53 protein-coding genes and 1 pseudogene (1 of these 54 running past the window's edge) are annotated in these 55,493 nt (G+C 68.2%); 33 read left to right on the top strand and 21 right to left on the bottom strand.

Annotation, left to right across the window (positions count from 1 at the left end):
• From ABIC50_RS24670 to ABIC50_RS24660, 3 genes are all read left to right on the top strand, one after another.
• A protein-coding gene (locus tag ABIC50_RS24670) for a PilZ domain-containing protein (protein ID WP_354167436.1) crosses the window boundary here: on the top strand, positions 1-594 show its 3' portion. The gene continues 282 nt to the left of window position 1, outside the view; the window shows 594 of its 876 coding nt (coding positions 283-876); the start codon falls outside the window, past its left edge; its stop codon occupies positions 592-594.
• A gap of 268 nt (positions 595-862) precedes the next feature.
• A complete protein-coding gene (locus tag ABIC50_RS24665; RefSeq protein WP_011658781.1) occupies positions 863-1,192 on the top strand; it encodes a DUF4148 domain-containing protein in 330 nt (109 codons plus the stop codon).
• A 269-nt stretch (positions 1,193-1,461) separates the two neighbouring features.
• On the top strand, positions 1,462-1,866 hold the full coding sequence (locus ABIC50_RS24660; protein WP_126225380.1) for a lysozyme inhibitor LprI family protein: 405 nt from the start codon (positions 1,462-1,464) through the stop codon (positions 1,864-1,866).
• Positions 1,867-1,943: 77 nt separating this feature from the next.
• On the opposite strand, the gene ABIC50_RS24655 is transcribed toward ABIC50_RS24660, so the two are convergent.
• Positions 1,944-2,591 (bottom strand): response regulator, encoded by a 648-nt coding sequence (locus ABIC50_RS24655; protein WP_006755659.1) that lies wholly within the window; start codon positions 2,589-2,591, stop codon positions 1,944-1,946.
• Entirely contained in the window at positions 2,588-4,699 is a 2,112-nt protein-coding gene (locus ABIC50_RS24650) for a PAS domain S-box protein (protein ID WP_354167434.1), read from the bottom strand. The genes ABIC50_RS24655 and ABIC50_RS24650 overlap by 4 nt, the downstream gene beginning before the upstream one ends.
• Positions 4,700-5,019: 320 nt before the next feature.
• On the opposite strand from ABIC50_RS24650, the gene ABIC50_RS24645 reads away from it, so the two are divergent.
• The 4 genes from ABIC50_RS24645 (at position 5,020) to ABIC50_RS24630 (ending at position 8,881) form a co-directional block, all read left to right on the top strand.
• Complete coding sequence (locus ABIC50_RS24645) at positions 5,020-5,493, top strand: universal stress protein (protein ID WP_011658784.1); 474 nt, start codon at positions 5,020-5,022, stop codon at positions 5,491-5,493.
• Between the two features lie 405 nt (positions 5,494-5,898).
• Entirely contained in the window at positions 5,899-6,405 is a 507-nt protein-coding gene (locus tag ABIC50_RS24640) for a cupin domain-containing protein (protein WP_354167431.1), read from the top strand.
• Between the two features lie 166 nt (positions 6,406-6,571).
• Positions 6,572-7,600, top strand: coding sequence for a DedA family protein/thiosulfate sulfurtransferase GlpE (locus ABIC50_RS24635; RefSeq protein WP_126225383.1), 1,029 nt, complete (start codon positions 6,572-6,574; stop codon positions 7,598-7,600).
• Between the two features lie 345 nt (positions 7,601-7,945).
• Positions 7,946-8,881: a universal stress protein gene (locus tag ABIC50_RS24630; protein WP_354167428.1), complete on the top strand. Its 936-nt coding sequence runs from the start codon at positions 7,946-7,948 to the stop codon at positions 8,879-8,881.
• A gap of 532 nt (positions 8,882-9,413) precedes the next feature.
• Here the strand turns inward: ABIC50_RS24630 and ABIC50_RS24625 are convergent.
• Together ABIC50_RS24625 and ABIC50_RS24620 are read right to left on the bottom strand one after the other, a co-directional pair.
• The gene (locus tag ABIC50_RS24625; protein WP_354167425.1) at positions 9,414-9,824 is read right to left on the bottom strand and encodes a hypothetical protein; all 411 of its coding nucleotides are present in this window, start codon (positions 9,822-9,824) and stop codon (positions 9,414-9,416) included.
• Between the two features lie 314 nt (positions 9,825-10,138).
• Positions 10,139-10,318 carry a hypothetical protein gene (locus tag ABIC50_RS24620; protein ID WP_354167422.1) on the bottom strand — a complete coding sequence of 60 codons (180 nt, stop codon included), beginning with the start codon at positions 10,316-10,318 and terminating at the stop codon, positions 10,139-10,141.
• Between the two features lie 98 nt (positions 10,319-10,416).
• Here ABIC50_RS24620 and ABIC50_RS24615 point away from each other — a divergent pair, with 98 nt between their 5' ends.
• Together ABIC50_RS24615 and ABIC50_RS24610 are read left to right on the top strand one after the other, a co-directional pair.
• The gene (locus ABIC50_RS24615) at positions 10,417-10,674 is read left to right on the top strand and encodes a DUF3562 domain-containing protein (protein ID WP_011658797.1); all 258 of its coding nucleotides are present in this window, start codon (positions 10,417-10,419) and stop codon (positions 10,672-10,674) included.
• Positions 10,675-10,918: 244 nt separating this feature from the next.
• Positions 10,919-12,718 carry a methyl-accepting chemotaxis protein gene (locus tag ABIC50_RS24610; RefSeq protein ID WP_354167420.1) on the top strand — a complete coding sequence of 600 codons (1,800 nt, stop codon included), beginning with the start codon at positions 10,919-10,921 and terminating at the stop codon, positions 12,716-12,718.
• 42 nt (positions 12,719-12,760) lie between these two features.
• Here ABIC50_RS24610 and ABIC50_RS24605 read toward each other — a convergent pair whose 3' ends face one another.
• Positions 12,761-13,798, bottom strand: a complete 1,038-nt coding sequence (locus ABIC50_RS24605; RefSeq protein WP_354167417.1) for a sigma-54 interaction domain-containing protein — start codon at positions 13,796-13,798, stop codon at positions 12,761-12,763.
• Positions 13,799-14,171: 373 nt separating this feature from the next.
• Between ABIC50_RS24605 and ABIC50_RS24600 the strand changes: the two genes are divergently transcribed.
• Both ABIC50_RS24600 and ABIC50_RS24595 read left to right on the top strand, forming a co-directional pair.
• Positions 14,172-16,166 (top strand): PAS domain-containing hybrid sensor histidine kinase/response regulator, encoded by a 1,995-nt coding sequence (locus ABIC50_RS24600; protein ID WP_354167414.1) that lies wholly within the window; start codon positions 14,172-14,174, stop codon positions 16,164-16,166.
• A 125-nt stretch (positions 16,167-16,291) separates the two neighbouring features.
• Positions 16,292-16,936: a DUF4142 domain-containing protein gene (locus tag ABIC50_RS24595; RefSeq protein ID WP_354167411.1), complete on the top strand. Its 645-nt coding sequence runs from the start codon at positions 16,292-16,294 to the stop codon at positions 16,934-16,936.
• 28 nt (positions 16,937-16,964) lie between these two features.
• Here the strand turns inward: ABIC50_RS24595 and ABIC50_RS24590 are convergent, their stop codons facing one another.
• The 3 genes from ABIC50_RS24590 to ABIC50_RS24580 all read right to left on the bottom strand — a co-directional run bounded on the left by ABIC50_RS24590 (position 16,965) and on the right by ABIC50_RS24580 (position 18,551).
• Positions 16,965-17,462, bottom strand: a complete 498-nt coding sequence (locus tag ABIC50_RS24590; protein WP_011658803.1) for a PRC-barrel domain-containing protein — start codon at positions 17,460-17,462, stop codon at positions 16,965-16,967.
• 67 nt (positions 17,463-17,529) lie between these two features.
• A complete protein-coding gene (locus ABIC50_RS24585) occupies positions 17,530-17,961 on the bottom strand; it encodes a CBS domain-containing protein (protein WP_006750985.1) in 432 nt (143 codons plus the stop codon).
• A 341-nt stretch (positions 17,962-18,302) separates the two neighbouring features.
• On the bottom strand, positions 18,303-18,551 hold the full coding sequence (locus ABIC50_RS24580) for a hypothetical protein (RefSeq protein ID WP_354167408.1): 249 nt from the start codon (positions 18,549-18,551) through the stop codon (positions 18,303-18,305).
• 573 nt (positions 18,552-19,124) lie between these two features.
• Here ABIC50_RS24580 and ABIC50_RS24575 point away from each other — a divergent pair.
• The 4 genes from ABIC50_RS24575 to ABIC50_RS24560 all read left to right on the top strand — a co-directional run bounded on the left by ABIC50_RS24575 (position 19,125) and on the right by ABIC50_RS24560 (position 24,619).
• Entirely contained in the window at positions 19,125-19,436 is a 312-nt protein-coding gene (locus tag ABIC50_RS24575) for an ATP-binding protein (protein ID WP_006750981.1), read from the top strand.
• Between the two features lie 207 nt (positions 19,437-19,643).
• Complete coding sequence (locus ABIC50_RS24570; RefSeq protein WP_354167406.1) at positions 19,644-20,522, top strand: MipA/OmpV family protein; 879 nt, start codon at positions 19,644-19,646, stop codon at positions 20,520-20,522.
• Between the two features lie 105 nt (positions 20,523-20,627).
• On the top strand, positions 20,628-22,322 hold the full coding sequence (locus tag ABIC50_RS24565) for a VRR-NUC domain-containing protein (protein ID WP_354167402.1): 1,695 nt from the start codon (positions 20,628-20,630) through the stop codon (positions 22,320-22,322).
• Positions 22,319-24,619 carry an ATP-dependent DNA helicase gene (locus tag ABIC50_RS24560; RefSeq protein WP_354167399.1) on the top strand — a complete coding sequence of 767 codons (2,301 nt, stop codon included), beginning with the start codon at positions 22,319-22,321 and terminating at the stop codon, positions 24,617-24,619. Before ABIC50_RS24565 ends, ABIC50_RS24560 begins: the two co-directional genes overlap by 4 nt.
• Before the next feature lie 42 nt (positions 24,620-24,661).
• On the opposite strand, the gene ABIC50_RS24555 is transcribed toward ABIC50_RS24560, so the two are convergent.
• A complete protein-coding gene (locus ABIC50_RS24555) occupies positions 24,662-25,432 on the bottom strand; it encodes an IclR family transcriptional regulator domain-containing protein (RefSeq protein ID WP_006759962.1) in 771 nt (256 codons plus the stop codon).
• A gap of 259 nt (positions 25,433-25,691) precedes the next feature.
• Between ABIC50_RS24555 and ABIC50_RS24550 the strand changes: the two genes are divergently transcribed.
• Entirely contained in the window at positions 25,692-26,300 is a 609-nt protein-coding gene (locus tag ABIC50_RS24550; protein ID WP_175674109.1) for a hypothetical protein, read from the top strand.
• A gap of 85 nt (positions 26,301-26,385) precedes the next feature.
• On the opposite strand, the gene ABIC50_RS24545 is transcribed toward ABIC50_RS24550, so the two are convergent.
• Entirely contained in the window at positions 26,386-27,687 is a 1,302-nt protein-coding gene (locus ABIC50_RS24545; protein WP_012366059.1) for a UDP-N-acetylglucosamine 1-carboxyvinyltransferase, read from the bottom strand.
• 210 nt (positions 27,688-27,897) lie between these two features.
• Complete coding sequence (gene shiA, locus ABIC50_RS24540) at positions 27,898-29,205, bottom strand: shikimate transporter (RefSeq protein ID WP_011658812.1); 1,308 nt, start codon at positions 29,203-29,205, stop codon at positions 27,898-27,900.
• A gap of 355 nt (positions 29,206-29,560) precedes the next feature.
• On the opposite strand from shiA, the gene ABIC50_RS24535 reads away from it, so the two are divergent.
• Positions 29,561-30,688 carry a 4-hydroxyphenylpyruvate dioxygenase family protein gene (locus tag ABIC50_RS24535; RefSeq protein ID WP_126225393.1) on the top strand — a complete coding sequence of 376 codons (1,128 nt, stop codon included), beginning with the start codon at positions 29,561-29,563 and terminating at the stop codon, positions 30,686-30,688.
• Positions 30,689-30,836: 148 nt separating this feature from the next.
• Here the strand turns inward: ABIC50_RS24535 and ABIC50_RS24530 are convergent, their stop codons facing one another.
• From ABIC50_RS24530 to ABIC50_RS24515, 4 genes and pseudogenes are all read right to left on the bottom strand, one after another.
• Positions 30,837-32,171 carry a type II toxin-antitoxin system HipA family toxin gene (locus ABIC50_RS24530; protein ID WP_354167396.1) on the bottom strand — a complete coding sequence of 445 codons (1,335 nt, stop codon included), beginning with the start codon at positions 32,169-32,171 and terminating at the stop codon, positions 30,837-30,839.
• 2 nt (positions 32,172-32,173) lie between these two features.
• Positions 32,174-32,611, bottom strand: coding sequence for a helix-turn-helix domain-containing protein (locus tag ABIC50_RS24525; RefSeq protein WP_354167393.1), 438 nt, complete (start codon positions 32,609-32,611; stop codon positions 32,174-32,176).
• A 142-nt stretch (positions 32,612-32,753) separates the two neighbouring features.
• Positions 32,754-32,966 (bottom strand): annotated as a pseudogene (locus ABIC50_RS24520) (alpha/beta hydrolase fold domain-containing protein); the annotation flags it as partial.
• A 66-nt stretch (positions 32,967-33,032) separates the two neighbouring features.
• Positions 33,033-33,698: a cation diffusion facilitator family transporter gene (locus tag ABIC50_RS24515; protein ID WP_354167391.1), complete on the bottom strand. Its 666-nt coding sequence runs from the start codon at positions 33,696-33,698 to the stop codon at positions 33,033-33,035.
• Between the two features lie 339 nt (positions 33,699-34,037).
• Here ABIC50_RS24515 and ABIC50_RS24510 point away from each other — a divergent pair, with 339 nt between their 5' ends.
• Positions 34,038-35,027, top strand: coding sequence for a zinc-dependent alcohol dehydrogenase family protein (locus tag ABIC50_RS24510; protein WP_354167388.1), 990 nt, complete (start codon positions 34,038-34,040; stop codon positions 35,025-35,027).
• A 27-nt stretch (positions 35,028-35,054) separates the two neighbouring features.
• Here ABIC50_RS24510 and fnr read toward each other — a convergent pair whose 3' ends face one another.
• Positions 35,055-35,828 (bottom strand): fumarate/nitrate reduction transcriptional regulator Fnr, encoded by a 774-nt coding sequence (gene fnr, locus ABIC50_RS24505; RefSeq protein ID WP_011658819.1) that lies wholly within the window; start codon positions 35,826-35,828, stop codon positions 35,055-35,057.
• A 420-nt stretch (positions 35,829-36,248) separates the two neighbouring features.
• Here fnr and ABIC50_RS24500 point away from each other — a divergent pair, with 420 nt between their 5' ends.
• Positions 36,249-36,719 carry a universal stress protein gene (locus ABIC50_RS24500; protein ID WP_175705806.1) on the top strand — a complete coding sequence of 157 codons (471 nt, stop codon included), beginning with the start codon at positions 36,249-36,251 and terminating at the stop codon, positions 36,717-36,719.
• A 51-nt stretch (positions 36,720-36,770) separates the two neighbouring features.
• On the opposite strand, the gene ABIC50_RS24495 is transcribed toward ABIC50_RS24500, so the two are convergent.
• From ABIC50_RS24495 to ABIC50_RS24480, 4 genes are all read right to left on the bottom strand, one after another.
• Entirely contained in the window at positions 36,771-37,604 is an 834-nt protein-coding gene (locus ABIC50_RS24495; protein ID WP_354167385.1) for a universal stress protein, read from the bottom strand.
• Positions 37,601-38,104, bottom strand: a complete 504-nt coding sequence (locus tag ABIC50_RS24490; RefSeq protein WP_354167382.1) for a universal stress protein — start codon at positions 38,102-38,104, stop codon at positions 37,601-37,603. Before ABIC50_RS24490 ends, ABIC50_RS24495 begins: the two co-directional genes overlap by 4 nt.
• Before the next feature lie 68 nt (positions 38,105-38,172).
• Positions 38,173-39,372 (bottom strand): acetate/propionate family kinase, encoded by a 1,200-nt coding sequence (locus tag ABIC50_RS24485; RefSeq protein WP_354167380.1) that lies wholly within the window; start codon positions 39,370-39,372, stop codon positions 38,173-38,175.
• Between the two features lie 8 nt (positions 39,373-39,380).
• The gene (locus tag ABIC50_RS24480; RefSeq protein ID WP_354167377.1) at positions 39,381-40,223 is read right to left on the bottom strand and encodes a universal stress protein; all 843 of its coding nucleotides are present in this window, start codon (positions 40,221-40,223) and stop codon (positions 39,381-39,383) included.
• A gap of 190 nt (positions 40,224-40,413) precedes the next feature.
• On the opposite strand from ABIC50_RS24480, the gene ABIC50_RS24475 reads away from it, so the two are divergent.
• The 5 genes from ABIC50_RS24475 (at position 40,414) to ABIC50_RS24455 (ending at position 45,674) form a co-directional block, all read left to right on the top strand.
• Positions 40,414-40,953, top strand: a complete 540-nt coding sequence (locus tag ABIC50_RS24475; RefSeq protein WP_354167375.1) for a hypothetical protein — start codon at positions 40,414-40,416, stop codon at positions 40,951-40,953.
• Positions 40,943-41,689 carry a beta-ketoacyl-ACP reductase gene (locus ABIC50_RS24470; RefSeq protein ID WP_011658826.1) on the top strand — a complete coding sequence of 249 codons (747 nt, stop codon included), beginning with the start codon at positions 40,943-40,945 and terminating at the stop codon, positions 41,687-41,689. The genes ABIC50_RS24475 and ABIC50_RS24470 overlap by 11 nt, the downstream gene beginning before the upstream one ends.
• A gap of 81 nt (positions 41,690-41,770) precedes the next feature.
• Positions 41,771-43,591 (top strand): PHA/PHB synthase family protein, encoded by a 1,821-nt coding sequence (locus ABIC50_RS24465; RefSeq protein WP_354167373.1) that lies wholly within the window; start codon positions 41,771-41,773, stop codon positions 43,589-43,591.
• Entirely contained in the window at positions 43,588-44,610 is a 1,023-nt protein-coding gene (locus ABIC50_RS24460; RefSeq protein ID WP_354167371.1) for a bifunctional enoyl-CoA hydratase/phosphate acetyltransferase, read from the top strand. The genes ABIC50_RS24465 and ABIC50_RS24460 overlap by 4 nt, the downstream gene beginning before the upstream one ends.
• Positions 44,611-44,615: 5 nt before the next feature.
• Positions 44,616-45,674 (top strand): zinc-dependent alcohol dehydrogenase family protein, encoded by a 1,059-nt coding sequence (locus ABIC50_RS24455; RefSeq protein WP_354167369.1) that lies wholly within the window; start codon positions 44,616-44,618, stop codon positions 45,672-45,674.
• Positions 45,675-45,743: 69 nt separating this feature from the next.
• Here ABIC50_RS24455 and ABIC50_RS24450 read toward each other — a convergent pair whose 3' ends face one another.
• Positions 45,744-45,929, bottom strand: coding sequence for a DUF2964 family protein (locus tag ABIC50_RS24450; RefSeq protein ID WP_354167366.1), 186 nt, complete (start codon positions 45,927-45,929; stop codon positions 45,744-45,746).
• A gap of 357 nt (positions 45,930-46,286) precedes the next feature.
• Between ABIC50_RS24450 and ABIC50_RS24445 the strand changes: the two genes are divergently transcribed.
• From ABIC50_RS24445 to ABIC50_RS24405, 9 genes are all read left to right on the top strand, one after another.
• Positions 46,287-46,907, top strand: a complete 621-nt coding sequence (locus ABIC50_RS24445) for a TetR/AcrR family transcriptional regulator (protein ID WP_105831053.1) — start codon at positions 46,287-46,289, stop codon at positions 46,905-46,907.
• A 202-nt stretch (positions 46,908-47,109) separates the two neighbouring features.
• Positions 47,110-48,168, top strand: a complete 1,059-nt coding sequence (curA, locus tag ABIC50_RS24440; protein WP_354167363.1) for an NADPH-dependent curcumin/dihydrocurcumin reductase — start codon at positions 47,110-47,112, stop codon at positions 48,166-48,168.
• An 82-nt stretch (positions 48,169-48,250) separates the two neighbouring features.
• The gene (locus ABIC50_RS24435; protein WP_126225410.1) at positions 48,251-48,550 is read left to right on the top strand and encodes a putative quinol monooxygenase; all 300 of its coding nucleotides are present in this window, start codon (positions 48,251-48,253) and stop codon (positions 48,548-48,550) included.
• A 133-nt stretch (positions 48,551-48,683) separates the two neighbouring features.
• Positions 48,684-49,139: a (2Fe-2S)-binding protein gene (locus ABIC50_RS24430; RefSeq protein ID WP_011658833.1), complete on the top strand. Its 456-nt coding sequence runs from the start codon at positions 48,684-48,686 to the stop codon at positions 49,137-49,139.
• Between the two features lies 1 nt (position 49,140).
• Positions 49,141-51,360, top strand: a complete 2,220-nt coding sequence (locus ABIC50_RS24425) for a xanthine dehydrogenase family protein molybdopterin-binding subunit (protein WP_354167360.1) — start codon at positions 49,141-49,143, stop codon at positions 51,358-51,360.
• A 15-nt stretch (positions 51,361-51,375) separates the two neighbouring features.
• On the top strand, positions 51,376-52,701 hold the full coding sequence (locus ABIC50_RS24420) for a c-type cytochrome (protein WP_354167357.1): 1,326 nt from the start codon (positions 51,376-51,378) through the stop codon (positions 52,699-52,701).
• Positions 52,702-52,862: 161 nt separating this feature from the next.
• Positions 52,863-54,308: an NAD-dependent succinate-semialdehyde dehydrogenase gene (locus ABIC50_RS24415; RefSeq protein ID WP_126225413.1), complete on the top strand. Its 1,446-nt coding sequence runs from the start codon at positions 52,863-52,865 to the stop codon at positions 54,306-54,308.
• Between the two features lie 239 nt (positions 54,309-54,547).
• A complete protein-coding gene (locus ABIC50_RS24410; protein WP_164714744.1) occupies positions 54,548-54,844 on the top strand; it encodes a type II toxin-antitoxin system RelE/ParE family toxin in 297 nt (98 codons plus the stop codon).
• A 2-nt stretch (positions 54,845-54,846) separates the two neighbouring features.
• Complete coding sequence (locus ABIC50_RS24405) at positions 54,847-55,212, top strand: addiction module antidote protein (protein WP_175676880.1); 366 nt, start codon at positions 54,847-54,849, stop codon at positions 55,210-55,212.
• The last annotated feature ends 281 nt before the right edge of the window (positions 55,213-55,493 follow it).

Raw genomic sequence — 55,493 nt, 5'->3', positions numbered from 1 at the left:
GCCCGCGTGCTGCAACGCTGCCGGTTGATCGGGGTCGGCGCGTCGGGCGTGCTGTTCGTCGAACCGCGACCGTCGGCGGTGTTCGATTTTGCCCGCGGCGACGACGTCGAGGCGGTCGCGATCGGCCGCTCGGCGGTGTCGCGCTTCGGGGCGACGGTCGAGGCGGTGCAGACGGTAGGCGGCGCGCCGTTCATGGTGCTGTCGCCGCCGGGCTTCGTGGACCGGTTGCGCACGCGCGTCGAGCCGCGCGTGCCGGTACGGATCGCGGCCTGCTGCACCGGCGGGGCGGCACAGGCCGACGGCATCGGCATCGTTCACGATCTGAGCCTGAACGGATTGTCGATCGCGGTTGACCGGCCGCTCGCCGCCGCCGGCGAGCCGTTGCGCGTGCAGCTGCCGTACATGGACGGAGACCGTATCGCGTTGCTGGCGCTCGACGCCACGGTGCGCGCGGTGCACGCGGAGCCCGCGACACCGGGCTGGACGCTTCATCACGCTGCGTTCAGCGAAATCGCCGCGGCCGACCGCATCCGCCTGAAGGCGTTGCTGTTCGACCTGTCGGTGGAAAGCACGGAGGCCGATCAGGTCCGCTGACGTGCGGCCGCCGTTTCTCACCGGGCCACCGTCGTCCATGGTCGACGGGACGCGGCCAGCCACAGCGCGCCCCCGTGTAATTGGGTGCGGATGTGACGTTAATCCTCTGATGATTCGACCGAATGCGCGGAAATTGTACGGAATTCGGTCAACAGTGAATTCGCGATTTAAGTATTTACCCTGATAGCCGAGCCGCCTAGACTTTCACTCATGCGCAACGACTACCGAGTCCGAAGCGCCTGACAAAACAATCTGGAGGTAACGCATCATGAAATCGCTGATCAAGGCAGTTGCACTGGCCGCACTGGTGGCCGCACCGATCGTGTCGTTCGCCCAATCGAACCAGCAGCCGCTGACGCGCGCGCAAGTGCGTGCCGAGCTGGTCCAGCTCGAGAAGGCCGGCTACAACCCGAACGACTGGATGAACTATCCGGAAAACATCCAGGCCGCACAGGCAAAGATCGCAGCAGCCCAGAACACCGGCGCGCAGGCTGACGCAACGGGCTACGGCTCGAACCCGGTCGCGACGTCGCAGTCGGGCCAGCGCGTGACGGTGCCGGCCGCGGCTGACCGTTCGTCGGTGTACTTCGGTCACTAAGCCATTCGCTGCGCGGCCTGCGGGCCGCTGGCGACGCCGTATCGAAAGGCCCGCACTCATGTCGAGTGCGGGCTTTTTTGCGTCCGCCGCACGCGTGGCGCCGGCTGACAATCCGCCGCGCGTGCGCTAGCATCGCGGTCGGCCTCGCCACGCCGCGGCAGCCGTGGCGGATGGCGTGGCGCCGGCTTGTCCGCGATGCCGCGCGCCGAGGCGCGGCGGCAAGCCCGGCACGAGGTTCCACCAATCAACGAAAACAAACAGGAGCATCCATGCGTGTCTTGACCGGTCTGCTGTGCGCGCTCGCGCTGACGGCGAACCTTGCCCATGCACAGGCGAATTGTGCGGAAACGACGGATCAGGCGGCGATGACGGCGTGTGCCGATCGCGCGTACAAGAAATCCGACGCAGAGCTGAATCGCACTTACCAGGCCGTCACCGCGCGCCTGCGCGATGCGAAGCCGCTCGCCGAGAAACTCGTGAGTGCGCAGCGCACGTGGATTGCCTACCGCGATGCCGAATGCAACTTCTCCAGTGCGAACGCCGAAGGCGGCAGCGCATATTCGATGGTCGTGTCGACCTGCCTCGACGATCTGACGAAGATCCGCAACGAGACGCTGAAGGGGTATCTGTCCTGCGAGGAAGGCGATCTCGCGTGCCCGGTGCCGGCGAAGTAACAGCCGCGGCGCCCGGCCGGCCGCGAGGCTCGCACGGCCCGCGGCCGCCGCAAGCCCGTGATTAGCGTGAACAAGCGCTAGACATCGTCCGTTTCGTCGAGCAGCTTGTGCCGCATCGCATAGCGGACCAGCGCCGCTTCGTGCGGCATCTGCATCTTTTCCAGGATCCGGGTCTTGTAGGTGCTGACCGTCTTCGCGCTCACGCACAGCGCCTGCGCGATCTCGGTCAGCGTCTGTCCGGCGGCGATCCGGCGGAACACGTCGAACTCGCGGTCGGACAACCGCTGGTGCGGCAGCGTCTCGGCCGGCTCGTTCAGGCTCTGCGCGAACTGCTCGGCCATCGCGAGGCTCACGTAGACGCCGCCTGACGCAACCTTCGTCACCGCGCCGACCAGTTCGGCGCTCGCGCTTTCCTTGGTCAGATAGCCCGATGCACCGGCGCGGAACGCGCGTACCGCGTATTGCTGTTCCGCGTGCATGGTCAGCACGAGCACGCGCAGCGCGGGCTTCTCGTCCTTGATCTGCTTGATCAGCTCGACGCCGTTGCGGCCCGGCATCGACAGGTCGAGCACCAGCACCTGCGCGGGCGTCGAACGAACCAGCGCAATCGTCGACGGGCCGTCGCACGCTTCGCCGGCCACCTCGAATCCGGTGGCGTTCTGGAGGATGTGCCGCAGACCGTCGCGCACGAGCGTATGGTCGTCGGCGATGAGCACCTTGATCATGTGAGGGTGGTTTCCTGTTGAACTGTGCCGAGCGGGAAGGCGACGGTGATCGAGAAGCCGCGCGCGAGCGCGGTGTCGATCGTCACGTTGCCGCCCAGCATGTGTGCGCGTTCGCGAATGCCGATCAGCCCGAACGATTTGTCCTCGTGGGCGCTGCCGCCCGGTGCCGCGCCGCGGCCGTTGTCCGCGACCCGCAGTACGCAGAAGCCTTCCTCGATGTCGAGCCGCAGCGCGACGCGTGTCGCATCCGCGTGGCGCGCGACGTTCGTCAGCGCTTCCTGGACGATCCGGAACAGCGTGGTCGCCCCCGCGCTGGTGAACGTGAGCCCGCCCGTTTCGATGTGGCGTTCGACGTCGATGCCGTAGCGGTTCGTGAAGTCGTTCGCCAGCCACTCGATCGCGGGCACGAGGCCGAGATCGTCGAGCATCACCGGACGCAGGTCGGCTGCGATGCGCCGCACCGACGCCACGGTTGCATCGATCAGACGGCGCATGCCCTGCAGGTGCGACAGCACGTCGTCGTTGGGTTGCGCACGGCCCGGCGCGCGCAGTTGCTGCTCGATCACCGACAGATCCATCTTCAGCGCGGTCAGTTGCTGGCCGAGATCGTCGTGCAGCTCGCGCGCGATGCGGGTCTTTTCCTCTTCGCGTACGTTCTGCAGGTTCGCCGAGAGTTCGCGCAATTCCTCGCGCGACTGCTTCAGCGCATTCTCCGCGCGCTGCCGCTCGGTGATGTCGCGCAGCATTACCGTATAGAGCTTGCCCGACGCATCGCGGATCTGCGAAATCGACGCCTCGATCGGGAATTCTTCGCCGTTGCCGCGCAGCCCGAACAGCACGCGCTGGCGGCCCATTTGCCGCTCGGACACACCGGTCACGCCGAACTGGTCGACGTGCTTCGCATGCGCGGCGCGAAACCGCTCGGGGATGAAGCGCGACAGCGGCGCGCCGATCGCCTCCATCGCCGACACGCCGAATACCTGTTCGGCCATCGGATTGAAGATCACGACCGTCTGCTTCTCGTCGATCGTGATGATCGCTTCCATCGACGAGCGGATGATGCCCATCATCCGCGCCTCGTTGAGGATGCCGCGGCTGCTGGCGCCGGTATCGGCCGTCCCGGCGCGGCCGCGCAGCAGTGCATGGATCAGTGCCGCGAACGCGAACGACGCGATCAACCCGGCGGCGAGCACCGTGCCCGCCGCGCGCTGCGCGCCGGTCGCGCTCGGGCGGCCGTCCGCAGAATAGGCGAGCGTCAGCACGGTGCCGCCGAAATTCAGTTGGTCGGTGCGGCGCATCAGGTCGGGCGACGTGGAGGCCTCGTCGGTCGTCGTCTCCGCGCTCGCGATCGGATGCGGATCGTCGCCGACGCTCATCCGCAGGTCGAGCCCGCGTTCCGCGTCGAGCGCGCGCTCCACCACGCGATTCGGGCTGAGTTCCGCGAACAGCACGCCGCCGGCACCCGTGTCATGGGCACTGGCTGGCGTGACGGGCGTGCGCGATGAAGGCGTCGCCGGCACGAACAGCATCAGGATGCGGGTATCGCGGGACGTATCGTCGTCGGCCGGGTGGATGCCGAGCGCGACATTGCCGGTGCGCAGCGCGCGTGCCAGCGGTGCCTGATCCGGTGCGCCGAAGCGCGCGCCGGCCGCGCTCGACAGCGGCGCGCTGAGTGTCGCGACCGCGAACGGGCCGGCCGGCAGCGGCGCGTCGCCGGCGAGCGCGCTGCGTGTCGCGGGCGACAGCGGCGCATAGCCGAGCTGCCGGACCGGCGAACGGCCGCTGTCGAGCTCGAGCGTGTCGGCATACCGGCGCCATTGCTCGGGGGTCATCTGCGGCGCGAGCAGGAACGCGCCGCGCGCGCTTTCGAGCACGGCGGCACCGGTCTGCAACTCGTGGCGCAGCATCGCCGTCACGTGCGACGTGCGGCGTTCGAAGCGCGTATGCACGGCGCCTTGCCACTGCTCGCGCACCAGCAGCGCGACGCCGAGCGACAGCGCCGCGCCGGCGAACAGTGCAGCGACGCCAGCCACGAGCGGCTGGCGTAACATGGTCGGAAGGCGCGTGGGCCCTCGGGCGTCACGCGACGGGGTGCCACTGGCGGTCATTCGATTGGCCATTCTGGTGTCGGGGCCGCCCGTGGCGCTCGGGCGGTGCGGCAAAACCGGCGAAAACTCGCACCGGCCGCGTGCGACGTTTGATTTAAAGCTGAAATTGTGCGCGTTTTATGGTTTTTTTGTAATAGGGTCAGCTAAAAACGTGCTAGTCGGGCGTGCGGCGGGCGTTCCGGCGGCGATTGACGCGCGTCAACGGGCGCGTCGGCATGTGGGGGCAGACTGTTCGGCAGACGAGCCGGCATCGGGCCGGCTCGCGATGACGGGCGTGTCGTTGCGCGATGCGCGGCGCGTGCCCGGTCGGAGGGCGGACCATGTACAAGCGGATTTTCGTCGGGCTCGACGGCGGCCCAAGCGCGCGTCTCGCGCTGAACGAGGCGATCCGGATCGCGCTGGCATCCGGCGGCGAGGTGACGTGCGCGTATGTCGTCGAGCATCGGCCGCAGCTCGTCGACGTCGATGCGGGTTTTGCGGCCGAACGCGACCGCGACGCGGCGGCAACCGCCGCGGCGACGCCCGTGCTCGACGACGCGCGAGCGGTGCTCGCGCAGCAGCATGTGCCGGGCACCGTGCGCGCGCTCGATGCGTACGGCGAGGACGTCGCCGCGGTGCTGATGCGCACGGCGGCCGAGGTCGGTGCCGATCTGATCGTGATGGGGACGAGTGGGCGGCACGGATTGCGCCGGTTGCTGCTCGGGAGTGTCGCGGAATCGCTGCTGCGCTCGGCCGACCGGCCGGTGCTGCTGGTGCGGCACGACGAGCCGGCCGCGGTGGCAACCGCGCGATGACTGTGGTGGGGCGCTGAGGCGTTCATGTGCTCATGTGCTCATGTGGTCAGGCGGTCAGGCGGTCAGGCGGTCAGGTGCGAGCGGCAAAGGGCGGCCGGGCGGATGGCAGCGTGACGGCGTGACCGCGTTGTCGGTCGCGCGTCCGGTACATCGGTCAGCGGGCCGCGCCTGCGCGGCCATGCAAGGGCGTGATCGCATCGCCCCGGTTGCATCGTGACGGGCACTTCTGGCAGCATCGACCGGGGTCCGCTTCATCGTCGCGCGCGTTTCACGCGCGATCCCGTCGCCGCGTGCATGGCCGCGGCGACCGACGCAGCGGCACGCGACGGTGCGGGAGATTGCATGTGCGATCGGCCGCGCGGTGCGTCGCGTGTCCGGTTTCCTACCTTACCGACGTCATCCGCCATGCCGATTTCCGCCGCCGACCTGATTCACCAGTTCGATCTTCAGCCGCATCCCGAGGGCGGCTATTTCCGCGAAACCTACCGCGCGGCCGATACCGTCGTGCGTCCTGCCGACGGCGCACCGCGCGCGGCGTCGACCGCGATCTACTACCTGTTGTGCGACGGCGCGTATTCGTCGTGGCATCGGATCCGTTCCGACGAGGTCTGGCATTTCTACGCGTGCGATCCGCTCGAAGTGTGGGTGCTCGACGAGCACGACGGGCTGACGATCCATCGGCTCGGCAACCCGCTCACGCATCCGGGCACCGTGTTCCAGGCCGTCGTGCCGGCCGGACGCTGGTTCGGCGCACGCTGCGCGTCGCCGGAGCACGTCGCGCTCGTGGGCTGCACGGTCGCGCCGGGGTTCGAGTTCGCGGAATTCGAGCTCGCGGATGCGACCGCACTGGCCGCCGCGTTTCCCGAATACGCGGAATACGTCGCGGGGCTCGCGCAGCGCCCCGACGCGTGAGCGTGAGGGCTGCCGCAGACGACAGCCGTTCCGCGCGGTCCCGACCAAACCCGTTTAGAATGCAACGTGGTGCAGGATCGGCCGCGGACCTGCCGCGGCGGTCGCTGCCAGCCGTATCGACGGCCGCCTCCGTCGCACGGTCCGCATGTCTTCCAGGAGCGCCCCCGTGTGGCACTTTCCCATTGCAATTCCCTCGTCGCTCGGCCCGTGGGCCGTGTTCGCGAGCGTACTCATCACGCAGCTCGGCGTGCCGGTACCGGCCGTGCCGATGCTGATTCTCGGCGGTACGATGGCGGCGATGGGGCAGGCGTCCTGGACGAGCATGTTCGTGGCGGCGATCGGTGCGACGATGCTTGCCGATTCGCTGTGGTTCTTCATGGGCCGCACGCGCGGGCGGCGCTTGCTGAACGGGCTCGTGCGCTTCTCGCTGTCGCTCGATACGACGCTGCGCTTCGCGCGTAATGTATTCGAAAGATACGGCGCGCCGCTCCTCGTCATCTCCAAATTCCTGCCGGGCCTGGGCCTCGTGTCGGCGCCGCTGCTCGGCACGACCGCGATCGGTGTCGGCGTGTTCCTGTTCTGGGACTTGGCCGGCGCGTCATTGTGGGCCGCGGTCTGGCTTGTCGGCGGCGCGGCCGTGCATGACCAGATCGTCCAGTTCGTGCTGTGGGTGCGCGCGAGCGGCGGTACGATCCTCGATGCGTTTCTCGCGATCTTCATCACGTTCGTGCTGTACCGCTGGGTGCGCCGCGTGCAATTCCGCCGCTACCTCGCGCAGTTGCGCATCTCGCCGCCGCAACTCGTCGAGATGATGACGTCGAACGAACCGCCGCTGATCTTCGATGCGCGGCCGCGCGCGATTCGCGAACGGGAGCCGTACCGGATCGCCGGTGCGCTGCCGGTCGATCTCGATTCGCCGGACCTGCTCGATCCGGAGCTGCTGAAGCGGCCGATCGTCGTGTATTGCGTGTGCCCGAACGAAGCGACCGCGAAGCGTCTGATCGCGAAGATGCAGCGCAAGAAGATGCTCCACAACATCAGGGCGCTGAAGGGCGGGCTTGATGCGTGGGAGAAGCACGGTTACCCGGTCGAGCCGATGCCGGCCGATGCCGATGCGTCGCGGTATTTCGTGCGACCGGCTCATGCCGCGCCGCTCGAGGGCGAATATACGGTGCGGGCGACGCTGTCGAAGTGAATCGTGCGCGCAATGCCGCGCACGTTCCGATTCCGCCGCCGGTTTAGCGCTTCTCGTTCGCGCGAAACTCGGTTGGCGCGAAACCTCTGATCCCGTAAGCGAACCAGCGAAAATCCGCCGCGCTGCGCGCGGTACATGCGCACGCAACGCGTCTCGGCCCGCACGCGCATTGATCCCGATCATGCACGCCCCGGCAGGACGTCATATCCTGTCGGAATCGTTTGTCCGCGCTTCGCGTGGCCATCCACCGATCCCGCGCCACGCCGGCCTTCCGCCCGCCGCGTGCCGCTGCCGCGCGAAGCTTCGGTCGTCGTCCGCGACGACGCGTCCACAGAGGCCTTCGCCATGCAAACCACCTCGACCATCCCACCGCTCGCGCGCATCGCGCTGGCCGTGGATCTGACGCCCGAGTCGCTGTCCGCCGCGCGCTATACGCGAACGCTGCTGCGCCCCGGCATGCAGGTGCGCATCGTCTGCGCGATCGACAATCCGCGCCTCGTGCTGCCCGACATCCCGCGCGTTGACGCGCTGCTGACATCGGCGCGCGAGGAAATGATGCACGAAGCAGAGGCGACACTCGAACGCACCGCCGCACTGTTCGCCGGCAGCGGCGTGGCCGTCGAGCAGGTGATCCTCGATACGTCGGTCACGGGCGGTACGGTTGCGGATGCACTCGCGAACGAGACGTCGGGATGGCATGCCGACGTGCTCGTGGTCGGCGCGAATCCGCACCACGGGCTGTTGCGGCTCGTCGAAGGCGCGATGTCCGACACGCTGGCCGCACGCGCACGCTGCGCGCTGCTGATCGTGCCGGCCGACTATGCGCGGCCGGCGGACGGCCCGCTGCAGCGCCTGATGTTCGCGGTCGATGGCAGCGAGCCGTCGCTGCACGCGGTGCGCGTCGGGCTCGGCTTCGCGGCGCCGACGACGCTGCTGTACGCGGCCTATGTCGTCGATCGCGCGGTGCGTCTGACGGATCTCGTGCCGGTGCGCGCGCTCGAGGACGCCTATCGCGCGGAAGGCGAGGATGCGCTGGCCCGGATCGGCCCGCTGTTCCATGCGGCGGGGAACCCGGCCAAGCGTGGCATCGTCGAAACCCGTCCGACCAGCGACGACGTCGCCCATGCACTGATGCGCGACGCGGTGCACTGGCATGCGGAACTGCTGGTGGTCGGCACGCACGGCCGGCGCGGCATTGCCGCCTGGCTGATCGGCAGCGTCGCGCGCCGGGTCGCGCATCTCGCGCAGGTGCCGGTGCTGCTCGTGCGTGGCGAAGCATGAAGATCGCGATGCGATGCAGGTGAAGCGGGCTTTCGTTGACCTGCATCAGAAACGTCGTGCGCCGCGCGTGAGACAGTGACACGACGTCCGGCGGGGCGGACCGGCTGTCGTCCGTACGTGACGTGGCGATTCGACGCGCCGAGTTCGAACCGCGCGAACGCACGCCGAACGCACCCATGTCCGAGGTCGTTGCGATCAACCGATTTCCGGAGCCGTGCTGCGCATCGCGTGGCGCGTGAGCCGATCAAGAACTCTCCGGCACGAGGGTAGGCGGCCGACGGCTGCCTTGGAACGACGGACGGGGTGTATCTCACCCCGTCCGCTTCCTGGCCCCGTGCAGACTACTTTCCTCGCAGGTATTGTCTTCGTCGATATCGCCGAGTGGAACGGCGTGTGGTGACACGCGATCGCACCACGGCGGATCGGTGTGGAATGGCGGCACGCGAGGCGCGCAGCGCCCGCGGGCCGGATGGGTGTCGCAGTTATCGCAGCCATCGCGCGGCCCCGCGCCGCGCCTGCTGCGTTCAGGCTCTCATACGTAGCGCATCGTTCGCTGGTCGCGCCCGCGGCGGGTGATGCGGCATACGCAGGCGCCGCGACGCACGCCATGCGGATGTCCTCGTCCGCCCGGTGTGCGATTGCGCAACCGCGGCCAGCCGGGTCGCCCCTTGCGGCGCGGCTCCGCGACGGCAACGGCCGATGTGTCGGCGTCGGCCCGCGCGCGCAGCGCAGCGGCGAACCGCTGCAGCGCGAGCACCGACCCCGCGACACTCTGATATTTTTCGCGTCCGATCTGCCCGTCGAGCATCACGAGCAAGCCCGCTTCGCGCGCGATCGCGAGCAACACGTCGAGATCGTCGGGCGGCTGGATACCGGCCGACGCGGCGGGCGCGGACGGCGTGCGCCGCCGTCCGTCCCGGGCCGGGAAGTTGCGATGTCCCATGATTGGTCTCCTGCACCGGACCCCGCATGCCGACTCAACGGCCGGCTGAGCGATGACCGGATATGAACGTATCGTTCATGACATCAGTATCCGTCACCGATACCGCGCTGCCAATCGGCGCGCGCTGAACTCGTTGTCAGACATTACGTGCGGCGTATCGGAATCCGCTGACAAACGGCACCGGCGTTCGACCGCCGCGGCGCGATGCGCGGGCCGCGGCACGCCATGTGCGGCGCGGCGATATGGTGCATAAAAACAGACGAATCGGCCCGGCGCGCTTTGCTTGACGCAGGATTTCGACCGGTCTAAGTTGCTCACTGCATCGGCGTCGCGCGACGGTTCCATCGTCCGCGCGAACGGCGGTGCCGCGCCTCGGGGTGGCGTGGCAATCCTTCCAGTCGTTCGCGGGCCATGCGCACCGCGGATCCCGCGCGCGGGCCGATCCGGCAATCGATCGGCGCGGCGGCACGCAAGGTGTCGTTGATCGCGCGCAAACACGCTTCGGCGCATCGTACGCCGGGCGGCCGTTCAGTCCTTAATCTTCCGGTAGCGTCTTTTTTCCTTTCGTTCCTCGACCGTCAGGAGCCCGTCGATGTCACAACAGGACACCATGCTTGAAGCCTTGAAAGCCGTCGCCGAACAGCGCGAGATCGGCGACGACCAGTTGCGCACGATGCTCGACGACGAAGTGCGTGCGTTGTCGTCCGATGCCCGCGTGCACGACTACATCCACGTTTTCGCGATTCGTCACCTGCGCGAACGGATGCGCAGACAGGACGACCTCGAGCGCGACACCTCGTCCGGTACGCAGCACAAGGAGCCGGACACGCGTGCCGATCGCCGTTTGTGACGGACGCTCGCCGCCATCAACGTCACTGGTGCACTCGGGCCGCGGCCGGTCTTCGACCGGCGCACACGCCATCTCGCAGCGCAAACCGCCGCCCCGCGCGCCTACAACGCGCTTACGCGCCGGCAGCGCCTTTCTTCACATGTTTCATTGAATTGCCGCAACGGCCTCAAGTAAGCGGCGCGGATGCCGTTTACCCGGTGAATCCGTCCACCGGGCGGTCCCGCTTCCTTACCGAGTCGTTGCCATGTTTTCGTCCATCCGGACCCGTATTCTTGCCGCGTGCGTCGCCATCGTCGTCTTCGCGCTCGTCGCCACCACGCTCATCAACTATTTCATCGCGCGCTCGTACAACGAAGACGCGATCGACCGCAACCTGACTTCCGTCGCGAGCGGCCATGTGGTCGGCATCGGCGACTGGGTCGCGACCAGGAGCCGGATGATCGCGTCGCTGCAGGACGCCGCGCTGTCGCCGGATCCGCTGCCTGTGTTCAAGCAGATGGCCGCGGCCGGCAGCTTCACGAACGTGTACGCGGGCTACGCCGACAAGGTGTTCCATTTCTCCGACCCGACGGGCATCCCGCCCGACTACGATCCGACCGGCCGCCCGTGGTACAAGCAGGCCGCGCAGGCCGGCAAGCCAGTCGTCACGCCGCCTTACGTCGACGCGGGCACCGGCAACCTGGTCGTCACGTTCGCGGTGCCGATCCTGCGCGACGGCGCGCTGAAGGGCGTCGTCGCGGCCGACGTCGCGATGGACAGCGTGATCGCGAACGTGAAGTCGATCCACCCGACGCCCGCGAGCTTCGGGATGCTGATCGACAGCAACGGCCACGTCGTCGCGCATCCCGACGCGAAGCTCACGCTGAAGCCGGTGGCCGACGTGTCGCCCGATCTCGGCGGCATGAGCGCCGCGTCGCTGGCCGCGGCCACTGCGCCGGTCGAAGTGCACGTCGGCGGCGACGCGAAGCTCGCGCGCGCGCAGGCTGTGCCGGGCACCGACTGGTATGCGCTGGTGCTGCTCGACAAATCGGAAGCGACGGCCGGCATGCGCTCGCTGCTGACGGCGTCGCTGGTCACGCTGATCGTGATCGTCGGCGTCGCGTCGCTGATCATCGGCGCGATCACCACGACCGCGTTCCGCCGCCTGTCGCAGGTGCGTCAGGCGATGGCGTCGATCGGCTCGGGCACGGGCGACCTGACGCAGCGCCTGCCGGCCGAAGGCCGCGACGAGGTGGCCGATATCGCGCGCTCGTTCAACAGCTTCGTCGACAAGTTGAACGACGTGATGCGGCAGATCCGCGACGCGAGCGAATCGGTGCGCACGGCCGCGAACGAAATCGCCGCGGGCAACCAGGACCTGTCGTCGCGCACCGAATCGGCGGCGGCGAGCCTCGAGGAAACGGCCGCGTCGATGGAAGAGATCACCGCGACGGTCGGTCAGTCGGCAGCGGCGGCCGGCCAGGCCGACGAACGCGCGGCCGCGGCCTCGCGGATCGCGTCGCACGGCGGCGTGGTCGTGTCGGACGTGGTGGCGACGATGGGGAAGATCGAGGAAGCGTCGGGCCGGATCGGCGCCATCATCGGCGTGATCGACGGCATCGCGTTCCAGACCAACATCCTCGCGCTGAACGCGGCCGTCGAAGCAGCGCGCGCCGGCGAGCAGGGCCGCGGTTTCGCGGTCGTCGCGCAGGAAGTGCGCAGCCTCGCGCAACGCAGCGCGCAAGCCGCACGCGAAGTGAAGGTGCTGGTCGAGTCGACGGTGGCGAGCGTGTCGGCCGGCTCGGGACAGGTGCGCCAGGCCGGCGACACGATGCGCGAAATCGTGTCGAACGTCGCGAACGTGACGACGATCATCTCCGAGATCACGCACGCAGCGAACGAGCAGACGCGCGGCATCCAGGAAGTGAATCGCGCGGTCACGCAGCTCGACGAGATGGTGCAGCAGAACGCGGCGCTCGTCGAACAGTCGACCGCGGCCGCGACCGCGCTGCAGACGCAGGCGAACGCGCTCGCGACGACGGTCGGGCAGTTCAAGGTCGCATGACCCGCGCCGGGTGACGCAGGTCGAGCCGCCGCGCGGCGACGCTCAGGCGGGGCCGCCGTCGCGCATCAGCGCAAGCCGGTTGTAGAGCGTCTTCAAGCTGATGCCGAGCGCTTTCGCCGCTTGCGGCTTGTTGCCGTCGAAGTGGTCGAGCGTGGCCGCGATGAAGCGCTGCTGCGCGTAGTGAAGGGTCGCGCCGAGCGGCAGCGCCATCGCGTCGTCCGATGTTTGATCGGGCAGCAGCGTCGGCTTCGGCAGCGCGACGTCGATGCCGTCGTCGGCGAGGATGTACGCGCGCTCGATCGTGTTGTGCAGCTCGCGCACGTTGCCGGGCCATGAATACGCGCGCAGCGCGGCGATCGCGGCATCGGTCAGCTGCTTGTGCGAGCGGTGCCGCTCGTTGAGCGCGTCGACGAACTCGTGCGCGATCGCCTCGACGTCGCCGTTGCGCTGGCGCAGTGGCGGCACATACAGTGCGAACGCGGCGAGCCGATAGAACAGATCCTCGCGCAGCCGGCCGTCCCGCACGGCATCGGCCGGGTTGTGGCGAGTCGCCGACACGATGCGCACGTCGAGCGGAATCGACTCGGTGCCGCCGACGCGCACGATCGTGTTCGATTCGAGCGCCCGGAGCAGTTTCACCTGCAGCGCCGCGGGCATTTCCGCGATTTCGTCGAGGAGCAGCGTGCCGCCGCACGCGGCTTCGAAGAACCCCTCGCGCTGCGCGATCGCACCGGTGAAACTCCCTTTCTCGTGGCCGAACAATTGCGCTTCGGCGATGTCGGCCGGAATCGCGCCGCAGTTGACGGGGACGAACGGCCCGTCGCGGCGCGCGCTCAGGTCGTGCAGCCGCCGCGCGACGATGTCCTTGCCGACCCCGCTTTCGCCGGCAATCATCACGCTCGCGCGGGTCGGCGCGATTTTCTCGATACGGTCGAGCAACGTGCGCATCACCGCGGAGCGGCCGGACAGCTGGCGTGCATCGGCGCGTTGCTTCGGACGGTTTGCGGTTTCAGCCATAGGCGTCAGCGAGCCGTTTTGAAAATCGGCATCGCCCGTTTTCCTCGTTGCAATATTTATCATCGACAGCGAAACGGACCAAAAGGTGCCCCGACATAGAAATTTCCAATGTCCGGCGCGATACCGGAAGAAATAGGCGATTGCAGCATCGCGATGCCGGTATGTGGACTCGCGCACGCCATTGGTGCCTTTTTACACCTGCTGAATGAAAAAGCGAAAGGCACTTGCAAGTGCGCGTTGGGCATGACCAAAGGCCGCACAAGGCCGAGCGCCACGACAGTCGGGCCTTACGCGGATTACGCGGTGACGGCGCGCCACCTCGCAATCAGGCATGCGTGTTGCTGCGCCAGGTAGCTCGCCCGGCACGCGTGACGGATGCCGACCGCCGAGTCAGCATGCCGTCGAGCGACGGTTGCCGGTGCGATGCAGGGAAACGATGAGGACCTTTACCCGTGAGCTGTTTCGGCAGGGTATATGGGTCGTGCTGGCCGTCGGGGTGGCGGCTGTGCTGCAGGCGTGGGCGATTCACGTCATCGGCATGCACGAACCGTTCGCGCCGCTGCCTTTCTACGCCGGTGTCGCGGCTGCAGCCTGGCTGACGTCGTTTGCCGGCGGCGTCGCCGCGAGCGCGGTGAGCCTCGCCGTGATCGGCACCTTGTGGTGGCGCAATGCGCCGCTGCCCGATCTCCTCTCCCAGGCCGGTGCGTTCGTCGCGATCAGCTTCGTCGAGTGCGTGCTCGTGATGGCCGTCAAGCCGCTGCTCGCCAGCGACCGGCTGCGCGGCGCCGAGGATGCGGAAGAGGACGGCGCGCGCTCGCCGCGCCGCGAACCTGAACCTGGAACCCTCGCGCGCTCGGTCGACGACACAGTGCTGCGCCGCGTGGTTGATGCATCGCCCGACGCGATCGTCGGCGTCGATGTCGCGCGGCGCATCACGAGCTGGAACCCGGCCGCGCGGCGCCTCTTCGGCATCGATGCGACCGCGGCGATCGGGCACGACGTCACGATGCTGATCGCGCCGCGCTGGCTGCGCTTGCATCCGGTTCCCGCATCGTTCGCGGACGCGGGCGCGCCGGCCGGCCCGCTCGACATTCTGTGCGTGCGCCGCGACGGCAGCCGCTTTCGGGCGACCTTCACGGCGTCGCCGATCGTCGACGCGCAAGGCAATTGCACCGGCCTGTCGATGACGCTGCGCGAGGCGCGCGAACGCCGCCGCTGCGAGCAGCGCGATCTGCGCATGTTGCGCGGCGCGCGCGACGCGCGCGTGCAGGCCGACGAGTCGAACCGGATGAAGGACGAGTTGCTGGCCACCGTATCGCATGAACTGCGCACGCCGCTGAACGTGATCTACGGCTGGGTCGAGGTGCTGCGCAGCGGCGAGGGGCAGGGCTTCGCGCATCAGGCGATCGACGCGATCGATCGCAGCGCGCGATCGCTGTCGCGGATGGTCGGCGACCTGCTCGACGCGTCATCGCTCGCCACGGGCCGGGTGCGGCTCGAACGCACGCCGGTCGATCTCGTGCGCATCGTGCAGGAGGCCGTGCGCGAAATCGGCGAGACCGCGCAGGCGAACGGCCTCGAGCTGTCGACCGAGTGCGCGATGCCCAGCTGCGTGATCGCCGCGGACGCCGAGCGCCTGCGCCAGTTGCTGTCGAACCTGTTGTCGAATGCGATCAAGTTCACGCCGCCGGGCGGGCGCATCAAGGTGTCGTTGAACCCGGCCGGCGCGCGCGTGCGGCTGTCGGTCGCCGATACGGGGCAAGGTATTTCCGCGGAACGCCTGCCGCATCTGTTCGATACGTTCAGCCGGCCGGAAGGCGCGCCCGCATTGCCGAAACGCGGCCTCGGGCTTGGGCTGTCGATCGTGCGCAACATCGCGCGGCTGCACGGCGGCGAGGTGTCGGCGGCGAGTGAGGGCGCCGGGCGCGGCACGACCGTGACCGTCATGCTGCCGGCGGATCTGGGTGCCGACGATACGACGACCGGCCATCCGGTACGGCCGAGCGGAGCGTCGACGGCGGTCGCGCTCGACGGCCGCCGCGTGCTGGTGGTCGACGACGACGCGACATCGCGCGCCAGCCTCGCGGCCGCGCTCGAAACGCTGGGCGCCGAGGTGTCGACCGCGCAATCGGGACACGACGCGCTCGACGTGGTCGCGCAGCAGCACCCGAGCGTCGTGCTGTCCGATCTCGCGATGCCGGACGGTGACGGCTTCTGGCTGCTCGACCACATTCGCGACTTGCCGGACGGCGGCGGGCGCCTGCCCGTCGTCGCGGTGACCGCGCATGCGGGCACGGCGGACCGCAGCCGCGTGATGGCCGCCGGCTTCGACGCGTATCTGTGCAAGCCGGTCGACGTTCCGACGCTGGCCAGCGTGATCGTCGACGTATCACCCGCCGACGCGACGGGCGGCACCGGGCGGCGCCACTGAGCGCATCGAGGGTGCATCGAGCGACGGTGCGTGGACCGATTTCTTCATTTCCGCGCATCGTCCCGCATGACGGATGGGCCGCAGCGTTCGGCGAGGCCGATCCGTCGACGAATCCGGAGGTCCGGATGAACATGAACGACAGTAACCCGCACCAAGGCGTCGTGCTTGGCGCCACCGCGTGCATGCTGGTATCGGCGATGCTCGCGGTGCTCGGCGCGCCGGCATTGACGCCGGTGCATGCGCAGGCGCCGCCGGCATCGTCCATTCATGTCGCGCCGGGCGTCGTTCGTCCGGGCGAGACCCCCGACGAAGCGGAGATGACGCGGCGGCCGAGCGGCATCGACGCCGAATTCGTCGACAAGGCCGGCATCATCGGCAAGACGGCGTCGCAGGCCAGCGAACTCGCGCTCGATCGGTCGTCGAATCCGCACGTGAAGGCCTTCGCGCGGCGGATGATCGACGATCATGACCATATGGCCACGCAGCTGCGACGCCTCGGCGCGCAAAAGGGCGTGCCCGTGCAGGCGCGCATGGTCGTCGATCCCGAGGTGACGGCGCTGCGAACCAAGAACGGCCACGCATTCGACAAGAGTTATGTCGCGCTGGTGGGGCCGAACGCGCACGAGGCGGCGATCAAGCTGTACGAAGCCGAAGCGCGCAATGGGCGCGACCCGCAGATTCGCGCGTTCGCGGCCGGCTCGCTGCCGACGCTGAAGGCGCACCTGAACGCCGCGCGCCAGCTCGAGAATTCGATCGCGGCCGCGCACTGATCCGCGCGGCCAACCCGTAGCGCGTCGCTCAGTGCCGCGTGCCGCTTTCCGGGCCGCCCGGCGACGCCTCGTAAGGCGGCGCGTCGAGCGGCGTTTCGCCTTCCTCGATCAGCCAGTACGGCGACGCACCGTAGTACGTGTGCAGCGCCTCGGCCCAGATCGAATCGGCCATCGTCGGCCAGTGGTCCTTGTCGAAGCCTGGGGCTTCGCGCACGCGCTCGGTCGACACGGCCAGCACGAAGCAGTGCCGCTCGGCATCGAGCGTCAGCACATTCCACGGCACCGCCAGCAGTTTGCCGCCGATCCCGAGAAAGCCGCCCGACGACACGACCGCGTAGGCGATCCGCCCGGAGCGGACATCGAGCATGATGTTCGTGACCTTGCCGATGTCGTCGCCGTCGATCGTCAGGACGTGATCGCCTTCCAGCGTGCCGGCGGCCATCACGTCCGGCCCCGGCCCCCCGGCCGAACGGCCGCTGTCGCCGACGATGCGCGCATGCGTGGGCGAAGGTCTGTCCGTTGTCATCGCTTTTCTCCTGGTCGAAGCGGCGCGGCGCAGTGGCTCGCAGCCGCGCAGGGAAGGGCCGGCCGCATTAGCGGCGGCGCGGCAGGGATACGTCCTCGAGCGTGTTCGCCAGCTCGTCGCGGGCCGGGCCGCCCGCGCGCGTCGCGATGTCGCCCAGCGACACGATGCCGACGATCTGGTGCTTGGCATCGAGCACCGGCATCCGGTGCAGTTGCAGGTCGGCCATTCGTTGCTGGACATCGCCGACGCCGTCGTCCTCGACACACCACTGCACGGGCCCGGAGGCGACGGCCTTCACGGGCGTGTCGGGCGAATGCCCGTGCGACAGTGCCCGCACCGCGAGGTCGCGGTCCGTCACGACCGCGACGAGTTCGTTGCCGTCGCAGACCGGCAGCACGCCGATGTCGAAGCGCTGCATCAATTGGGCCGCATGGCGAATCGTGTCGGTCGGCGCGACGCACACTACGTCGCGCGACATGATCTCGTTGACGCGATACATGAACGCCTCCTTCGTGAGCGAGACGAACCGGAAGCAGAACGCGTGCCGCGTTCAATCGGCACCCGTGCGGGCAGCGCGCCCGGGCCACGGAGAAATTTGCCAGCCAGCTTGTACATCTTCCACGACGATGGCCGCGGCCGGCGCGCAACCGATGATCAGTGGCCGACCCCCGTCATCACGACGATGGCGAGCACCACTGCGCTCTCGATCGCGGCCAGTGCCGCGACGCCCGCGGCGCCGCTGACTTCATTCCATGCACGTTCGATGCGGTTCATCACTTCACTCCGGTTATGCCGGCTCCGGGCTACGCTGTGGCGCAGGGTGGGGCCGGGGTGCCGCCGTCAGCCGTGATCGCGGGGCGGTGGTGGGGCGTCGGGCGCGCGACGTTCGCGCGGGCCGGACGGCTTCGCGGGGTCGATACGGGTCGCGCCGCCGACGGCGGGCGGATCGCTGGCCGGGAAACTCTCCTCGAGCCCTTCGTCGATGCGCTTCTCCGTCTTGTCATTGGACGGTTTGCGAGACGCGGCGAGCGAGACTAGGCCGGCAGCCGGGGACACGGCATCGCGGCGGCCGGGGGCATGAGCGGTCATGATCGAACCTCCTTACACGTAACGAAAAGCGCAAGCGCCGTACCCGTGCGGGGTGGGGCGGCATGACGCTCGCGGCTCATTGAGCCGGACGGAGTAGTAGACACGTCGGCCGCTCGCCGCTGGTTGAACCATGCAGCCTACGCGGAGCCGGCGAGCGCGCGGCGGCGGGACGCTGGTCGCACGATGCGTAGCGTGCGATCCGTTCGCGCTCGCGGTGAAGCTCGCCGCCGAAGGGCGCATCGTGTCGCTGGTGATTGAGCTTACGCTGGATGACGCCGCGCGTGTCGGCAACGATGTGCGGGCACGCTGCTTGCGTACGGTCGCCGCGCCAATCGACACGCGCGAGCCGCCGCGCAGGAGTGACATGAACACGCCATCCATGCTGCACCGCCCCGAACCGACACCCGACGTCGATCCCGACCCGACGCGGCCCGAGCACGACGATCCGGTCGATCCGCCCGTGCCCTTCGGGCCGCCGCATGGCGATCCGCCGTCGCAGCCGCCACCGATGCGGATGCCGGACGGACGCAGCGTAACGCGGCCGGCCGCGCGATTACTGAAAGGAGGACCATCATGGACATTCACGTGCAATCGCCGGACAAGCGCGCGATCGCCCAGGTGCTGGGCCGCTATTTCGAGTCGCGCTCGTTGCGCTATCACATCGAGGAGTTGCCGGGCGGCGTACTGCATATCGGTTTTCGCGCCAGCGGCCGCCCGGTCGCCGTCACCGTGTCGTTCGACGATTCCGCCTACGACACCTACACGCACTGGGACGCGAGCCAGAAGCAGCTCGCGCTCGGGCGGCTCGCCGATGGGTTCTCGCGCATGATGTCCAAGCGCAGCCCGGCCGCGCTCGCCGGCGACTACCACGTCGAGCGTTTCTGATTCCGCAACCATCCGCCTGCTCGTGCCGGAACCCGGCAAAGTGCCCGTGCTCAACGGGCGCTTTGCGGGTTCGCTGCGGCTCGCGTAGGATGTTCGTTAATTCAGCGCACGCTACGTTCGCGCTGTCAGTTGCCTGCCCTGGCAGCTGGACAAGCGCGACGCGCTTTCCTGCAGGTTCGTTTCGCGCAACCGACGGAGACCGCCTTGATGACCGTTGCTCGCCCGTTGTTGTCACCCGCCACCCGCCGGTTCGTGTCCGGCCTGTCGGTCTTCGCCGCGCTCGCGGCCGCCGGCGCCCGCGACGCGTCGGCCCAGACACCATCGCCGCTCGGCGAATGGCAATACTCGGCGGGGGTGCCGCTGCAGAAGCTGTTCAATCCGACCGTTCCCACATGGCAGGTCAGCGTGGGCGCGGCGATGACGCTGCAGCCGCGCTACGCGGGTTCCGACCGCTACCGCGTGATGGGCGGCCCGAATTTCGACGTGCGCTATCGCGACCTGTTCTTCCTGTCGACGGGCGACGGGCTCGGCGCGAACGTGCTGCGCGGGCCCAACTGGCGCGTGAGCCTGTCGGTCGGCTATGACCTCGGGCGCCGCTCGGCCGACGATCTCGACCACCTGAACGGGCTCGACAACATCAACGCGGCGCCGGTAATGAAGCTCGCGGCCGATTACGTGATCTCGAAGGAGTTCCCGCTCGTGCTGCGCGCGGATGTCCGGCGCAGTATCGGCGGCTCAAACGGCTGGGTCGGCGATTTCTCCGCGTACATGCCGATGCCGGGCAGCAACGAACACTTCTTCTGGTTCGCCGGCCCGACCGTGTCGTTCGCCGATTCGCGCTACATGAACGGCTGGTTCGGCGTGAATCAGGGGGCGTCCGCGCGTTCGGGGCTGCGGACCTATTCGCCGGGTGCGGGGATGAAGTCGTTCGGCGCCGGCATGACGATGGTCTGGTTCGTCAACAAGCACTGGTTCGTCACGGTGGACGGCGCGATCGAGCAGCTCGTCGGCCGCGCAAGGCGCAGCCCGATCACGCAGCAGTCGACGAATGGCGTGTTCGACATGTCGGTGAATTACCAGTTCTGACCGGATGGGCGTCGGCCGGACGGCCGGGCGGCGCATCGGCGTGCGGCATTTGTCGTCACATTTGATATGATTGGTACCTGTACAAACGTACAGTGATCGATCCCCGTGACGCCTGCATCGCCGACGCCTCCGGCGTTTTACTACCTGACCAATTTCGAACGCGCGCTGGCCTGGCTCGGCGAGCGTTACGACGACCTCCTCGACGCGCACGAACACGCGTTTCTGCGGCAGTTCGCGCAACTGCCGAAAGCGTCGCGCGCGTTGCTCGTGCGGATGCTGATGCGCACCGGCTCCGACTTCCGGGCGAGCAAGCTCGTGTACGACGAAATCGGCAGCACGCTCGACGCAGCCGCGCCGCTCGTCGCACTCGGCTGGATCGACCCGGCGCCTGCGCTCACGCTCGACGAGCTGTTCGCGCTGTCGACCAAGGCCGATCTGCTGAAGACGTTCCCGTCGCTCGCCGCGCACGCGGGCGAGCGCAAGCCCGACTGGCTCGAACGGCTGCGGCTCGTGCACGACGTCGCGCAGCCGCTCGACGCGTGGTGCCCGCAGGCCGACGATTGCGTGCTGCGCGTGACGGTCGGCGCGCTGTGCGACCGGCTGCGGCTGATGTTCTTCGGCAATCTCCATCAGGACTGGAGCGAATTCGTGCTCGCCGATCTCGGCGTGTTCCAGTACGAGAGCGTGCCGTTCGCGCCGTCGTCGCGCGCGTTCCAGCAGCGCGCCGACGTCGATGCGTATCTCGCGCTGCAGACCTGCCGCGAAGCCCTCGACGCCTGGCCGGAGGACTTCCCCTTCGACGACCTGCTGCACGCGATCGACGCGGTTGGCTGCGCGCAGCCGTGGCTTGCGACCCGCCGCTCGAAGCTGCTGTTCTCGCTCGGGCAAGCGTGCGAGCGGCGCGCCGACTGGGACGCCGCGCTCGACGCGTATGCGCGCAGCGCGTGGCCGGGCAGCCGGCATCGGCGCATCCGCGTGCTCGAACGCTGCGGACGCGATGACGACGCACTCGCGCTGGCGCTCGACGCGCGCGGCGGTTTCGAAAGTGACGAGGAACGCCAGCGCGTCGAGCGGATGCTGCCGCGCCTGCAGCGGCGTCTCGGGCAGCGAGTCGAACGCACAGGCCGCGCGCACGACGTGCCGCGCGAAACGCTCGTGCTTGCGCGTCCGGAAGCGTTCGTCAGCGTCGAATTCGCGGTGCGCGACCATCTTGCGCAGCCCCACGCGCCGGTTCATTACGTCGAGAACACGCTGATCAATTCGCTGTTCGGGCTGCTGTGCTGGGAGCCCGTGTTCGCGGCCGTGCCCGGCGCGTTCTTTCACCCGTTCCAGCGCGGCCCGGCCGACCTGCACGCGCCCGATTTCGCGGTGCGCCGCACGGACGCGTTCGCCGCCTGTTTCGCGCAGCTCGACTCGGGCGCGTACCGTGACACGATCCGCCGCCACCATGCGACGAAAGCGGGGCTGCAATCGCCGTTCGTGTTCTGGGGCGTGCTGACCGACGAGCTGCTCGACGACGCGCTGGCCTGCCTGCCGCCCGAGCACCTGCGGCTGTGGTTCACGCGCCTGCTCGCGGACATCCGCAGCAACCGTTCGGGGCTGCCCGACCTCGTGCGGTTCTGGCCCGGCGAGCGGCGCTACGAGCTGATCGAAGTGAAGGGCCCCGGCGACCGCCTGCAGGACAACCAGACGCGCTGGCTCGCGTACTGCGTCGCGCACGGGATTCCGGTGCGTGTCGTCGACGTCGAATGGGCGGGCGCCGACGTCACGCAGGCCGAGGCGGCGGGGTTGTCCGCATGAGCTATGTCGTCGCCGTGCGGGCCATGTGCGAGTTCACCGCGCGACGCGGCGATCTCGACCTGCGCTTCACGCCCGCGCCGACCGCACTCGAAGGCATCGCCGGTCATGGCGCGGTCACGTCGAAGCGCGGCGCGCGCTACGAAACCGAGATCGCGCTGACCGGCACGTGGGGCACGCTGACCGTGCGCGGACGCGCGGACGGTTACGATCCGGTCGCGAACCGGCTCGAGGAGATCAAGACCTACCGCGGCAGCCTCGATGCGATGCCGGCCAATCACCGCGCGCTGCACTGGGCGCAGGCGAAGGTCTATGCGCACCTGATGTGCGACGCACGCGGCCTCGCGGAAATCAACGTCGCGCTCGTGTATTTCGACATCGTGTCCGAGCGCGAGACCGTGCTGACGGAAACGCTGAGCGCCGACGTGCTCGCCGCGTTCTTTATCGAGCAGTGCGCGTGCTTCGTCGGCTGGGCCGAGCGCGAGACCGCGCATCGCGCGGCCCGCGATGCGGCGCTCCGTGCGCTGGCGTTTCCGCACGGGCAATTCCGCAGCGGTCAGCGCGAGCTGGCGGTGTCCGTCTATCGGGCCGCGCGCGACGAACACTGCCTGATGGCGCAGGCGCCGACCGGCATCGGCAAGACGCTCGGCACGGTCTTCCCGCTGCTGAAGGCGTGCGGCGAGGGCGAGCTCGATCACGTGTTCTTCCTGACCGCGAAGACGCCCGGCCGCGCGCTCGCGCTCGAGGCGGCGACGACGCTCGGCGCCGGTACGCCGGCGCTGCCGCTGCGCGTGCTGGAGCTCGTCGCGCGCGACAAGGCGTGCGAGCATCCGGACCGCGCGTGTCACGGCGAATCGTGTCCGCTCGCGCAAGGCTTCTACGACCGGCTGCCAGCCGCGCGCGACGCGGCGATCGGCGCCGGGCTGCTCGATCGCGCCACCGTGCGCGAGGCTGCGCTCGCGCACGACGTCTGTCCGTATTACCTGTCGCAGGAGCTGGCGCGCTGGTCGGACATGGTGATCGGCGACTACAACTACTACTACGACGGCAGCGCGATGCTGCATACGCTCGCGCAGCAGAACCAGTGGCGTGTCGGCGTGCTCGTCGACGAGGCGCACAACCTGCTCGACCGCGCCCGCAGGATGTACAGCGCGTCGCTCGACCCGTTCGCGTTCGCGGCCGCGCGCGAGGCGGCGCCGGCGGCGCTGCGCAAGGCGTTCGACCGGCTCGCGCGCGCATGGGGCACGGTCAATCGCGCACAGGCCGAGCGCTATGCCGCTTATCCGGAGATTCCGGGCCCGATCGTGTCGGCCGTGCAGAACCTCGTCGCGGCGATCGGAGAACACCTGACCGATGCGCCGCGCGCGAACGACGACGCGCTGCTGCGGTTTCATTTCGAGGCGATCCAGTTCGGTGTGCTCGCCGATGCGTTCGACAGCGCGTCGATCTTCGACGCGACGCTGCACGGCGAGCCGCTGCCGCGCCAGTCGGGGCTCGACGGCGTCGCGTCGGCCGGGCGCCAGCGCCGCATCCAGTCGACGCTGTGCGTGCGCAACGTGATTCCGGCCGCCTTTCTCGCGCCGCGCTACGAAGCCGCGCGCGCGACCGTGCTGTTTTCCGGCACGCTGAGTCCGTTTCATTTCTATCGCGACACGCTTGGGCTGCCGGCCGACACGGGGTGGCTCGACGTCGACGGGCCGTTTCGCGCCGAGCAACTGACCGTGCGCGTCGCGAGCCATGTGTCGACCCGATGGCGCGACCGCGACCGTTCGCTCGAGCCGATCGCGGACCTGATCGCCGCGCAGTACGCAACGCGGCCCGGCAACTACCTCGGTTTTCTCAGCAGCTTCGACTATCTCGGCCGCGTCGTCGCGTTGATGCAGACGCGCCATCCGGACGTGCCCGTGTGGGCCCAGGCGCCCGGCATGGCCGAAAGCGAGCGCGACGCGTTTCTGGCGCGCTTCGACGCGGGCGGGCGCGGTGTCGGCTTCGCGGTGCTGGGCGGTGCGTTCTCGGAAGGTGTGGATCTCGTCGGCGAGCGGCTGATCGGCGCGTTCATCGCGACGCTCGGACTCCCGCAGGTCAACGACGTCAATGAACAGATGCGGCGCGCGATGGAGGCGCGTTTCGGCAACGGCTACGACTACATGTATCTGTATCCGGGCCTGCAGAAGGTCGTGCAGGCGGCCGGGCGCGTGATCCGCACCGAGCACGACGAGGGCGTCGTGCACCTGATCGACGATCGTTACCGGCGGCGGGAGGTGCGCGATCTGCTGCCGCGCTGGTGGCGGATCGGGTGACCGTCAGGGCGAACGTACGGCGGGCTCGCTTGCCCCGAATCCCTACAGCACGTTGAGCATCGCGAGTGCGGCTTCCTGCAGATGCGGCAGCACGCGCCGCACGGCCGCGTCCGTCGATTCCGTGCCGATCGGCATGTTCGTGCTCAGCGCGGCGACGACTTCGCCGTGACGGTTCTTCAACGGCACCGCGATGCCGCGCACGCCGACCTGCAATTGCTGCTCGATGACCGCAAAGCCCGCGTCGCGCGCGTGGTCGACCTGTTCGAGCAGTCGTGCCTTGTTGGTGATCGTGTGCGGCGTGAACGGCGCGAGTTCCGCGTCGGCGAGCCACGCGCGGACGGCCTCACGATCCGGATGATGCGCGAGCAGCACGACGCCGGGTGACGTCAGCGGCGCCGGCACGCGTGCGCCGAGCACGAAGCCGGTCGTCATCACGCGCGACACGCCGTTGCGGGCGATGAACACGAGTTCCCAGCCATCGAGCACGCTCACGTACGCCGATTCGTTCAGCGACGCGCTCAGTTGCTGCAGATAGGGCTGGACCGTGCGCGGCAGCCGCGCCGAATCGAAGTACGACCAGCCGACCCGCAGCACGCGCGGGGTGAGGCCGTACAGCTTGCCGTCGGTGTACACGTAGCCGAGCGACTCGAGCGTCAGCAGGTAGCGCCGCGCGGCCGTGCGCGTGAGCCCGGTGCGGGCGGCGGCCTGGGTGGGCGTCATTCGCGCGTGCTGGCTGTCGAACGCTTCCAGGATCGCCAGGCCTTTTTCCAGGCCGGCGATCCAGTCGCGTCGGTCGAGGTCGGTTTTTTTCATCGTGGGCAGCGACGTGTGCGTGCGCGGTGATCGCGCAGGAATGGGCGATTATCGCGCAAATTGAACCGGCTGCGGCGCGCCGCCGGGCGCACGGGGATCGAGCCTTGCATGATTGGACGCTGGACTCGCGGCCGGAGCGCGGGGAAATGAACGTCGACAACAACAGATTCGCGCGCCGTTTCATGCGCTGCGCCATATGGGTCGCGCGTACATGCTTGCAAAGCCGCGCTAGAATCGCCAGCCCGACTGGAACAGAACAATGAAAATTCGCGAATCCGCTTTGGCCGTGCTCGTCGCGGCCATGCCGCTGCTTGCGGCGAATCCGTCGACCGGCGCGACACTCTCGAAGCCAACCGTCGACGTACGTGCATGGCCGCGTATGACGTCGCCGAAATTCGGCTGCTACGTCGAAACGGCGTTCGGCTACCGTGACAGGCGCTTCAATTGCACGCTGAAGAAGTACCGGAACACCGGCGACGCGTGCAAGAACACGAAGGTGTACTACGAAGGCCCTGCGTTTCCCGACCGGCTCGCGACCAGCGTGCATCCGCTCGCGACGAAGGTCGACCTGGACTGGGAGCATGGCGACCTGCAAATGGTCACCGTCACGCTGAAGGGGACGTGGAACGAAGTGGACGTGCGGAACGCGTTCGGGCTGCCGCGGGCCGAGGGGCGCAAGCTGACCGAAGCAGAGTTGCGGACGCAGCCGGACAACCTGATGGACACGAGCGTCCAGTATCCGTCGAGCCCGCTCGATGAAAGCCTGGCGAAGCGCCCGAGCAATCCCGCGCGCGGCACGACGGCCGTGATGCTCTACGGGTTCGACCACATGGGCGCCGGCGACGGCGACTGCGGGGGAGGCGAGTAGCGCAGGAGGGGCGGCCGCCGGTGCCTGCGACCCAATGCGGGGTGCGGTACGGCGCTCGCATGACGCGCGCCGCACCGTCAGGGTGTTACTCGCCGCTCGTCCACTCGACGTTCGCACCGACCGAACGCAGGTTTTCGACGAAGTGCGGGTGCGCGCGGCGGATCGGCAGCGCGTTCATGATTTCCGAGCGGCCTTCGATGCTCGCGGCCACCATCAGCAGCGCGATCGCGACGCGGATGATGTACGGGCTCTCGACGCGCGCCGGCGTCAGTTGCAGCCCACCGAACGTGATCAGCCGGTGCGGATCCGACAGCAGCACGTGCGCGCCGAACTTCGACAGTTCGCCGGACCAGCCGAGCGCGCCGTCGTACACCTTGTTCCAGAACATCGCGCTGCCTTCCGCGCGCACGCCGAGCGCGATGAAGATCGGCAGCAGGTCGACCGGCACGTACGGCCACGGCGCGGCTTCGACCTTGGTCAGGATGTTCTGCGTGAACGGCCGGCGCACGCGCAGCGGGCCGTCGCGTTCCGCGCGGGACCAGCCGTCGCGGTGCGTGACGGTCACGCCGAACTTCGCGAACGTGCGGTCGATCAGCGGGAAATGCTCCGGCGACGAGTTGCGCACGGTGATGTCGCCGCCCGTGATCGCGCCGAGCGCGAGGAATGTCGCGATTTCGTGGAAATCCTCGGCGAAGCGGAATTCGCCGCCGCCGAGCTTGCCGCCGCCCGTCACGCACAGACGCGACGTGCCGATACCCTCGATCGAAACGCCGATCATCGCGAGGAACTGGCAGAACTCCTGCACGTGCGGCTCGGACGCCGCATTCATCAGCGTCGACGTGCCGCTCGCTGCAGTCGCGCACAGCGCGAAGTTTTCGGTGGTGGTGACCGACGCGTAGTCGAACCAGTGATGGTTGGCCGTCAGCGGGCCGTCGGCACGGACGATCAGCGAATCGGGCGTGCGCTCGATATGCGCGCCGAAGCGCTCGAACACCTCGACGTGCGGATCGATCTCGCGCACGCCGAGCGTGCAGCCTTTCACGTCGTTCTCGAGGCGCGCGACACCGAAGCGCGCGAGCAGCGGCGGAATCAGCATGATCGACGAGCGCATCGCCTCGGGCAGGCGGTGAACGGCCGGGTCGAACGTCGTGTTGCGATGGTGGAGCTCGAGGATGCCCGTCGTGAAATCGACCGACACGTCGCTGCCGAGCGTGCGGAAGATGTCGAGGATCTTGCGCACGTCGGTGATGTCGGGCACGCCGACGAGGCGCAGCGGCTGATCGGTCAACAGGCTCGCGCACAGAATCGGCAGGACGGCGTTCTTGTTCGCGGATGGCTGGATGTCCCCGCGCAGCGGAGTGCCGCCGTGGACGATGAGATTCGACATGATATGGGGGCGTATCGGTGACTGACGTAGGCCCATATGATGCCATTGGTCGGCACGCGGCGTGGAATGTTCAGCGGGGAAAAAGGGCTTCTGCGTGCGGGATTGACCGTGTTTGACGTTGGGCGGGTGCGGATTGCGCCCGACTGCCGGCAGACGGAAGCCGGTGCGAAATGGCCGGCCGCGTAGCGGGCCGGCCACGTAGTCATTGCGTCACTGCGCCGCCCGCATCCGCGCGGCGACCACCAGCGAGATCAGGCAGCCCACCGCGAGATAAGCGGCGACGAAGTGCCACGAACCGCCGGCCATGCTGACCAGCGCCACCGCGATGAACGGCGTGAACCCGCCGCCGACCACACTCGCGAACTGATAGCCGACGCCCGCGCCGCTGTAGCGGTATTCCGCGCCGAACAGCTCGGTGAAGAGCGGCTGCTGGACGCTCACGACCATGTCGTGCGCGGCATTGGCCAACAGGATCGAGAACACGACGATCCACGCGATCGAGCGCGACTCCAGCGCGACGAAGAACGGCACCGCCGACACGAGGCCGATCACCGCGCCGATCAGGTAGATGCGACGCAGGCCGAAGCGGTCGGCGAGCCAGGCGAAGCACGGGATCGTCACGCAGCTCACCGCGCCGACCAGCAGGCCGATGTTCAGGAACAGGTCGCGCGACAGACCCAGGTTCGACGTCGAATAGCTGAGCGCGAATGCCGTGACGATATACATCGTGAACAGCTCGGCGAGCCGCAGCGCGACGATCAGCAGGAACGCCTTCGGATGGCGCGTCAGCGCTTCGAGCACCGGCAGGCGCAGCTTGCGGTTGCCGTGCTCGACCTTCTCGACGAACTCCTGCGACTCGTCCATGCTCTTGCGGACCCACAGCCCGATCAGCACCAGCACGATGCTGAACACGAACGGCAGGCGCCAGCCCCACGACTTGAACGCGGCCTCGCCGAGCGTATGGCTGAGGATCGACACGATTCCCGTCGCCAGCACGAGCCCGACGCCGTAGCCGACCTGCACGCCGCTGCTGTAGAACGCCTTCTTCTGCTTCGGCGCGCTCTCGACGGCCATCAGCGCCGCGCCGCCCCATTCGCCGCCCACCGCGAAGCCCTGGATCGCACGCATCAGCACCAGCAGCACGGGCGCCCACCAGCCGATCGTCGCGAAACCCGGCAGCAGGCCGATCGCGACGGTCGACAGCCCCATCAGCATCACGGTCAGCACGAGCATCCGCTTGCGGCCGAGCCGGTCGCCGAAATGGCCGAACACGACCCCGCCGAGCGGACGGAACAGGAAGCCGACGCCGAAGGTCGCGAACGCCGCGAGCGTGCCCATGGTCGGGCTGATCTTCGGGAAGAATTCCGAATTGAACACGAGCGCGGCGACGATCCCGTACAGCAGGAAGTCGTACCAGTCGACGACGGCGCCGACAAAGCTGCCGATCGCGGCCTTGCGGGCCTGGCTGCGCGCGCGGGCGCCGGCGGCGGCGTCGAGGGTATCGAAGGTAGGTGTCATGCGAAGTCTCCTGGCACGGCGCATCGTGGAATCGTGGCGGCGCCGCGTCCGATGCTGCATTAAGTCGATAGGGTGAGCGGAGAATAGGGTGCGCGCGCCGTCACGGCAATTAGCCGATCGGCCAAAGTGCGCGATTATCGTTCTATTCTGTGCGATTATCGAACGCTTTTCGGGTTTGCACTAAGCGAGGTACCGATATCCCGTTCGGCCAGGGTGTGCCGCCGTGAACGAACTGGTTAAAATCTGGACCATTAAAACCTCGCCCGGATCGGGCGGATGTCCGGCCGTCGCATCGGCCGGGCGTGCCGCGCGAGCCGAGCGTCATCCCCATCGACTGCATGCCCCGGAGACTGGAATGCCCGGCAATTCCCACCCCCTGTCCGGCGATACGCCGCCCGTCGCGGATCCGGCCGCCAATCCGCTCGGGATGGCCGGGCTCGAATTCGTCGAGTTCGCGGCGCCGGTGCCGGACGCGCTCGCGCAACGCTTCGAGCAGCTCGGGTTCAAGGCGATCGCGCGCCATGTGAGCAAGAACGTCACGCTGTACCGGCAAGGGCAGATGCAATTCCTGATCAACGCCGAGCCCGAATCGTTCGCGGCGCGCTATGCGGAGGAATACGGGATGGGCGTCTGCGCGATCGGGCTGCGCGTGGCGAGCGCGCGGCGCGCATTCGAGCGGGCGATCGAACTGGGTGCGTGGGCGTTCGAGGGCGAGCGGATCGGGGTCGGCGAGCTGAAGATTCCCGCGATCCAGGGCATCGGCGATTCGCACCTCTATTTCGTCGACCGCTGGCGCGGGCGGGACGGCCAGCGCGGCGGCGTCGGCGACATCTCGATTTTCGACATCGATTTCCGGCCGATCGACATCGCGACCGCCCATACCGATCACGATTGCGTGGGCACGGGCCTGAAGCAAGTCGACCACTTCACGCAGACGGTCGGCGCGGGGCGCATGCGCGAATGGCTCGACTTCTACCATGACCTGCTGCACTTCCGCGAAATCCATGAAATCGATGCGCATTGGCATGTGTCGGAAGAGTCGCGGGTGATGGTGTCGCCGTGCGGCGCGGTGAGGATTCCCGTGTACGAGGAAGGCACGCGGCGCACCGAGCTGATGCACGCGTATCTACCCGACCATCCCGGCGAAGGCGTCCAGCACGTTGCGCTGTCGACCGACGACATCCTGGCGAGCGTCGATGCGCTGCGCGCGAACGGCGTCGAATTCATCGAGCCGCCGGCGCGCTATTACGACGAAGTCGATGCGCGGCTGCCGGGGCACGGCGTCGATCTCGATGCGCTGCGCCGCCGCGCGGTGCTGGTCGACGGCGAAATCGGCAGCGATGGCGTGCCGCGGCTGTTCTTCCAGACCTTCGTCAAGCGCCGGCCCGGTGAGATCTTCTTCGAGATCGTGCAGCGGCAAGGGCACCACGGATTCGGGGAAGGGAACCTCGCGGCGCTGGCCCGCGCCCGCGACGCGGGCTGAACGGCTGAACGGCAGAGTGGCGCGTCGGTAGCCGCGATCGCGGGGTCAGCCGCGGCTCGACCTCAAGCGCCCACCGCCGGCACGCGGTTCGGCTCCGTGTCGTCCAGGTGGACGACCTGCCAACGTAGCGCAGCCGCGCCCGCACCGCCTAGTCGGCCGCGCCGAGCTTGCGCGCCTGGCGGCGCATCCCGTCGAAGATCGAATCGGCCACGTCTGTCGGGAAGTCCGCGGGAATGCGCGACGCGACGTCGGCGATCGCCGGTTCGGTGCGGGCGGCCACGGCAGCCATCGCCGCGCGGACCTCGTCTTCGGTCAGACCGACACGCGCGCCTTGCGCGATCCAGTGGCGCGGCTGGATGTCGGCGATCACGTAATGGCGATTCTTCCCGCACACGGCCATGGCCAGCCGCGCGCGTCGCGGCGGCAGCTGGTTGCGTCGCGTGCCGATGATCGGATGCGCGGACAGCACGTCGTACAGCGGCGTGCTCCGATACGTGTTGCCCGGCAGGTGCGCGATGCTGAAATTCTTCGCGTGGCCGTCGATGGCCGCGAGTACCCAGAACACGAGCTGCGTGACGAAGAAGTTCTTGCGGTCCTGCGCGGCTTCGGCGGAATTCGCGAGGATGCCCATGATCGTCGCGATGCCGGGGCCGCCATCGGATTCGTATTTCGCGCCCGACGGCGTACCGGTCGCCTGGCACATGTCCTCCTGCGGCAGCCGCAGGATCCACGTGCCGTCGCGCGACGGGCGGCGGTCGAAGCGCTCGACGATCAGCGCCTTCTGGTCGTCGAACCGGCCGATGTCGCACGCGGCCACCGGCAGCCCGTATGCGGCGACGATCTTCGAGCACAGCCATTCGTTCTCGACCGACGTGCGCATGTCCGCCTGCATGTTCCCGACGCGCCCCAGCGGTAGCTTGAAGATATGCGTGGTCGGCGTGCTGCCGGCCGGCAGCAGCCAGCGGTTGCCGTGGCGCAGCAGCGCGGTCTTTTCCTGCGCGCCGGCGATCGACAGACGCAATTCGCCGTCCGGTTCCGCGTGGCCGGGCAGCGGCGCGGCGGTCGCGTGGCGCAGCACGTCGGCGACGGCTGCGTCGTCGAGCGCGGTGCCGTCGATGGCCTGCAGGTCGACCGGCGTCTCGTCGGGCGGCAGCAGCTGCAGCGCACCGACGCAATCGCGCCCGATCGACGCGAGCAGTTCGAACGGCGCCGTCGAGCCGAGCCGGTAGCGCTGCGCGATGCGGCGGCGGATCGGCTGGCTGTCCGGCAGCAGATTGTCGAAGTAATCGGCGACGATCGCGCCCTGATGCGGCTGGTTGCCGGGCGTGAACGGCAGGGACAGCGACAGCGGACGCCCCTGCGGATCGTCGATCCACGCCGGCAGGTAGACGAGGCGCTCGACGCCGCGCCGGACTTCCCAGTATCCGACCGGGATGCCGTTCATCCACAGGTCGAGGCGGTCGTGGCGGGGGCGGCGGGCCATCGTCACCAGTCCTCCCGCTTGGGGTTGCGGGGCTTGGCGGGTGTCGCCGCGGCAGGTCGTTTCTGCGTGGCGGCGGAGGGCGCCTTCGCGGCGGCCGGCGAGCGGACCGGTGTATCGGATGAGGCGGCCGAGCCGGCCGAACCTGACTTGCGCCCGCGCACGGCCGCAGCACGCTTGATCGCAGGCACGGGCACGGCGACGTCCGACGCCGCCACGTCGTCCGGCGTACCCGGATCCAGCGTCAGGCGCACCCCGAGCACGTTCAGCACCTTGAAAAAACGTTCGATGCTGACCGCGGACGGATTGGCTTCGAGCTGCGCGTACGACTGCTGCGTGACGCCGAGGCGGGCGGCGAGCTGCGCCTGCGTGAACCCCGCCGACTTCCGGAAGCCGACGAGGATCGGGCGCAACTGGCTCAAGGTCTGGACAGGGAATGCCATGGGCTCTCCGCGAAATGACAGGTGATCGCTTGTAATCGAAAAATACAGTCTATGGTATGTATCGTAAAAATACAAACCCGAGACTGTATTTCAGAAAAACAAACGATAGCCTGTCAGGCGGAAACTCACGGATCAATGCAACGCCGAGCGATTCGTAGAACGGATGCTCGGTCGCGCAGTGGACGACCGGATACAGCAGCTGGTGCGCGATCGCGATGCCCGTGCCGCGCAACTGCAGCGCGGCGACCGCGGCCAGATTGCCGCCCGCGCTGTCGCCGGCCACTGCGATCGCGCCGGTGCGCGCACCGAGATCGCGTGCACTGACGGCCGCCCAGCGCACCGCGTCGCACGCGTTTCGTACGCCATCGAAGGCGGGTTTGAATGCTTCAGCTCATCGCCCGGGACGAGACTGCGAACCTCGTCACGACCCGCGCGTCGAACGGTTCGCCCACGCAGCCAATGCCGGCCATTGCGCGCCACCGCGCCGGATGAACCCGACGCCCGTCCGAATCACGATCGCGCCGATCGCAAGCGCGGCGAGATCGTCGAGACGGCCGAGGCCGACCCACGCCGCGCACATCGCCAGCGCCGCCAGCAACGCGGACAGCGCGTCGGTGCGCACATGCCAGCCGCTCGCCTCGAGCAGCGCAGAGCCGGTTTCGCGCGCCTTGCGCAGCATCCAGCGCGACAGCGCGGCCTTGCCGGTCAGCGTGAACACGACGAGCGCGAGCGTCAGCGCGCCGGGCTGCACGACCGGCGGCGCATCGAACCGGTTTGCCGCGTGCCAGATCATCTGCACGCCTGTGGCGACGAGCAGCGCGCCGAGTCCTGCCAGCGCGAGCGGTTCGTAGGTCGGGCGCCGCTCGGGTGGCAGCCGCGCGTCGAGCCGGCACGCGACGAGGATCAGCGCGTCGGCCGCGAGATCGATCGCCGCATGTGCGACGTCCGCGAGCAGGCCGGACGAATGCGCGGACCACGCCGCGACCGCTTCGGCCGCGAGCAGCAGCAGGTTGATCGCGAGACTGGCGGCGAGGGCCCGGGAGGTGGCCGCATAAACGTGGGGCGTGGCGCGCGAGGTGCGCTGCATGGCGGATTCGTCTGTCAAAAGCGTGAGCAGCCTCGAACGCTACCGGTCGACGATGGCAGATACGTGACAGCAGCGGCCGAAGCTGCGCAAGGAATCGTGCCGATGTGATCGGCGGGTTCCTACACGGCGCGCCGCTTCGGAAGCGCATCGAAGCGTGCCGGCGCGCGCTACGGGCCGTCGTTGCCGACCGTGGCATCCGGCCTCGTCCGTAGCGTCGCACCGCCTGCCGGCCGTTGACCCACATCAACCGCCCGTCACCGGGCCGTGCGCGCACGATGCGCGACGAGTAGCCTTGAAACACGAGGCGCGCGAACACGATCGCGCGGTGGGGAGGCGAGCATGCTCGCGATGATGTTTGACGGCACGACACCGCATTTGCGCGAAGCGCGCATGCCGGATCCGTCGCCCGCTGCCGGTCAGCTCCTGATCGACGTCCATGCGTGCGGCGTCTGCCGAACCGATCTGCACGTCGTCGACGGCGAACTCGCGCATCCGAAACTGCCGCTGATTCCGGGGCACGAAATCGTCGGAACGGTGCGCGTGCTCGGCGAAGGCGTGAGCGGTTTCTCCGTCGGCGACCGGGTGGGCGTACCGTGGCTCGGCTCGACCTGCGGGCATTGCGCGTATTGCGCATCGGGCCGGGAAAACCTGTGTGACAACCCGGGCTTCACCGGCTATACGATCGACGGCGGCTATGCCGAGCACACCGTCGCCGACCATCGGTATTGCGTGCATCTGCCGCGGCGCTATCCCGACCTGGAAGCCGCTCCGCTACTGTGCGCCGGGCTGATCGGTTATCGAACCTTGCGCATGGCGGGCGACGCTCGCCGCGTCGGAATCTACGGCTTCGGTGCCGCGGCCCATCTCGTCGCGCAGGTCGCGCATCGCGAAGGACGCACGGTGTTTGCGTTGACGAAGCCTGGCGACACCGTGGCGCAGCAGCTCGCGCGATCGCTGGGCGCCGCATGGGCCGCCGGCAGCGACGAAGCGCCGCCCGAGCCACTCGATGCCGCGCTGATCTTCGCGCCGGTCGGTGCGCTGGTGCCGGCCGCGCTGCGGGCGGTCGACAAAGGTGGGATCGTCGTCTGCGGCGGCATTCACATGAGCGACATCCCGGCCTTTCCGTACGCGTGGCTGTGGGGTGAGCGCCGCATCGCGTCGGTGGCCAACTTGACGCGTGCGGATGCAGTCGAATTCATGCGGATCGCGGACGCGATGCCGCTGCAGGTCGAGGCCGTTCGCTATGCGCTGACCGATGCCAACCGCGCACTCGACGACTTGCGCAGCGGGCGCGTGTCGGGCGCCGCCGTGCTGGGCATGCGCGGTTGATCGACTCGACGGAGCCAGGCGGCGCGATCAGATTTGCCGAAGGCCTTCCAGGTCGACGATCCGGATCTGCTTGCCCTGCGTCGCGACGAGTCCCTTGTGCTGAAACTTCGACAGCATGCGGCTGACCGTTTCGAGTTTCATCCCGAGATATTCGCCGATCTCGTCACGCGTCATCCGCAAGACGAATTCCGCGGCCGAATAGCCGCGCGCCTTGAAGCGTGCGGACAGATTCAGCAGGAACGCGGCCACGCGCTGTTCGGCGGACATCGTGCCGAGCAGCAGCATCTGCGACGATTCGCGCACGATCTCGCCGCCCATCATCTGATACACGTGATGCTGCATCGGCCGCACTTCACGGCACATCTGCTCGAGCTGGCCGAACGGAATGATGCAGACCGTGCTGTCCTCGAGCGCGATCGCGTCGCCGTTGTGGTGCCCGGTGTGCACGCCATCGAGCCCGAGCGACTCGCCGACGAGCTGGAAGCCGGTGATCTGTTCGTTGCCGTCGCGATGCATCACGATGGTCTTGAACGACCCGGTTCGCACCGCATAGATGCTGTTGAACGCGTCGCCCGCGCGGAACAGCGTTTCGCCGCGCTTGACGTGGCGCGTCGTGCAGATCATCGCGTCGACGCGCGCGAAATCGTCAGGCGAAAGATCGGACGGCATGCAGACGGTACGCAATGCGCACGTCGAACAGCGGGCCGCGGCGCGCTTGGGCTGATCGGCCGGCTGGACCGCGTGCAGCGGGATGAACGGGCGTGACGGCATGGTCGTCGAGACTTCGGCACTGCTCTGCATGGTCGGCTCCAGTTGGGGCAGCGGCGGCTCGCCGTTCGGGCGGAATCGCGCTGGCCGTTGTACCGGCGGCCTTGGTGTCTGCCGCCTTCCTCTCGGGAAAGCCTCATCGGACGCGCAGGAAGACCGATTACGCCGGTCTCGGCGATGCTGCTGCCCTGGCTCCGTGAGGCACGTTTGCTTTTCGGAATGCAGTATGGATGTTGCGCGCCGTCAAGAAAATCAGCGGGAATTGAAGTTGCGGTAGGTGAAAGGGAAGTCTTGTAGGGAGATTCCTACAGGGGCGCGGCAACTTGTCGCGATCGGCGCTGGCATGCGTCGGACGCGGATGACGGGCGTTGACCGGTGTCAAGGCAACAGTGCCGGTCGAGATCAGACTGGCTCGATGAACCGATCGAACCCGCACGGCAGCAGGGAGGCAACATGTACCAAAGGATTCTCGTGGCACTCGACGGCAGCCACAGCGCGCGGCTCGCGCTCGACGAGGCGATTTCGCTCGCGCGCCATTCGGGCGGCCGGGTCATCGCCACGTGCGTGGTATCGGACGCGCTCCGGCCGGCCAGCGTCGACAACGGCGATGTCGACCAGCGCGACTCGACCGGACTGGATGCGAAAAACGCCGCGACCGCGATCTCGGACGCGGAAGCCGCGTTTCGGCGGTCCGGCGTACGCGGCATCGCGCGCACGATCGATGCGTGTGGAGCGGGCATTTCGGACGTGCTGGCGCACGCCGCCGCCGAATGCGATGCGGACCTGATCGTGATGGGCACGCATGGTCGTCGCGGGCTGCGCCGGGCGTTGCTCGGCAGCGTCGTCGAAGCGCTGGTGCGCATCGCGGATCGGCCGGTGCTGGTCGTGCGCGAAGGGCCGGGCGCGGGCGCCGACCTGTCGTGACGGGCGTGGCAACAAGCGGGCGGCCGCAAGCGGCTGCCCGTTGTCGCTCGCTCAGTGGGACAGCAGGACCGGCACCGTCATCGCCTCGAGGATCGTGCGCGTCGCGCCGCCCAGCACGCGTTCGTGCATGCGGGCATGGCTGTACAGGCCCATCACCAGCAGATCCGCATGCACGTCGGTCACCCGGTTCAGCAGCATCGCGCCCACGCTCACCGACCGCTCGCGCGGCGTGGTGGAGAACGACGCGCGAATGCCGTGCCGTTCGAGATACGCGGCGACATCGACGCCGGCCGGCGTCTCGTCCGGATCGGGATGCCCGCGGGTGACCGTCTCGACGTGGACGAAGCGCGCGCGGGTGAGCAGCGGCAACGCGTCGGCCGTCGCGCGGGCTGCCTCGCGTCCGCCGTCCCAGCCGATCAGCACGTTCTCGCCGAGCGTTCGCACGTCGCCCGCGTACGGGACGACGATCGCCGGCCGGCCGCTGCCCATCACGACGTCCTCGACGAAATGGCGCGCCACGAAAGTCATGCGGTCGTCGGGATTTTCCTGGCCCAGCACCAGCAGATCGGCATGGCGTGCATGCAGGATCGCGGTACCGGTCACGTCGCCGGCCGGCGCCTGCCATTCGACGCTGCGTCCGGCGCGCTCGGCGGCCATCAGGAATCGTTCTTCCGCATCCTTGCGCCGCTGTTCGCACAGGCGTTCGTAGACGGCCAGCTTGAGCGGCTCGTCCGGCCGCCGCAATGGCTCGAAGAGATCCTGACAGACCGCGTAGAGGCCGATCAGGTGCGCATTCCAGCGTCCCGCGAGTTCGAGCGCGAGGTTGACGCGCGCCTTGCAGCGGTCGCTGTCGTCGAGATGGACGAGCAGGGTCTTGTAACTCATGACGGCTCCTTTTCGGTTGATGCGGCGGCGGTCCCGGCGGATGCCCCGGCCGCGCAACGCGCCGGAATCATCAGGACGGGGCACGTGGCATGCCGCAGCACGCGTTCGGCCACGCTGCCCAGCACGAGGCGGCGAAAGCCCCGCCGGCCGTGCGTGCCGAGCACGATCAGGTCGGCATCGATTTCGCCGGCGAAGCCGACGATCCGTTGCGCGACGTCTTCGCCCGCCGGCGCGACATTGGCGATCTGCGGCGTGCCGGCCACGCCGCGCGCCTTCATGCGTGTTGCCGCGTCCGCCGTGACGCGCAGCCCTTCGTCGCGGAATGCATCGATCAGGATCGATGGATCGTATCCGGCCGCGTCGTACGCCGGCACCAGGAAATCGACGACGTAGACAGGCGTCAGCCGTGCATGCGTCTGCGACGCGAGCGCCAGCGCGGCGTCGAGTGCGCGCGACGACGTATCGCTGCCGTCGAGCGCAACCAGAATGTTCGAGTACATGACGTTTCCTTGAGCGGATGCCGATGGAATCATCATCGGCGCACGGGTGCCGGTCGCGCTGATCTGGATCAACCGTCGCGGTCGCCGCGCAGCACGCGCACCGCGGCGCGCGCCGCGACCCATGCTTCGTTGGTCGGCTCGACGACCACCGTGACCGCGCTCGACGCAGACGACACCACATGGGCATGCGCGGCATTCGCGCGCGCGTCGAGTTCGATGCCGAGCCAGCCGAGCGACGTGCAGATCCGATCGCGCAACACCGCCGAGTGTTCGCCGATGCCGGCGGTGAAGACCAGCATGTCGAGACCGCCGAGCAGCGCGGTCAGCGCACCCGCTTCACGCACGATGCGATGGACGTAGAGCGCCAGCGCATCGCGGGCCAGCGTGTCGCCGGCCGCTTCGCACGCCAGCAGCACACGCGGATCGCCCGATGCACCCGACACGCCTTTGAGCCCCGATTCGTGATACAGCAGGTGCCCCAGTTCGTCGCCCGACAGCTTCCCGGCCTCGAGCAGGTGGAGGACGACACCCGGATCGAGCGTCCCGCAGCGGGTGCTCATCATCAAGCCGTCGAGCGCGGAAAAGCCCATCGTCGTCGCGACGCTGCGGCACTCGCGCAGCGCGCACAGGCTCGCACCGCTGCCGAGGTGGGCGGCGATCACGCGACCGTGCGCGCGCTCGCCGAACGACTCGTCGAGCGCGACGGCCAGGTATTCGTACGACAGTCCATGGAAGCCGTAGCGACGCACGCCCTGGTCGAACCACGCATGCGGCAACGGCAGCAGTTGCTCGACACGGGGCAGCGTGCAATGAAACGCCGTGTCGAACACCGCGATTTGCGCGACGTCCGGAAACGCGTCGCGCAGCGCGTCGATCGCGTCGAGGCTGTGCGGCTGATGCAGGGGCGCGAGCGGCGTCAGCGTGCGCAGCGCGTCCAATACTTCATCGTCGACGACCACCGGATCCACGTACCGCGCGCCGCCGTGCACGACGCGATGCGCGATCGCGCCGAGCGTGACGTGCGGCAACTGCACGCGAATCCACGTCGCGATCCGCGCGAGCACGGCGCGGTACGGATCGCCCGCGACGAGCGGCAGCGAATCGTGCGGCTGCGCATCGAAGCGGATCGACGCGCCGTTGCCGGTTGTGACCGCTTCACCCTCGTGCAGCGGCCGCCGGGCGGGATCGCCGTGCGGCGGATACGCAAAGACCGCGAACTTCACGCTCGACGAACCGGCATTGACGACGAGCAGCGCGAGCGTACGCATCGGACGGCTCAGTGCGACATCAGCACCGGCAGCGTCATCGACGCCAGCACCGTGCGCGTGGCGCCGCCCATCACCAGCTCGCGCCAGCGCGCGTGGCCGTAGGCGCCCATCACGAGCAGGTCGGAACCCGTTTCATAAGCGCGCGACAGCAACGTGTCGCCGACCGACGAACCGTCGCCGATATCGATATCGAGCACGTTCACGTCGCGTGCATGGCGCGCGAGCATCAGCGCGGCATCGGCGGCCGGAATGCGCGTGGCCGCGGCTTCGGAAGCTCCTTCGACCACGGCGGCGACAGTCGTGCGCTTCGCATGTTCGAGAAAGGGCGTGGCGTCGTGCGCGGCGCGGGTCGCTTCCCGGCTGCCGTCCCACGCGACAAACACCCGTTCGCCGACCGACGGGAATTCACCGGTGTGCGGCCAGAACAGCACCGGACGGCCCGCAGACAACACGAGATTTTCCGCAAACTGGTCGTCGATATAGGTCTCGGGGTCGTTGGGGTCGCTCTGGCCGGCAATCACGAGATCGGCAAGGCGTGCGGCCCGCGGCACGGCCAGGTTCGCGCGTTCGTCGTCGGCACGTACCCAGGCTGCCGGCACTTTCGCGCGCGCCGTCTCCGCATGGAACAGCCGCTCCAGCGCGGCGCGCCGTTCGTCGCGCTGTTCGCGATGCTCGCGGAAATAATCGGCGGACCCGGCCATCACGTAGAACGAATGCGGCTCCGGCGTGTAGACCGCGAACAGGCCGGTCAGATGCGCACCGAAGCGCCGGGCGACGCGCAATGCGAACTCGAGGCGCGAATGCGCGCGGGTGCTCGTATCGAGGTGCACGACCATGCTCTTGTAGCTCATCGGAATCGCTCCATCGACGGGTGATCCGCCAGTGCAAACCAGTCTACGAAGCAGGGTTTTCGCGGGCTTGACTCAGATCAACGGCACTCGTGCGCCATGGCCGCACAGTGAAACGGTCGCAATGCCGATCCCGGGCACGCGGCATGCGGCGTGATGCCGACCCATTGACCGGATCGAAAGAGGGCAGCCGATGAGCACGTACGCTTTGACGACACCGAACGACGTTTGCCGCGCGGGCTGCGATCTCGCGCTGCGGATGGTCGAGCTGAACAGCGACTGGCAGCACGAATGGCATGCGCTGGCAGGGCGGCGCATCGAGCGGGACCGCTCGGCGGTGCACCAGCTGCAGCAGACGCTGGCGGACACGAACGAGTGGACGGCCTTCGGCGAGGCGACCCGGCAGGTGATGCGCGACTATGCGATCGCGAGCCTCGCGATCTGGCAGGACGCCACCGAGCTGTGCATGCGCGCGCAGTACGAGAGCGCGGGCGTATGGCGTACCTGGTTGCGCGAATACGGTGCGGGTGCGCTGTCGCGTTTTCAGACCGACTGGCTGCCCGATCTGGGACGACTGGCGGTGGTGAACGAGGCCAGCATGCCGTGGGCGGACTGGATGACGTCATTGGAGCACGGGATCGAGGACGCGGCCGGTGCGAGTAACGGTGCGCCGGATGGCCCCCGGCGTCTGAACGGCATGGCCGGCGCATCGGAGAACGGCCATGTGCGCTGATCGTGTCGCATTCGTCACGGGTGGCATGGGCGGTCTCGGCGCCGCGATCAGCCGTCGCCTGCACGAGGCCGGGATGACGGTGGCGGTGTCGCACACGGAAGGCAACGACCACGTCGCGACGTGGCTCACGCACGAACGCGAAGCGGGCCGCACGTTCCATGCGTTCGAGGTCGACATCGCCGACTACGATTCGTGCCAGCAGTGCGCGGCACGCGTGCTGGCCGAATTCGGGCACGTCGACGTGCTCGTCAACAACGCCGGCGTCACGCACGACGCCACCTTCGTGAAGATGACCAAGAGCATGTGGGATGCGGTGCTGCGTACCAATCTCGACGGCATCTTCAACATGACGAAGCCGTTCGTGCCGGGCATGATCGCAGCCGGTTTCGGACGCATCGTGAACATCGGCTCGGTGAACGGTTCGCGCGGCGCATACGGGCAGGCGAACTACGCGGCCGCGAAGGCCGGCATCCATGGCTTCACGAAGGCGCTGGCGTTGGAGCTCGCGCGCCACGGCGTGACGGTCAACACGGTCGCGCCCGGTTATCTGGCGACCGCGATGCTCGAGTCGGTGCCGAAAGACGTGCTCGACACGAAGATCCTGCCGCAGATTCCGGTCGGCCGCCTCGGCGATCCCGACGAAATCGCGGCGCTCGTCGCCTTCCTGTGTTCAGACGCAGGGGCGTTCGCGACCGGCGCGGAATTCGACGTCAATGGCGGGATGCACATGCGTTGACGTCGTCCCACGCCACTTCCCGCCATACGACCCGAAGGAAGTCCCCTCGGGGGATGGCGGGGTTTCCCGGAGCAGATTCTGATGAAAGCGTCCGTCACGCGCGCCCCGCGCGGGAACGAATCGATACGGCCATCGGGCGCGGTCGAACCCGAGTCGAGCGCAACCCAATGCCCGCAAACCGGTACGACGCCCGCGGAACAATGGAACCGCGCGGCGCATGCGAACGTGGCGGCGATGACGTTCGGGCTGTCGCCCGTGTCGCTGGCGCTGGCCACGCTCGACTGGGCCGCGCATCTCGCGGTGTCGCCGGGGAAATGCTTCGATCTCGCGATGCAGGCGTGCGTGGCCGCCGTTGCACCGGCGGCAGACCAGTGCGAGGCCGAGGCCGGCGAGGCGGACCCGACCGGGCTGGCCGTGCACGCGGGGCAGGCCGATCCGCGCTTCGCGGCGCCCGCGTGGGCCGGATGGCCGTTTCACGTGTACCGTGACAGCTTCCTGGCGATCCAGCGCTGGTGGCGCGACGCGACGCACGGCGTGCCGGGCGTCGAGCGGCACCATGAGGAACTGGTCGGATTCGCTGCGCGACAGTGGCTTGACGCGTGCTCGCCGGGCAATTTCCTGGCGACCAATCCGGTCGTGCTCGACGCGACGATGTCCAGCGGCGGCGCGAATCTCGCGGCAGGCGCCTTGAACTGGCTGGAGGATGCGAAGGCGCTGCTCGAGCGTGCCGGCGGCACGCATGCGCATGACGCGCGGACGTACCTGCCGGGGCGCGACGTGGCCATCACGCCGGGGCGCGTCGTCTGGCGCAACGCGTTGTGCGAACTGTTGCAGTACGAGCCGACCACGGCGCGTGTCGCATCCGAGCCGATCCTGATCGTGCCGTCGTGGATCATGAAGTACTACATCCTCGATCTGCAGCCGCACAATTCGCTGATCCGTTTTCTGGTCGATGCGGGCTACACCGTGTTTGCCGTGTCGTGGCGCAACCCCGGCGCGGAGGCGCGCGAATTCGGGCTCGACGACTATCTGCGCGACGGATGCATGGCGGCGTTGGATGCGGCCCGGTCGGTCTGCGGCGGCGCCGTTCACGCGGTCGGCTATTGTCTCGGCGGCACGCTGCTGGCGATCGTTGCGGCGGCCCTTGCGCGCGACGGGCGGCAGCACGAAGCGCTGCGGTCCATCACGTTGCTGGCGGCGCAGACCGATTTCAGCGAACCCGGCGAACTCGGCCTGTTCATCGACGCGAGCGAATTGTCCGCGCTCGATGCGCTGATGTGGCGGCAGGGCTATCTGGACGGCGCGCAGATGTCCGCCGCGTTCCAGCTGCTGAATGCGCGCGACCTGATCTGGTCGCGGATGATGAGCGAATACCTGCTCGGCACGCGCACGAAGCCGAACGACCTGATGTCGTGGAATGCGGACACCACGCGCATGCCGTATCGCATGCATTCGGAATACCTGACGCGGCTCTTTCTCGACAATGATCTCGCGGTCGGCCGCTACTGCGTCGACGGGCGGCCGGTCGCGTTGTCGGATATCGACGTGCCGACGTTCGTGGTCGGCACCGAGCGCGATCACGTGTCGCCGTGGGGCTCCGTCTATAAGCTCCATCTGCTCACGCACCACGCGCTGACCTTCGTGCTGACGTCGGGCGGCCACAACGCGGGCATCGTGTCGGAACCCGGTCATCCGGGACGCCACTACCGCCGAGCGACCCGCAAGCCCGGCGCGCCGTATCGCAGCCGGCACGACTTCGTGCGGGAAACGGCGGCGGTCGACGGATCGTGGTGGACATGCTGGCGCGACTGGCTGCACGAGCGTTCGTCGGGCGACGTGCCGGCCCGCGCGCCGGCCGCCGGGCTCGGCGCGGCGCCCGGCACCTACGTGCTCGAAACGTGAACGGGAATCCGTATGTCGATGCACGCGACGGCGCGCGCTTGCCCGGCCTGTTGCCGCGTGCGGACGGCGCACTGCCGTCGCTGATCGCGCGTGCATGCAACGCGCCGCCGCTCGTCGTGGCCGTCGTGCATCCGTGCGACGCGACGAGTCTCGCGGCGCTTGCCGCGCTCGCCGCTTCGCCGTTGGGGGCATCGATCGAGCCGCTGATCGTCGCGCCGCGCGCAAAGGTGCTGCGCGTCGCGGACGACGCGGGTGTCGATCTGTCGAAATGGACGATCGAAGACGTGCCGCACAGTCATGCGGCAGCGGCCCGCGCGGTGGAACTCGCGGCGGCCGGCCGCGCCGGCGCGCTGATGAAAGGCAGCCTGCATACGGACGAGCTGATGGGTGCGGTTGTCGCCGCCGGTTCGGGGCTGCGCACCGACAAGCGCATGTCGCACTGCTTCCTGATCGAAACGCCGGCGTATCCGAGACCGTTCATCCTGACCGACGCGGCCGTGAACATCGCACCCGATCTCGCGCAGAAGGCGGCCATCACGCAGAACGCCGTCGACGTCGCGCATGCGCTGGGCGTTGCCTGCCCGCGGGTGGCCGTGCTGTGCGCGGTCGAGACCGTCAATCCGGCGATGCGTTCGACGCTCGATGCGGCGGCGCTGGCGAAGATGGCCGAGCGCGGGCAGATCGCGGGGGCGATCGTCGACGGCCCGCTCGCGTTCGACAACGCGATATCGCTGCGCGCCGCGCGCGACAAGGGGATCGATTCGCCGGTTGCCGGCCGCGCCGACATCCTGGTCGTGCCCGATATCGAAACGGGCAACATGCTCGCGAAACAGCTCGAATACCTGGGCGGCGCCGCGAACGCGGGCATCGTCGTGGGCGCGCGTGTCCCGATCGTGCTGACGAGCCGCGCCGATAGCGTAGCCGTCCGGGTCGCGTCGTGCGCGTTGGCGGCGCTGCTGGCGCAGGATCGGCATGCGCCGGTGCCGATGACCGAACAGGCCGCCTTTTCAATGGAGTAACAGCGATGAAAGCACTCGTTTATCACGGCCCGGGGCGCAAGGCGCTCGAACAACGGCCCAAGCCTGAATTGCAGTCGCCCACCGACGCAATCGTGCGCGTGACGCGCACGACGATCTGCGGCACCGACCTGCACATCCTGAAGGGCGACGTGCCGACGTGCGAACCGGGCCGCATTCTCGGCCACGAAGGCGTCGGCATCGTCGAGCAGGTCGGCGTCGCGGTCGACTCGCTGAAGCCGGGCGATCACGTGCTGATTTCATGCATCTCGTCGTGCGGCCGGTGCGAGTATTGCCGCCGCGGGCTGTATTCGCATTGCACGACCGGCGGCTGGATTCTCGGCCACCGGATCGACGGCACGCAGGCCGAGTACGTGCGCATCCCGCATGCGTCGACCAGCCTGTACCGGATTCCGCCAGGTGTGGACGAGGACGCACTCGTGATGCTGTCCGACATCCTGCCGACCGGATTCGAATGCGGCGTGCTGAACGGCAAGGTGCAGCCGGGTTGCTCGGTCGCGATCGTCGGCGCGGGGCCGATCGGGCTGGCGGCATTGCTGACCGCGCAGTTCTACTCGCCCGCCCGGATCATCATGATCGACCCGGACAGCAACCGGCTGGAGATCGCACGGCAGTTCGGCGCGACCGACTGCTTCGATGGCCGCGGCGGCGACCCGGTGGCGGACGTGATGAAGCTGACCGACGACGTCGGCGTGGATTGCGCGATCGAAGCGGTCGGCATTCCGGCGACGTTCGAGATGTGCACGTCGCTCGTGGCGCCGGGCGGCGTGGTCGCGAACGTCGGCGTGCATGGCGTCAAGGCCGACCTGCACCTCGAGCAGCTGTGGGATCGCAACATCTCGATCACGACGCGGCTCGTCGATACGGTCAGCACGCCGATGCTGCTGAAGACGGTGCGCGCCGGGCGCCTGGATCCAAAGCGCCTGATCACGCACCGGTTCTCGCTCGACGACGTCGAGCGGGCGTACGACACGTTCCAGCGCGCCGCGCAAACCAACGCGTTGAAGGTGATCATCGAAGTGAGCTGCTTGGCGGGCGGGGCGTGACAGGCACCGGGCGGGCGGGTGCTTTCGCGCCAAGCGCGGCCGGCATCGCCGCCTGACGCGACTGGGTCGCTATTGCGCCCTCGACGCCGGATTCAGCTGCGCGACGAACGCGACGATGCCTGAAACCAGCGTGACGATCGCGTACGGGACGATACGCTCGTCGACCAGCATCGCGTGGACGACACCCAGCAGCGATGCGAGTGCGATGAACACGCAGGCCGTCGCAAGCGCGCTTCGGTATTGCGGTCGGATCATGATGTTCTCCCGGGAAGGCGGCCGCCGGTGACACGGCTTGCCGCAAGCGAAGGTGCCGCTGCTTGCGCAGGACATGGCGTCATGATCGCGTGCCGGGCTCTTGGACGGTTGATCTGTATCAACGGACAAAACCTGATCGCGCCCCCGATGCTCCGTGCGCCGGTCGCCCCGCCGGCGGAAGTCTGCGCGCGGCGGAGCCGACCGCCCGGAAGCCCATTCCGAAGCCCGAGTTGAAAAGGGCGCCCCGGCGCAGCGACAACGCACCCGCGACGCCCTGTGATTCGGGTAAAGTGCCGCTGAACTTGCCGGCTCGACGTCACTAGACGACCGGTCTAATCGTTGCTAAGATAAGCCATCATGAATGCATCTTCAGGCGCGGAAGTCCGCCATCACATCCTGAATACCGCGAAGCCGATCATGCTCCAGAAGGGGTTCTCGGCGGTCGGTCTGAACGAGATTCTCGCCGCGGCGGGCATCCCGAAGGGCTCGTTCTACCATTACTTCGGCTCGAAGGAAGCATTCGGCGAGGCGCTGCTCGAGTCGTATTTCGAAGGCTATCTCGCGTATCTCGACAACCTGTTCAAGCATCAGGCCGGCACGGGCGCGCAGCGCCTGATGACGTACTGGAACAACTGGCTGCAGATGCAGTGCGCGGACGATCCGGAAGGCAAGTGCCTCGCGGTCAAGCTCGGCGCGGAGGTGTCCGACTTGTCGGAGCCGATGCGCGCGGTGCTGCGGCGCGGCACCAGCCAGATCATCGAGCGGCTCGCGGGCGGCATCGAGGCCGGGCTGGCCGACGGTTCGCTGAGCGGCGTCGACGATCCCGCACATACGGCCGCGATCCTGTACGAGCTGTGGCTGGGCGCAACGCTGCTGGAGAAGATTCACCGCAACCGCCAGCCGCTCGAGCGCGCGATGCTCGAAACCCGGCGGATGCTGAACCTGCCGCCCGTCGAGCCAGACGGAGCGCAGTCATAACCCGGGCGCGCACAGGCGCGCCTTGTTTTTCCGTGTGGACTAGACGACTGGTCTACTCATGCGGGAATCCGATTGCTTGATCCGCCAGGCCGCGGCTGCACCGGCTGATTCGCCGGCACGGCCGCGGCCTCGCGCATCACGGTTGTCGAACATTGATCCGATCGTGCCCGTGGCACATCCATTCCTGTTGACGGAGGTTCCCATGCCGCAAACCAAGACAGCAAACCGCAGAATCGTCCTGAACGCGCGTCCGGTCGGCGCACCCACCCCGAACGACTTCCGCACCGAGACCGCCGACGTGCCGGTGCCCGGCGCCGGACAGGTGCTGTTGCGCACGGTCTGGCTGTCGCTCGATCCGTACATGCGCGGCCGCATGAGCGACGCGCCGTCGTATGCGCCGCCGGTCGGACTCGGCGACGTGATGGTCGGCGGCACGGTCAGCCGCGTCGTCGCATCGAACCTGCCCGCGTATCGCGAAGGCGACCTGGTCGTCGCGGGCGCGGGCTGGCAGGACTACGCGTTGTCCGACGGCAGCGATCTCATTGCGCTCGGGCGCGACTTCGCGCATCCGTCGTATGCACTCGGCGTGCTCGGCATGCCGGGGTTCACCGCGTACACCGGATTGCTGAAGATCGGCGAGCCGAAGGCCGGCGAAACCGTGGTCGTCGCCGCCGCGAGCGGGGCGGTCGGGTCGGTGGTCGGCCAGATCGCGAAGCTGAAGGGCTGCCGCGTGGTCGGCGTCGCGGGCGGCGCCGACAAGGTCGCATACGTGAAGGACACGCTCGGCTTCGACGCGTGCGTCGATCATCGCGATCCGCAGTTCGCGGCCAAGCTGAAGGAAGCCTGCCCGAACGGCATCGACGTCTATTTCGAGAACGTCGGCGGCGCCGTGTTCGACGCGGTATGGCCGCTGCTCAACGATCATGCGCGCGTGCCGGTGTGCGGCATCATCGCGCATTACAACGACGCGGCGTACGACGACACCGCGGTGTCGAGCGGCCGTGACCGCGTGCCGGCGCTGATGGGGGCCCTCCTGCGCAAGCGCATCCGGATGCAGGGTTTCATCATTCTCGATCATTATGCGACGGGCTATGCGCCATTCCTGAAGGAAATGAGCGAGTGGGTCGCGCAGGGTAAGGTGAAGACGCTCGAGGACGTGGTCCCCGATCTCGCCGATGCGCCGAATGCGCTGATCGGCTTGCTCGCCGGCAAGAACTTCGGCAAGGTCGTCGTGCGCGTCGGCCCGGACGAACTGGCCTGAGGCGACGCGTCCGTCTGCACGCTGGCGTCACCGGATGCCGGCTTATGGCATGCTCGATCCCGTTTCCCAAGGAGTGAAAAACATGGCGCTTTATGTGATGGCATCGGTATTTCCGAAACCCGAACACGCGCAGGCCGTCGAAGCCGAATTGCGCAGCATGGTCACGGCCACCCGTGCCGAACCCGGCAATCGCCGCTACGACCTGTTCCGCGAACAGGACGGCTCGCCGGCGCTGCATCTGTTCGAGATCTACGACGACCAGGCCGCGTTCGACGCGCACCTCGCAAGCCCGCACTTCACCGCGTTTCGCACCAAGTCGACCGAATGGTTCTCGGCACCGCCCGTGATCAAGGTGCTGTCGGGCATCGACGCGGCCGAATAACCCGCGCGGAACCACCGCCTCGGCTCGCCCCCCCCCGGGCCCCGGCGGCAGCCGCCGTGCACTGCGCGGCGGCGATGAACAACCCGGCGCGCCGGTCGCGCCGCTTCCCCAATACACCGGCCCCGGAGGCTGAATGGTCACCCTCAATATCAACGGCGAGAGCCGCACGGTCGACGCCCCCGACGACATGCCCCTGCTATGGGTGCTGCGCGACGTCGTCGGCCTGACCGGCACGAAATTCGGCTGCGGGATCGCGCAATGCGGCGCGTGCACCGTGCATCTCGACGGCGTCGCCGCGCGCTCGTGCGTGCTGCCGGTCGCGGCCGTCGCGGGCCGCAAGATCACGACGATCGAAGCCGTCGGCGCGACGCCGGCCGGCCAGAAGGTTCAGGACGCGTGGCGCGAGCTCGACGTCGTCCAGTGCGGCTACTGCCAGTCCGGGCAGGTGATGGCGGCCACGGCGCTGATCGCGTCGAACCCGAGCCCGAGCGATGCCGACATCGACGCGGCGATGGCCGGCAACATCTGCCGCTGCGGCACGTACAACCGGATTCGCGCGGCCGTGAAGCACGCCGCGAAGGGGAGCTGACATGTCGCGAGGACTGATCGAAGCAGGTCGGGCCGGCGCGGGCGTGTCGCGCCGTTCGTTTCTCAAGGCGGGCATGTCGCTCGGCGCGGCGGCGGGCGGCGGCCTGCTGCTCGGCTTCAGCATGCCGGCGGCCGGCGATGACGCGCGACGCTCGGTGATCGGCGGCGATGCGGACGAAACCGCGCGTGCCGGCGTATTCGCGCCGAACGCGTTCGTGCAGATCGACCGCAGCGGCAAGGTCACGCTGGTGATGCCGAAAGTGGAAATGGGCCAGGGCGTCTACACGGCGCTGCCGATGCTGATCGCCGAGGAACTCGAAGTGCCGCTGTCGAACGTCACGCTCGATCATGCGCCGCCGAACGAGAAGCTGTTCCTCGATCCGCTGCTCGGCGGTCAACTGACGGGCGGCTCGACGTCGGTGCGCTACGCATGGGAACCGCTGCGCCGCGCGGGCGCGACCGCGCGCACGCTGCTGGTTGCCGCGGCCGCCAAACAATGGAACGTCGATCCGGCCACCTGCCGCGCGGAAAACGGCGAAGTGCAGCACCCGCCGAGCGGCCGGCGTGCATCGTACGGCCAGCTCGCCGATGCCGCGTCGAAGCTGCCGGTGCCGAAGGACGTCGCGTTGAAGCAGCCGGCCGATTTCAAGCTGATCGGCAAGCCGGTGAAGCGGCTCGATTCGCCGGAGAAGGTCGACGGCACAGCGCAGTTCGGGCTCGACGTGCGCCTGCCCGGCATGCTGTACGCGGTGATCGTGAACAGCCCGGTGTTCGGCGGCACGGTTGCGAGCGTCGACGATACGGCCGCGAGGAAGATTCCCGGCGTGCGTCAGGTGGTGCGCGTCGACAACGCGGTCGCGGTGGTCGGCGATCACACGTGGGCCGCGAAGCGCGGCGCGTCGGCGCTCGTCGTCAAATGGAACGAAGGCGCGGACGCGAAGGTGTCGATGAAGGACATCGTCGCCGATCTCGCGCAGGCCGCGGCGAACGGCAAGGGCGCCGTCGCGCGCAAGGAAGGCGACGTCGGCCGCGCGTTCGCGAACGCGAAGACGCGCGTCGATGCCGTCTATGAGCAACCGTTCCTCGCGCACGCCACGATGGAACCCGTGAACTGCACGGTGCAGGTGCGCGCTGACGGCTGCGAGATCTGGGTCGGCACGCAGGTGCCGACGCGGGCGCGCGATACGGTGCAGCAAATCACGGGGCTCGCACCCGAAAAGATCGTCGTGCACAACCATTTGCTCGGCGGCGGCTTCGGCCGGCGGCTCGAGACGGACATGATCGGACAGGCCGTGAAGGTTGCCAAGCAGGTCAACGCGCCCGTGAAGGTCGTGTGGACGCGCGAGGAAGACATCCAGCACGACATGTACCGGCCGTACTACTACGACCGGATCTCGGCCGGCCTCGACGCGAACGGCAAGCCGGTCGCGTGGCAGCACCGGATCGTCGGCTCGTCGATCATCGCGCGTTTCGCGCCGCCTGCGTTCAAGAACGGCGTCGACCCCGACGCGGTCGAAGTTGCGGCCGAATTACCGTACGACCTGCCGAACCAGCTCGTCGACTACGTGCGGCAGGAGCCGCGCCACATCCCGACCGCATTCTGGCGCGGCGTCGGCCCGACGCGCGGCACGTTCGTCGTCGAGAGCTTCATCGACGAACTGGCGGCGCAAACCAAGACCGATCCGGTCCAGTATCGCCGCGCGCTGCTCGACAAGACGCCGCGTGCGCGCAACGTGCTCGACGTCGCGACGAAGGCGGCCGGATGGGGCACGTCGCTGCCGAAGGGGCAAGGGCGCGGCGTATCGGTGATGCACGCGTTCGGCAGCTTCTTCTCGATCGTCATCGACGTCGCTGTGGAGGAGGGCGAAGTGCAGGTCAAGCGCGTCGTGTGCGCGGTCGACTGCGGGATGGCTGTGAATCCGAGCACGATCGAGGCGCAGGTGCAGGGCGGCATCATCTTCGGGATCACGGGCGCGCTGTATGGCGAAATCACGATCGAGGACGGCCGCGTCGTGCAGAGCAACTTCACCGACTACCGGATGATGCGCATCAACGAGACGCCGCCGATCGAGGTTCATCTCGTGAAGAGCGCCGAGGCGCCGGGCGGAATCGGCGAACCGGGCACCGCTGCGACCGCGGCGGCCTTGTCGAACGCGATCTTCGCGGCGACCGGCAAGCGGCTGCGCAAGCTGCCCGTCGGCAGCCAACTGAAGACGGCCTGAGGGGAGGGACGAACCATGCGAAACCTGAACCTGAACCTGAACCGCTCGAATCGCGTCGCCCGTACGTTCGGCGCATCGTTGATCGCGCTGTCCGCGCTGATTGCCGGTACCGCGGCGCATGCCGCGCAAACGGCGCCGGCAGACAGCGCGCTGGTCGCACGCGGCGCGTATCTCGCGAAGGCGGGCGACTGCGTGGCGTGCCACACCGCGCCGCGCGGCGCGCCGTTCGCCGGCGGCCTGAAGATGGTCACGCCGATGGGCGCGATCTATACGACCAACATCACGCCCGACCCGGAAACCGGCATCGGCGGCTACACGGAAGCCGAGTTCGCGGGCGCGCTGCGCGCGGGTGTCGCGAAGGACGGCCATCACCTGTATCCCGCGATGCCTTATCCGTCGTATGCGAAGCTGCGCGATGACGACGTGAAGGCGCTGTACGCGTACTTCATGCACGGCGTCGAGCCGGTGAAGCAGGCGAACCGTGCGTCCGAGATTCCGTGGCCGCTCGGCATGCGCTGGCCGCTGGCCCTGTGGAACGCGGTGTTCCTCGACACGAAGCCGTACGCGGACAAGCCGGCCAAGGACGCTGCTTGGAACCGCGGTGCGTATCTCGTGCAGGGGCTCGGGCATTGCGGGTCGTGCCATACGCCACGCGGCGTCGGCTTCCAGGAGAAGGCGCTGGACGAAGGCGGCGCGGCGTTCCTGTCGGGCGCGGCGATCGACAACTGGTTCGCGTCGAACCTGACCGGCGAGCACAATACGGGGCTCGGCCGCTGGAGCGACGCGGAGCTCGCGCAGTTCCTGAAGACCGGCGCGAACCGCCATGCGACCGCATTCGGCTCGATGGTCAGCGTGATCAACCACAGCACGCAGGAACTGACTGACGACGATCTGGCAGCGATGTCCCGTTACCTGAAGTCGCTGCCGGCGGCGGGCGGCACGGGCGCGCCGCCTTACCGTTATGATCCGAAGGCGACGCAGGTCTCGCTTGGCCGGCCGGCGAACGATCCGGGGGCAAAGGTGTATAACGCTTACTGCCTGCATTGCCATGGCGTGGACGGGCGCGGCTACGCGCCGCTGCTCGCGCCGCTCGCCGGCAACCCGAACGTGCTCGAGGCCGATGCATCGTCGCTGATCAACGTGACGCTGAACGGCAGCGAGTCGCTCGTGATCGGCGGCGTGCCGTCCGCGTATCCGATGCCGGCGTTCTCGAACCAGTTGAACGACCGCCAGATCGCCGACGTGCTGACGTTCATGCGCGCCGGCTGGAACAACGGCGCGCCGGCCGTGCAGCCGGCGGACGTCGCGAAACTCCGCAAGGCGACGGCGGCCACGCGCTGAGCGCAGCCGACCGTGGCGGATGACGACGGGCATGCGTGCCGCTTGCCCGTCGTCGAACATTGCCGGGTGCATCGCGCCCGGCAACGCAGCGCTTTCTGTCAACCGGCGCGCGGCCATTCGCGGCAGCGCGCGTTTTATCGACGCAAAGTAGGGGTGTGTGGATGGCTAACGTGACTTATACGGATACGCAACTGCTGATCGACGGCGAGTGGGTCGACGCCGCGAGCGGCAAGACGATCGACGTCGTGAACCCGGCGACGGGCAAGGCGATCGGCAAGGTGGCCCACGCGGGCATCGCCGATCTCGATCGCGCGCTGGCTGCGGCGCAGCGCGGTTTCGAGGCATGGCGCAAGGTGCCCGCGAACGAGCGCGCGGCGACCATGCGCAAGGCCGCGGCGCTGGTGCGCGAGCGCGCCGACACGATCGCTCAGCTGATGACGCAGGAGCAGGGCAAGCCGCTGACGGAAGCGCGTGTCGAAGTGCTGTCGGCAGCCGACATCATCGAATGGTTCGCGGATGAAGGCCGCCGCGTGTACGGCCGGATCGTGCCGCCGCGCAATCTCGGCGCGCAGCAAATGGTCGTGAAGGAGCCCGTCGGCCCGGTCGCCGCGTTCACGCCGTGGAATTTCCCGGTCAACCAGGTCGTGCGCAAGCTGAGCGCCGCGCTCGCGACCGGCTGCTCGTTCCTCGTGAAGGCGCCGGAAGAAACCCCGGCATCGCCCGCCGCGCTGCTGCGCGCATTCGTCGACGCGGGCGTGCCGGCCGGTGTAATCGGGCTCGTGTACGGCGATCCGGCGGAAATCTCGTCGTATCTGATCGCGCACCCGGTGATCCGCAAGGTGACGTTCACGGGTTCGACGCCCGTCGGCAAGCAGCTCGCCGCGCTCGCGGGCCAGCACATGAAGCGCGCGACGATGGAATTGGGCGGCCACGCGCCGGTGATCGTCGCCGAGGATGCGGACGTCGCGCTGGCGGTGAAGGCCGCCGGTGGCGCGAAGTTCCGCAACGCGGGCCAGGTGTGCATTTCGCCGACGCGTTTTCTCGTGCACAACAGCATCCGCGACGAATTCACGCGCGCGCTGGTGCAGCACGCCGAGGGGCTGAAGATCGGCAACGGCCTCGAGGAAGGCACGACGCTCGGCGCGCTGGCGAACCCGCGCCGGCTGACCGCGATGGCGTCGGTCGTCGAGAACGCGCGCAAGGTCGGCGCGAGCATCGAGACCGGCGGCGAACGGATTGGCTCGGAAGGCAACTTCTTCGCGCCGACCGTGATCGCGAACGTGCCGCTCGAAGCGGACGTGTTCAACAACGAGCCGTTCGGTCCGGTCGCGGCGATCCGCGGCTTCGACAAGCTCGAGGACGCGATCGCGGAAGCGAACCGTCTGCCGTTCGGGCTGGCCGGCTATGCGTTCACGCGTTCGTTCGCGAACGTGCACCTGCTGACGCAGCGCCTCGAAGTCGGGATGCTGTGGATCAACCAGCCCGCGACGCCGTGGCCGGAAATGCCGTTCGGCGGCGTGAAGGATTCGGGCTACGGATCGGAAGGCGGACCGGAAGCGCTGGAGCCGTATCTCGTCACGAAGTCGGTGACGGTGATGGCGGTCTGACGATCGTTGGAGTGCGTGCGGGTCGGTGGTTGGGCGGCGTGCATGCTGTGTTGGTGGAGGCCGGGCGTTTTGCTCGGCCTTGTTTTTTTCTGCATGCCGCGTTACGCCCAGCGCTTTTGCCGCAGCGCAGTCAGAGGGAAGGTCGGGGCGGGCTTTCACAGCGTCCATCAATGGCGCGCTCATTTTGCGAGCAACATGAGGCGGTAGCGGCAGTGTCCCCCATGGGTTACAATTGCTTCATGTTCAAAGTCCTGACTACACCCCAATTTGACGAATGGCTTGAAGGGCTTCGCGACCCGGTCGGCAGCGCGGCGATTAACCTGCGCATCGAGCGGGCGAAGCTCGGCAACCTTGGCGAGTGGCGCGCGGTCGGTGATGGCGTCAATGAAATGAAGATCGACGTGGGGCCGGGATATCGGGCCTACTTCGTGCGGCGCGGAAAAATCATCGTCGTGGTGTTGTGCGGCGGGGACAAGTCGACACAAAAGAAGGACATCAAGACGGCGAAGCAAATCGCCGGCGAACTGGAGGATTGAATATGAAAATCAGCGAACTGGCCGAATTCGACGGCTCGAAGTACCTGAAGGACGAGGAAGCGATTCGTCACTACCTGGCGCAAGCGTTTGAAGATGGCGATCCGCGCCTGATCCAGGCGGCGCTCGGGAACGTCGCGAAAGCGCGCGGTATGACGGCGCTGGCGCGCGAGTCCGGCGTGAAGCGCGAAGCGCTTTACCGAGCGCTGTCGGATGGCGGGAACGCGGAGTTTGCAACGATCATGAAGGTTGTCGGCGCGTTGGGATTGCATCTGACCGTTGCGCCAGCCATGCAGGCGGGCGAAGCGGCACCGCCTGCGCCGACACCGACGCGCGCGCGTTCGCGCGGACGGGCTGGGGTACACGCGTAACGTCGCAAGGGCCTGTCGCGGATGGCGCGCGAGCTCTCCGGCGCTTATGCGGCCGGCAACGCTGGCGCTCGCGGAATGGCATACGGATCAAAGCTCACGACTTTTGAATGCATTGGTTTTGCCGGTGTGGGGGTTGGTTCAGTTAGCTTATTGACTTGACATAACGTGAATTATCAACCGAGCAGATGTAAGAGCAAAGTTGTAATGTCGCATCTGGGCAAAGTTGAAATGTCGTAGTCCGAGGGTTTCGGCGCATGCTGGCGGCGGTTCGAACTGCCGGA

It is taken from the genome of Burkholderia sp. 567 (assembly GCF_040545115.1).
Classification (GTDB): domain Bacteria; phylum Pseudomonadota; class Gammaproteobacteria; order Burkholderiales; family Burkholderiaceae; genus Burkholderia; species Burkholderia ambifaria.
Note: the sequence above shows the minus strand (reverse complement) of the source record. Positions and strands in the feature narration are given on the sequence as shown.

What these genes read in the sequence shown, in the direction of transcription:
- ABIC50_RS24490 (WP_354167382.1), bottom strand. Translation starts at nt 38,104, where the DNA reads ATGTACTCGAACATTCTGGTTGCGCTCGACGGCAGCGATACGTCGTCG.
- ABIC50_RS24500 (WP_175705806.1), top strand. Translation starts at nt 36,249, where the DNA reads ATGTACCAAAGGATTCTCGTGGCACTCGACGGCAGCCACAGCGCGCGG.
- ABIC50_RS24570 (WP_354167406.1), top strand. Translation starts at nt 19,644, where the DNA reads ATGACCGTTGCTCGCCCGTTGTTGTCACCCGCCACCCGCCGGTTCGTG.
- shiA (WP_011658812.1), bottom strand. Translation starts at nt 29,205, where the DNA reads ATGACACCTACCTTCGATACCCTCGACGCCGCCGCCGGCGCCCGCGCG.
- ABIC50_RS24585 (WP_006750985.1), bottom strand. Translation starts at nt 17,961, where the DNA reads ATGTATCGCGTCAACGAGATCATGTCGCGCGACGTAGTGTGCGTCGCG.
- ABIC50_RS24415 (WP_126225413.1), top strand. Translation starts at nt 52,863, where the DNA reads ATGGCTAACGTGACTTATACGGATACGCAACTGCTGATCGACGGCGAG.
- ABIC50_RS24645 (WP_011658784.1), top strand. Translation starts at nt 5,020, where the DNA reads ATGTACAAGCGGATTTTCGTCGGGCTCGACGGCGGCCCAAGCGCGCGT.
- ABIC50_RS24465 (WP_354167373.1), top strand. Translation starts at nt 41,771, where the DNA reads ATGAAAGCGTCCGTCACGCGCGCCCCGCGCGGGAACGAATCGATACGG.
- ABIC50_RS24575 (WP_006750981.1), top strand. Translation starts at nt 19,125, where the DNA reads ATGGACATTCACGTGCAATCGCCGGACAAGCGCGCGATCGCCCAGGTG.
- ABIC50_RS24420 (WP_354167357.1), top strand. Translation starts at nt 51,376, where the DNA reads ATGCGAAACCTGAACCTGAACCTGAACCGCTCGAATCGCGTCGCCCGT.
- ABIC50_RS24630 (WP_354167428.1), top strand. Translation starts at nt 7,946, where the DNA reads ATGCAAACCACCTCGACCATCCCACCGCTCGCGCGCATCGCGCTGGCC.
- ABIC50_RS24525 (WP_354167393.1), bottom strand. Translation starts at nt 32,611, where the DNA reads ATGGCATTCCCTGTCCAGACCTTGAGCCAGTTGCGCCCGATCCTCGTC.
- curA (WP_354167363.1), top strand. Translation starts at nt 47,110, where the DNA reads ATGCCGCAAACCAAGACAGCAAACCGCAGAATCGTCCTGAACGCGCGT.
- ABIC50_RS24410 (WP_164714744.1), top strand. Translation starts at nt 54,548, where the DNA reads ATGTTCAAAGTCCTGACTACACCCCAATTTGACGAATGGCTTGAAGGG.
- ABIC50_RS24560 (WP_354167399.1), top strand. Translation starts at nt 22,319, where the DNA reads ATGAGCTATGTCGTCGCCGTGCGGGCCATGTGCGAGTTCACCGCGCGA.
- ABIC50_RS24530 (WP_354167396.1), bottom strand. Translation starts at nt 32,171, where the DNA reads ATGGCCCGCCGCCCCCGCCACGACCGCCTCGACCTGTGGATGAACGGC.
- ABIC50_RS24495 (WP_354167385.1), bottom strand. Translation starts at nt 37,604, where the DNA reads ATGAGTTACAAGACCCTGCTCGTCCATCTCGACGACAGCGACCGCTGC.
- ABIC50_RS24665 (WP_011658781.1), top strand. Translation starts at nt 863, where the DNA reads ATGAAATCGCTGATCAAGGCAGTTGCACTGGCCGCACTGGTGGCCGCA.
- ABIC50_RS24455 (WP_354167369.1), top strand. Translation starts at nt 44,616, where the DNA reads ATGAAAGCACTCGTTTATCACGGCCCGGGGCGCAAGGCGCTCGAACAA.
- ABIC50_RS24615 (WP_011658797.1), top strand. Translation starts at nt 10,417, where the DNA reads ATGTCACAACAGGACACCATGCTTGAAGCCTTGAAAGCCGTCGCCGAA.
- ABIC50_RS24470 (WP_011658826.1), top strand. Translation starts at nt 40,943, where the DNA reads ATGTGCGCTGATCGTGTCGCATTCGTCACGGGTGGCATGGGCGGTCTC.
- ABIC50_RS24510 (WP_354167388.1), top strand. Translation starts at nt 34,038, where the DNA reads ATGCTCGCGATGATGTTTGACGGCACGACACCGCATTTGCGCGAAGCG.
- ABIC50_RS24625 (WP_354167425.1), bottom strand. Translation starts at nt 9,824, where the DNA reads ATGGGACATCGCAACTTCCCGGCCCGGGACGGACGGCGGCGCACGCCG.
- ABIC50_RS24655 (WP_006755659.1), bottom strand. Translation starts at nt 2,591, where the DNA reads ATGATCAAGGTGCTCATCGCCGACGACCATACGCTCGTGCGCGACGGT.
- ABIC50_RS24480 (WP_354167377.1), bottom strand. Translation starts at nt 40,223, where the DNA reads ATGAGCTACAAGAGCATGGTCGTGCACCTCGATACGAGCACCCGCGCG.
- ABIC50_RS24610 (WP_354167420.1), top strand. Translation starts at nt 10,919, where the DNA reads ATGTTTTCGTCCATCCGGACCCGTATTCTTGCCGCGTGCGTCGCCATC.
- fnr (WP_011658819.1), bottom strand. Translation starts at nt 35,828, where the DNA reads ATGCAGAGCAGTGCCGAAGTCTCGACGACCATGCCGTCACGCCCGTTC.
- ABIC50_RS24515 (WP_354167391.1), bottom strand. Translation starts at nt 33,698, where the DNA reads ATGCAGCGCACCTCGCGCGCCACGCCCCACGTTTATGCGGCCACCTCC.
- ABIC50_RS24555 (WP_006759962.1), bottom strand. Translation starts at nt 25,432, where the DNA reads ATGAAAAAAACCGACCTCGACCGACGCGACTGGATCGCCGGCCTGGAA.
- ABIC50_RS24550 (WP_175674109.1), top strand. Translation starts at nt 25,692, where the DNA reads ATGAAAATTCGCGAATCCGCTTTGGCCGTGCTCGTCGCGGCCATGCCG.
- ABIC50_RS24485 (WP_354167380.1), bottom strand. Translation starts at nt 39,372, where the DNA reads ATGCGTACGCTCGCGCTGCTCGTCGTCAATGCCGGTTCGTCGAGCGTG.
- ABIC50_RS24450 (WP_354167366.1), bottom strand. Translation starts at nt 45,929, where the DNA reads ATGATCCGACCGCAATACCGAAGCGCGCTTGCGACGGCCTGCGTGTTC.
- ABIC50_RS24580 (WP_354167408.1), bottom strand. Translation starts at nt 18,551, where the DNA reads ATGACCGCTCATGCCCCCGGCCGCCGCGATGCCGTGTCCCCGGCTGCC.
- ABIC50_RS24605 (WP_354167417.1), bottom strand. Translation starts at nt 13,798, where the DNA reads ATGATAAATATTGCAACGAGGAAAACGGGCGATGCCGATTTTCAAAAC.
- ABIC50_RS24595 (WP_354167411.1), top strand. Translation starts at nt 16,292, where the DNA reads ATGAACATGAACGACAGTAACCCGCACCAAGGCGTCGTGCTTGGCGCC.
- ABIC50_RS24640 (WP_354167431.1), top strand. Translation starts at nt 5,899, where the DNA reads ATGCCGATTTCCGCCGCCGACCTGATTCACCAGTTCGATCTTCAGCCG.
- ABIC50_RS24475 (WP_354167375.1), top strand. Translation starts at nt 40,414, where the DNA reads ATGAGCACGTACGCTTTGACGACACCGAACGACGTTTGCCGCGCGGGC.
- ABIC50_RS24590 (WP_011658803.1), bottom strand. Translation starts at nt 17,462, where the DNA reads ATGACAACGGACAGACCTTCGCCCACGCATGCGCGCATCGTCGGCGAC.
- ABIC50_RS24435 (WP_126225410.1), top strand. Translation starts at nt 48,251, where the DNA reads ATGGCGCTTTATGTGATGGCATCGGTATTTCCGAAACCCGAACACGCG.
- ABIC50_RS24535 (WP_126225393.1), top strand. Translation starts at nt 29,561, where the DNA reads ATGCCCGGCAATTCCCACCCCCTGTCCGGCGATACGCCGCCCGTCGCG.
- ABIC50_RS24650 (WP_354167434.1), bottom strand. Translation starts at nt 4,699, where the DNA reads ATGACCGCCAGTGGCACCCCGTCGCGTGACGCCCGAGGGCCCACGCGC.
- ABIC50_RS24430 (WP_011658833.1), top strand. Translation starts at nt 48,684, where the DNA reads ATGGTCACCCTCAATATCAACGGCGAGAGCCGCACGGTCGACGCCCCC.
- ABIC50_RS24445 (WP_105831053.1), top strand. Translation starts at nt 46,287, where the DNA reads ATGAATGCATCTTCAGGCGCGGAAGTCCGCCATCACATCCTGAATACC.
- ABIC50_RS24660 (WP_126225380.1), top strand. Translation starts at nt 1,462, where the DNA reads ATGCGTGTCTTGACCGGTCTGCTGTGCGCGCTCGCGCTGACGGCGAAC.
- ABIC50_RS24600 (WP_354167414.1), top strand. Translation starts at nt 14,172, where the DNA reads ATGAGGACCTTTACCCGTGAGCTGTTTCGGCAGGGTATATGGGTCGTG.
- ABIC50_RS24545 (WP_012366059.1), bottom strand. Translation starts at nt 27,687, where the DNA reads ATGTCGAATCTCATCGTCCACGGCGGCACTCCGCTGCGCGGGGACATC.
- ABIC50_RS24425 (WP_354167360.1), top strand. Translation starts at nt 49,141, where the DNA reads ATGTCGCGAGGACTGATCGAAGCAGGTCGGGCCGGCGCGGGCGTGTCG.
- ABIC50_RS24405 (WP_175676880.1), top strand. Translation starts at nt 54,847, where the DNA reads ATGAAAATCAGCGAACTGGCCGAATTCGACGGCTCGAAGTACCTGAAG.